59 protein-coding genes and 1 tRNA gene (2 of these 60 cut by a window edge) are annotated in these 54,262 nt (G+C 61.8%); 32 read left to right on the forward strand and 28 right to left on the reverse strand.

Features of this window, described 5'->3' with window-relative positions; genetic code table 11:
• Both A3722_RS03070 and A3722_RS03075 read right to left on the reverse strand, forming a co-directional pair.
• A protein-coding gene (locus tag A3722_RS03070) for a hypothetical protein (protein ID WP_067624669.1) crosses the window boundary here: on the reverse strand, nt 1–709 show its 5' portion. Its footprint begins 521 nt before the window's first position; the window shows 709 of its 1,230 coding nt (coding positions 1–709); it begins with the start codon at nt 707–709; its stop codon lies off the left edge, out of view.
• A gap of 53 nt (nt 710–762) precedes the next feature.
• A complete protein-coding gene (locus A3722_RS03075; protein ID WP_067624666.1) occupies nt 763–1,515 on the reverse strand; it encodes a cytochrome c biogenesis CcdA family protein in 753 nt (250 codons plus the stop codon).
• 91 nt (nt 1,516–1,606) lie between these two features.
• On the opposite strand from A3722_RS03075, the gene A3722_RS03080 reads away from it, so the two are divergent.
• Nucleotides 1,607–1,834: a sulfurtransferase TusA family protein gene (locus A3722_RS03080; RefSeq protein ID WP_067624663.1), complete on the forward strand. Its 228-nt coding sequence runs from the start codon at nt 1,607–1,609 to the stop codon at nt 1,832–1,834.
• A gap of 92 nt (nt 1,835–1,926) precedes the next feature.
• Here A3722_RS03080 and A3722_RS03085 read toward each other — a convergent pair whose 3' ends face one another.
• Nucleotides 1,927–4,821: an Rne/Rng family ribonuclease gene (locus tag A3722_RS03085; RefSeq protein ID WP_067624660.1), complete on the reverse strand. Its 2,895-nt coding sequence runs from the start codon at nt 4,819–4,821 to the stop codon at nt 1,927–1,929.
• 547 nt (nt 4,822–5,368) lie between these two features.
• On the opposite strand from A3722_RS03085, the gene A3722_RS03090 reads away from it, so the two are divergent.
• Nucleotides 5,369–5,659, forward strand: coding sequence for a hypothetical protein (locus A3722_RS03090; RefSeq protein ID WP_067624657.1), 291 nt, complete (start codon nt 5,369–5,371; stop codon nt 5,657–5,659).
• A gap of 23 nt (nt 5,660–5,682) precedes the next feature.
• On the opposite strand, the gene A3722_RS03095 is transcribed toward A3722_RS03090, so the two are convergent.
• The 5 genes from A3722_RS03095 to purC all read right to left on the reverse strand — a co-directional run bounded on the left by A3722_RS03095 (nt 5,683) and on the right by purC (nt 10,527).
• Nucleotides 5,683–7,017: a sigma-54-dependent transcriptional regulator gene (locus tag A3722_RS03095; protein WP_067624654.1), complete on the reverse strand. Its 1,335-nt coding sequence runs from the start codon at nt 7,015–7,017 to the stop codon at nt 5,683–5,685.
• 4 nt (nt 7,018–7,021) lie between these two features.
• Nucleotides 7,022–8,749, reverse strand: coding sequence for a sensor histidine kinase (locus A3722_RS03100; protein WP_201721952.1), 1,728 nt, complete (start codon nt 8,747–8,749; stop codon nt 7,022–7,024).
• Nucleotides 8,750–8,818: 69 nt separating this feature from the next.
• The gene (gene purQ / locus A3722_RS03105; protein ID WP_067629085.1) at nt 8,819–9,487 is read right to left on the reverse strand and encodes a phosphoribosylformylglycinamidine synthase subunit PurQ; all 669 of its coding nucleotides are present in this window, start codon (nt 9,485–9,487) and stop codon (nt 8,819–8,821) included.
• Nucleotides 9,487–9,717 carry a phosphoribosylformylglycinamidine synthase subunit PurS gene (gene purS, locus A3722_RS03110; protein ID WP_067629083.1) on the reverse strand — a complete coding sequence of 77 codons (231 nt, stop codon included), beginning with the start codon at nt 9,715–9,717 and terminating at the stop codon, nt 9,487–9,489. The genes purQ and purS overlap by 1 nt, the downstream gene beginning before the upstream one ends.
• A 48-nt stretch (nt 9,718–9,765) precedes the next feature.
• Nucleotides 9,766–10,527 (reverse strand): phosphoribosylaminoimidazolesuccinocarboxamide synthase, encoded by a 762-nt coding sequence (gene purC / locus A3722_RS03115; RefSeq protein ID WP_067629081.1) that lies wholly within the window; start codon nt 10,525–10,527, stop codon nt 9,766–9,768.
• A gap of 167 nt (nt 10,528–10,694) precedes the next feature.
• On the opposite strand from purC, the gene A3722_RS03120 reads away from it, so the two are divergent.
• Nucleotides 10,695–11,012, forward strand: a complete 318-nt coding sequence (locus A3722_RS03120) for a DUF1476 domain-containing protein (RefSeq protein ID WP_067629079.1) — start codon at nt 10,695–10,697, stop codon at nt 11,010–11,012.
• Between the two features lie 134 nt (nt 11,013–11,146).
• Nucleotides 11,147–12,160 (forward strand): betaine--homocysteine S-methyltransferase, encoded by a 1,014-nt coding sequence (gene bmt / locus A3722_RS03125; RefSeq protein ID WP_067629077.1) that lies wholly within the window; start codon nt 11,147–11,149, stop codon nt 12,158–12,160.
• Nucleotides 12,161–12,163: 3 nt separating this feature from the next.
• Here bmt and A3722_RS03130 read toward each other — a convergent pair whose 3' ends face one another.
• Nucleotides 12,164–13,240 carry a PA0069 family radical SAM protein gene (locus A3722_RS03130; RefSeq protein ID WP_067629075.1) on the reverse strand — a complete coding sequence of 359 codons (1,077 nt, stop codon included), beginning with the start codon at nt 13,238–13,240 and terminating at the stop codon, nt 12,164–12,166.
• Nucleotides 13,241–13,441: 201 nt separating this feature from the next.
• Here A3722_RS03130 and A3722_RS03135 point away from each other — a divergent pair, with 201 nt between their 5' ends.
• Together A3722_RS03135 and A3722_RS03140 are read left to right on the forward strand one after the other, a co-directional pair.
• Nucleotides 13,442–14,140: a corrinoid protein gene (locus tag A3722_RS03135; RefSeq protein WP_067629073.1), complete on the forward strand. Its 699-nt coding sequence runs from the start codon at nt 13,442–13,444 to the stop codon at nt 14,138–14,140.
• A 50-nt stretch (nt 14,141–14,190) separates the two neighbouring features.
• Nucleotides 14,191–14,835, forward strand: a complete 645-nt coding sequence (locus A3722_RS03140; protein WP_067629071.1) for a DUF1638 domain-containing protein — start codon at nt 14,191–14,193, stop codon at nt 14,833–14,835.
• A 3-nt stretch (nt 14,836–14,838) separates the two neighbouring features.
• Here the strand turns inward: A3722_RS03140 and A3722_RS03145 are convergent, their stop codons facing one another.
• The gene (locus A3722_RS03145) at nt 14,839–15,249 is read right to left on the reverse strand and encodes a SufE family protein (protein ID WP_067629069.1); all 411 of its coding nucleotides are present in this window, start codon (nt 15,247–15,249) and stop codon (nt 14,839–14,841) included.
• Nucleotides 15,250–15,375: 126 nt separating this feature from the next.
• Here A3722_RS03145 and A3722_RS03150 point away from each other — a divergent pair, with 126 nt between their 5' ends.
• Nucleotides 15,376–15,894, forward strand: a complete 519-nt coding sequence (locus tag A3722_RS03150) for a hypothetical protein (protein WP_067629067.1) — start codon at nt 15,376–15,378, stop codon at nt 15,892–15,894.
• Between the two features lie 57 nt (nt 15,895–15,951).
• Here A3722_RS03150 and rnd read toward each other — a convergent pair whose 3' ends face one another.
• The 3 genes from rnd to purM form a co-directional block, all read right to left on the reverse strand.
• Nucleotides 15,952–17,109 (reverse strand): ribonuclease D, encoded by a 1,158-nt coding sequence (gene rnd / locus A3722_RS03155; protein ID WP_067629065.1) that lies wholly within the window; start codon nt 17,107–17,109, stop codon nt 15,952–15,954.
• Nucleotides 17,110–17,188: 79 nt separating this feature from the next.
• Nucleotides 17,189–17,785 carry a phosphoribosylglycinamide formyltransferase gene (gene purN / locus A3722_RS03160; protein WP_067629063.1) on the reverse strand — a complete coding sequence of 199 codons (597 nt, stop codon included), beginning with the start codon at nt 17,783–17,785 and terminating at the stop codon, nt 17,189–17,191.
• Nucleotides 17,782–18,828, reverse strand: coding sequence for a phosphoribosylformylglycinamidine cyclo-ligase (purM, locus tag A3722_RS03165; RefSeq protein WP_067629093.1), 1,047 nt, complete (start codon nt 18,826–18,828; stop codon nt 17,782–17,784). Before purM ends, purN begins: the two co-directional genes overlap by 4 nt.
• Before the next feature lie 128 nt (nt 18,829–18,956).
• Here purM and A3722_RS03170 point away from each other — a divergent pair.
• Nucleotides 18,957–19,033 (forward strand) — tRNA-Ile (locus A3722_RS03170).
• Between the two features lie 26 nt (nt 19,034–19,059).
• Here A3722_RS03170 and A3722_RS03175 read toward each other — a convergent pair.
• Both A3722_RS03175 and A3722_RS03180 read right to left on the reverse strand, forming a co-directional pair.
• Complete coding sequence (locus A3722_RS03175; RefSeq protein WP_067629061.1) at nt 19,060–19,509, reverse strand: DUF4442 domain-containing protein; 450 nt, start codon at nt 19,507–19,509, stop codon at nt 19,060–19,062.
• 69 nt (nt 19,510–19,578) lie between these two features.
• Nucleotides 19,579–20,901 carry an ATP-binding protein gene (locus A3722_RS03180; protein ID WP_067629059.1) on the reverse strand — a complete coding sequence of 441 codons (1,323 nt, stop codon included), beginning with the start codon at nt 20,899–20,901 and terminating at the stop codon, nt 19,579–19,581.
• A gap of 44 nt (nt 20,902–20,945) precedes the next feature.
• On the opposite strand from A3722_RS03180, the gene A3722_RS03185 reads away from it, so the two are divergent.
• The 3 genes from A3722_RS03185 to A3722_RS03190 all read left to right on the forward strand — a co-directional run bounded on the left by A3722_RS03185 (nt 20,946) and on the right by A3722_RS03190 (nt 22,646).
• Nucleotides 20,946–21,860, forward strand: coding sequence for an MBL fold metallo-hydrolase (locus tag A3722_RS03185; protein WP_067629057.1), 915 nt, complete (start codon nt 20,946–20,948; stop codon nt 21,858–21,860).
• 145 nt (nt 21,861–22,005) lie between these two features.
• Nucleotides 22,006–22,128 carry a hypothetical protein gene (locus A3722_RS25060; protein WP_259980958.1) on the forward strand — a complete coding sequence of 41 codons (123 nt, stop codon included), beginning with the start codon at nt 22,006–22,008 and terminating at the stop codon, nt 22,126–22,128.
• A gap of 95 nt (nt 22,129–22,223) precedes the next feature.
• Nucleotides 22,224–22,646, forward strand: a complete 423-nt coding sequence (locus A3722_RS03190) for a DUF4112 domain-containing protein (RefSeq protein WP_067629055.1) — start codon at nt 22,224–22,226, stop codon at nt 22,644–22,646.
• A 63-nt stretch (nt 22,647–22,709) separates the two neighbouring features.
• Here the strand turns inward: A3722_RS03190 and ndk are convergent, their stop codons facing one another.
• Nucleotides 22,710–23,132 carry a nucleoside-diphosphate kinase gene (gene ndk, locus A3722_RS03195; protein ID WP_067266630.1) on the reverse strand — a complete coding sequence of 141 codons (423 nt, stop codon included), beginning with the start codon at nt 23,130–23,132 and terminating at the stop codon, nt 22,710–22,712.
• Nucleotides 23,133–23,238: 106 nt separating this feature from the next.
• Between ndk and A3722_RS03200 the strand changes: the two genes are divergently transcribed.
• From A3722_RS03200 to A3722_RS03215, 4 genes are all read left to right on the forward strand, one after another.
• Entirely contained in the window at nt 23,239–25,104 is a 1,866-nt protein-coding gene (locus A3722_RS03200) for an ABC-F family ATP-binding cassette domain-containing protein (protein ID WP_067629091.1), read from the forward strand.
• 91 nt (nt 25,105–25,195) lie between these two features.
• Entirely contained in the window at nt 25,196–25,834 is a 639-nt protein-coding gene (locus tag A3722_RS03205; protein ID WP_067629053.1) for a MarC family protein, read from the forward strand.
• A 45-nt stretch (nt 25,835–25,879) separates the two neighbouring features.
• Nucleotides 25,880–26,461, forward strand: coding sequence for a retropepsin-like aspartic protease family protein (locus A3722_RS03210; protein ID WP_067629051.1), 582 nt, complete (start codon nt 25,880–25,882; stop codon nt 26,459–26,461).
• Nucleotides 26,462–26,610: 149 nt separating this feature from the next.
• Nucleotides 26,611–27,087, forward strand: coding sequence for a hypothetical protein (locus tag A3722_RS03215; RefSeq protein WP_067629049.1), 477 nt, complete (start codon nt 26,611–26,613; stop codon nt 27,085–27,087).
• Between the two features lie 51 nt (nt 27,088–27,138).
• Here the strand turns inward: A3722_RS03215 and A3722_RS03220 are convergent, their stop codons facing one another.
• The gene (locus tag A3722_RS03220; protein ID WP_067629047.1) at nt 27,139–27,597 is read right to left on the reverse strand and encodes a DNA polymerase III subunit chi; all 459 of its coding nucleotides are present in this window, start codon (nt 27,595–27,597) and stop codon (nt 27,139–27,141) included.
• A 7-nt stretch (nt 27,598–27,604) separates the two neighbouring features.
• Nucleotides 27,605–29,077 carry a leucyl aminopeptidase gene (locus tag A3722_RS03225; RefSeq protein WP_067629045.1) on the reverse strand — a complete coding sequence of 491 codons (1,473 nt, stop codon included), beginning with the start codon at nt 29,075–29,077 and terminating at the stop codon, nt 27,605–27,607.
• 131 nt (nt 29,078–29,208) lie between these two features.
• Here A3722_RS03225 and lptF point away from each other — a divergent pair, with 131 nt between their 5' ends.
• The 7 genes from lptF to A3722_RS03260 are packed head-to-tail and all read left to right on the forward strand — an operon-like array spanning nt 29,209 to nt 37,211.
• Nucleotides 29,209–30,342 carry an LPS export ABC transporter permease LptF gene (gene lptF / locus A3722_RS03230; protein ID WP_067629043.1) on the forward strand — a complete coding sequence of 378 codons (1,134 nt, stop codon included), beginning with the start codon at nt 29,209–29,211 and terminating at the stop codon, nt 30,340–30,342.
• Nucleotides 30,339–31,436 (forward strand): LPS export ABC transporter permease LptG, encoded by a 1,098-nt coding sequence (gene lptG, locus A3722_RS03235; RefSeq protein ID WP_067629041.1) that lies wholly within the window; start codon nt 30,339–30,341, stop codon nt 31,434–31,436. Before lptF ends, lptG begins: the two co-directional genes overlap by 4 nt.
• A gap of 1 nt (nt 31,437) precedes the next feature.
• A complete protein-coding gene (locus A3722_RS03240; protein WP_067629039.1) occupies nt 31,438–33,594 on the forward strand; it encodes an LPS-assembly protein LptD in 2,157 nt (718 codons plus the stop codon).
• On the forward strand, nt 33,582–34,820 hold the full coding sequence (locus A3722_RS03245; protein ID WP_067629037.1) for a peptidylprolyl isomerase: 1,239 nt from the start codon (nt 33,582–33,584) through the stop codon (nt 34,818–34,820). Before A3722_RS03240 ends, A3722_RS03245 begins: the two co-directional genes overlap by 13 nt.
• Nucleotides 34,817–35,791 (forward strand): 4-hydroxythreonine-4-phosphate dehydrogenase PdxA, encoded by a 975-nt coding sequence (gene pdxA, locus A3722_RS03250; RefSeq protein ID WP_067629035.1) that lies wholly within the window; start codon nt 34,817–34,819, stop codon nt 35,789–35,791. Before A3722_RS03245 ends, pdxA begins: the two co-directional genes overlap by 4 nt.
• Entirely contained in the window at nt 35,788–36,630 is an 843-nt protein-coding gene (gene rsmA, locus A3722_RS03255; RefSeq protein WP_067629033.1) for a 16S rRNA (adenine(1518)-N(6)/adenine(1519)-N(6))-dimethyltransferase RsmA, read from the forward strand. The genes pdxA and rsmA overlap by 4 nt, the downstream gene beginning before the upstream one ends.
• A 2-nt stretch (nt 36,631–36,632) precedes the next feature.
• Nucleotides 36,633–37,211 (forward strand): hypothetical protein, encoded by a 579-nt coding sequence (locus A3722_RS03260; RefSeq protein ID WP_067629032.1) that lies wholly within the window; start codon nt 36,633–36,635, stop codon nt 37,209–37,211.
• A 63-nt stretch (nt 37,212–37,274) separates the two neighbouring features.
• Here the strand turns inward: A3722_RS03260 and A3722_RS03265 are convergent, their stop codons facing one another.
• The 3 genes from A3722_RS03265 to prfA all read right to left on the reverse strand — a co-directional run bounded on the left by A3722_RS03265 (nt 37,275) and on the right by prfA (nt 40,008).
• Nucleotides 37,275–37,904: a DUF4167 domain-containing protein gene (locus A3722_RS03265; protein WP_067629030.1), complete on the reverse strand. Its 630-nt coding sequence runs from the start codon at nt 37,902–37,904 to the stop codon at nt 37,275–37,277.
• Between the two features lie 209 nt (nt 37,905–38,113).
• Nucleotides 38,114–38,956, reverse strand: a complete 843-nt coding sequence (prmC, locus tag A3722_RS03270) for a peptide chain release factor N(5)-glutamine methyltransferase (protein WP_067629029.1) — start codon at nt 38,954–38,956, stop codon at nt 38,114–38,116.
• Complete coding sequence (gene prfA / locus A3722_RS03275) at nt 38,953–40,008, reverse strand: peptide chain release factor 1 (RefSeq protein ID WP_067629028.1); 1,056 nt, start codon at nt 40,006–40,008, stop codon at nt 38,953–38,955. Before prfA ends, prmC begins: the two co-directional genes overlap by 4 nt.
• 72 nt (nt 40,009–40,080) lie before the next feature.
• Here prfA and A3722_RS03280 point away from each other — a divergent pair, with 72 nt between their 5' ends.
• Nucleotides 40,081–40,368 (forward strand): hypothetical protein, encoded by a 288-nt coding sequence (locus A3722_RS03280; RefSeq protein WP_236627335.1) that lies wholly within the window; start codon nt 40,081–40,083, stop codon nt 40,366–40,368.
• On the opposite strand, the gene A3722_RS03285 is transcribed toward A3722_RS03280, so the two are convergent.
• The 3 genes from A3722_RS03285 to A3722_RS03295 all read right to left on the reverse strand — a co-directional run bounded on the left by A3722_RS03285 (nt 40,306) and on the right by A3722_RS03295 (nt 42,971).
• On the reverse strand, nt 40,306–40,731 hold the full coding sequence (locus A3722_RS03285) for a DUF1499 domain-containing protein (RefSeq protein ID WP_067629027.1): 426 nt from the start codon (nt 40,729–40,731) through the stop codon (nt 40,306–40,308). The two genes, A3722_RS03280 and A3722_RS03285, sit on opposite strands and share 63 nt — an antisense overlap.
• Nucleotides 40,732–40,836: 105 nt before the next feature.
• Entirely contained in the window at nt 40,837–41,802 is a 966-nt protein-coding gene (speB, locus tag A3722_RS03290) for an agmatinase (protein WP_067629026.1), read from the reverse strand.
• Nucleotides 41,802–42,971, reverse strand: coding sequence for a M20 aminoacylase family protein (locus A3722_RS03295; protein ID WP_067629025.1), 1,170 nt, complete (start codon nt 42,969–42,971; stop codon nt 41,802–41,804). Before A3722_RS03295 ends, speB begins: the two co-directional genes overlap by 1 nt.
• Nucleotides 42,972–43,035: 64 nt before the next feature.
• Between A3722_RS03295 and mazG the strand changes: the two genes are divergently transcribed.
• The 4 genes from mazG to A3722_RS03315 all read left to right on the forward strand — a co-directional run bounded on the left by mazG (nt 43,036) and on the right by A3722_RS03315 (nt 46,734).
• A complete protein-coding gene (gene mazG, locus A3722_RS03300) occupies nt 43,036–43,860 on the forward strand; it encodes a nucleoside triphosphate pyrophosphohydrolase (RefSeq protein ID WP_067629024.1) in 825 nt (274 codons plus the stop codon).
• A gap of 77 nt (nt 43,861–43,937) precedes the next feature.
• Nucleotides 43,938–44,879: a nucleoside hydrolase gene (locus tag A3722_RS03305; RefSeq protein WP_067629023.1), complete on the forward strand. Its 942-nt coding sequence runs from the start codon at nt 43,938–43,940 to the stop codon at nt 44,877–44,879.
• Nucleotides 44,876–45,325, forward strand: coding sequence for a GNAT family N-acetyltransferase (locus A3722_RS03310; RefSeq protein ID WP_067629022.1), 450 nt, complete (start codon nt 44,876–44,878; stop codon nt 45,323–45,325). The genes A3722_RS03305 and A3722_RS03310 overlap by 4 nt, the downstream gene beginning before the upstream one ends.
• Nucleotides 45,325–46,734, forward strand: coding sequence for a protein adenylyltransferase SelO (locus tag A3722_RS03315; protein WP_067629021.1), 1,410 nt, complete (start codon nt 45,325–45,327; stop codon nt 46,732–46,734). The genes A3722_RS03310 and A3722_RS03315 overlap by 1 nt, the downstream gene beginning before the upstream one ends.
• Before the next feature lie 2 nt (nt 46,735–46,736).
• Here the strand turns inward: A3722_RS03315 and A3722_RS03320 are convergent, their stop codons facing one another.
• Both A3722_RS03320 and A3722_RS03325 read right to left on the reverse strand, forming a co-directional pair.
• Complete coding sequence (locus A3722_RS03320) at nt 46,737–46,886, reverse strand: hypothetical protein (protein WP_201721953.1); 150 nt, start codon at nt 46,884–46,886, stop codon at nt 46,737–46,739.
• A 57-nt stretch (nt 46,887–46,943) separates the two neighbouring features.
• Nucleotides 46,944–48,251 carry a DEAD/DEAH box helicase gene (locus A3722_RS03325; protein ID WP_067629019.1) on the reverse strand — a complete coding sequence of 436 codons (1,308 nt, stop codon included), beginning with the start codon at nt 48,249–48,251 and terminating at the stop codon, nt 46,944–46,946.
• A gap of 348 nt (nt 48,252–48,599) precedes the next feature.
• On the opposite strand from A3722_RS03325, the gene A3722_RS03330 reads away from it, so the two are divergent.
• Together A3722_RS03330 and A3722_RS03335 are read left to right on the forward strand one after the other, a co-directional pair.
• On the forward strand, nt 48,600–49,019 hold the full coding sequence (locus A3722_RS03330) for a Fur family transcriptional regulator (RefSeq protein WP_067629018.1): 420 nt from the start codon (nt 48,600–48,602) through the stop codon (nt 49,017–49,019).
• The gene (locus A3722_RS03335; RefSeq protein WP_067629017.1) at nt 49,016–49,714 is read left to right on the forward strand and encodes an NYN domain-containing protein; all 699 of its coding nucleotides are present in this window, start codon (nt 49,016–49,018) and stop codon (nt 49,712–49,714) included. Before A3722_RS03330 ends, A3722_RS03335 begins: the two co-directional genes overlap by 4 nt.
• A 7-nt stretch (nt 49,715–49,721) precedes the next feature.
• Here the strand turns inward: A3722_RS03335 and A3722_RS03340 are convergent, their stop codons facing one another.
• On the reverse strand, nt 49,722–50,783 hold the full coding sequence (locus A3722_RS03340) for an AbrB family transcriptional regulator (RefSeq protein WP_067629016.1): 1,062 nt from the start codon (nt 50,781–50,783) through the stop codon (nt 49,722–49,724).
• Between the two features lie 129 nt (nt 50,784–50,912).
• Here A3722_RS03340 and A3722_RS03345 point away from each other — a divergent pair, with 129 nt between their 5' ends.
• From A3722_RS03345 to A3722_RS03355, 3 genes are read left to right on the forward strand one after another with little or no spacing between them, the layout of a single operon-like run.
• Nucleotides 50,913–51,815, forward strand: coding sequence for a DMT family transporter (locus tag A3722_RS03345; protein WP_067629015.1), 903 nt, complete (start codon nt 50,913–50,915; stop codon nt 51,813–51,815).
• 33 nt (nt 51,816–51,848) lie between these two features.
• A complete protein-coding gene (eno, locus tag A3722_RS03350) occupies nt 51,849–53,126 on the forward strand; it encodes a phosphopyruvate hydratase (RefSeq protein WP_067629014.1) in 1,278 nt (425 codons plus the stop codon).
• Complete coding sequence (locus tag A3722_RS03355) at nt 53,126–53,668, forward strand: GNAT family N-acetyltransferase (RefSeq protein WP_067629013.1); 543 nt, start codon at nt 53,126–53,128, stop codon at nt 53,666–53,668. Before eno ends, A3722_RS03355 begins: the two co-directional genes overlap by 1 nt.
• 6 nt (nt 53,669–53,674) lie before the next feature.
• Here A3722_RS03355 and A3722_RS03360 read toward each other — a convergent pair whose 3' ends face one another.
• On the reverse strand, nt 53,675–54,262 hold the 3' portion of the coding sequence (locus A3722_RS03360) for an anhydro-N-acetylmuramic acid kinase (protein WP_067629012.1). Its footprint extends 540 nt past the window's final position; 588 of the gene's 1,128 nt are visible here — the last part of the coding sequence; its start codon lies off the right edge, out of view; the stop codon is at nt 53,675–53,677.

Below are 54,262 nucleotides of genomic sequence, written 5' to 3' on the forward strand. Positions count from 1 at the left end.
GGCCGACAACCAGTACCTCGTCGACATCCTCGGTCAGAGCAGCGGCGATGTCATTGCCAAACTGCGCCATGCGGGCTTCCAACTCCGGCGGGTTCGCGCCCCGCGTGGCGGCGGAATAGGCGTAGTCATGCATCAGGTAATAGGCGAAAAACTTGCCGTCTTTCTTTTTAAACCAGCGCAGCAGCGCGATGCCCAGCCCAGTGCCCACTGCCGCGAAGGCGAGCCGCGCCGCCCGATGGTCCGTCACCATTTCAAGGGCGCGATAGGTCAGCAGGCCAAGCGCCACAGCCAGCAGCGCCTGCACAATCAACATCCCCACCGGATAAAGCGCCGCAATAACCGGCCCCTTGCGCAGGCGCATCAGCCGCCAAAGCGCGCCGGAGCCGATGTAGACCCAAGCGGTGCGCAGCAACTGCCAATAGGTCGCGGGGATCGAATTGCTCATGCTTTCGCGCACGATGTCGGACCAGACCAGCACTTCGACCTGCGAGGTCACCTGATGACCGTCGATTCCAGCGTTAATGCGCCAGCCGTAATTGCCCTTGCCCGCTTTTGGTTTCAGCGAAATCTCATAGCCCGAAATCGCGGCCTGCGCCGCGCCCTCCTTGCGGTAAAGCTCACGGTAGCGGCGCGGGTGAATCGGATCGTAGCCGGGGATGTAGAACACCCGCCGCGTTTTCACCGTCTTTGCCTGCCCTGTGCTCACCATGCCCGCCCTCTTCTTCGGCATAGTCTAGCCGCAATTCGGGGCAAGATTAAGGCTTAACCTACGGTTGCAAGGATCGGAAAGGTCTCAAGCAGCCAGAAGGAAAAGGCGGTGAATGCGCCGGTCAGCAGCGCCAGACCAACAATCACCAGCAGGCCCCCCATGATCCGCTCGATCAGCTTCATATGCGGTTTGATCCGGTTCATCAGCGTCATCGCGCGGGTGATGAACATCGCGGCCAGCAAGAAGGGAATGCCAAGCCCCGCCGCATAGACGCCCAGCAAGAGCGTCCCGCGGGAGACGGAGGCCTCGCTTGCTGCCAGTGACAAGATCGCGCCTAGCTGTGGCCCGATGCAGGGGGTCCAGCCAAAGGCAAAGGCCAGCCCCAAGACATAGGCGCCGAAACTCGACCCGCCCTTGTCGCCCGCGTCCATCCGCGCCTCTTGATCGAGAAACGGAATGCGAAAGAGCCCGATGAAATGCAGGCCGAAGACAATAATCACCACACCGGAAATTTTAGCGAGAAGCGCCTGATTCTGTAAAAAGAACATCCCAAAGGCCGAGGCGGTGAAGCCCAGTAGGATGAACACAGTGCTCAGCCCCAGCACAAAGAACAACGCCGCCACGACCGCCCGCCGCCGTGCGCTGGATTGGCTGGACATGTCATTGATCGACACGCCCCCCATATAGGCCAGATAGGGTGGCACGATGGGCAGCACGCAGGGCGACAGGAAACTGAAAATCCCGGCAACCAGAGCGATGATCATGGCCGGCAGGATCCCGGCGTCGATGAGGCTTATATCAAACATGACCAACTCCTAGACCGACAACGCCCCGGCGTCACCTGTCATATTGTCACAAGATCGTGGACCTCGGGATTGGCTTGGATTAACTGGTCTTATGAAGATCGAAAAACTGGATGCCACGGGGCTTCTGTGCCCCCTGCCCGTGCTGAAAGCACGCAAACGACTGGCGGCCCTCGCGCCGGGCGATCAGCTTCATATGACGGCCGATGATCCGGCCGCGGTGATCGACGTGCCACATTTCTGCGTGGAAGCCGGTCATGCGCTGACCGAAACCCGGACCGAGGGCGCGGCAGAGCTTTATATCATCACCAAAGGTGGCTGAGCCGGACCCGGCCGGAACGCGCGCTTCAACCCTACGACAGAATCGAAAACGGCGGGCCTGAAAGCCCGCCGTTTCCTTTTATATGTCGTGGCTTAGCTGCCCAGCGACCACCAGCCCCGGCGTTTTGGCTTGGGCTTTTCGGCGGGTTGCTCTTCCACCTTTTCGGCCACCGGCTCAGGAGCCGTTTCGGCAGCGGGCGCTTCGGCTTCCACCGGCTGGGCCGTGGGTTCGGGCTGCGGCTCAGGCTGCGGTGCTTCCGCGACAGGTGTGGCCGTTTCCGGCGACGGGGCCGCGATCGGCGCTTCGGTCGGCAGTGCGTCGGCCATCGCCTCGGGCGTGGCTTCGGCAACCGGCTCGACCGGCTTGGCTTTGGCCCGGCTCCGGCGCTTGGGTTTTGGCGCGGGTGCGGCCTCTTCCTCGGTCGCCACGGCGTCTGTTGTCACCGTCTCTTCTGCCGCTTCCACCACGGGCTTTTTGGTCCGGCGGCTGCGCTTGGCCTTGGGCTTGGGCGTCTCTTCTCCTTCGGCTTCGGCACTGACCTGTGGCGTTTCGCCTTCTGCGGCGGCAAGCGCTTCGGGCGCGGGTTCCGCTTCGGGGGCTAGTTCGGCTTTGGGCTTGCGCGACCGGCTGCGGCTTTTTGGCTTGGGCTTTTCCTCGGCGGCGGGCGCGGCGTCGGTGTCGGCCTGCGCTGCCTCCGCTTCTACCGGTTGGGCTTTATCGCCTTCGTCCGGCTTCGCCTCTTCCTGCTGCTGACCACCGTTCTGATCGTCTGCACCATTCTGCTGCTCGCCATTGCCATTGCGGCCACGGCCACCACGGCTGCGACGACGACGGCGGCGGCGTTTGGATTTGCCCTCGCCCTCTTCACCATTGCCGTTGCCATTCCCGTTTCCGTTCTCGGATTGCGGGGCCTCCTGTGCGGCGGGTGCCTCTTCCACTTCGGCCTCTGCGGCGCTCTCATCCTCGTCGATCTGATCCATCAGCGATGTATCGACCGAAACGACGTGATCCGAGACGGGCGGCACGGTGCGGGTGGCAGTCTTGAACTTCTCGATGTGGTAATCGGGGCTGACCAAGGTTGGGTCGCCTTCGATCCGCACAGACATGCCGTAACGCATCTCGATATTGGCGATATGCTCACGCTTTTGGTTCATCAGGAAGTTGGCGATGCCCACGGGGGCGCGCACCAGCACTTCGCGCGAACGGCGGCGGGTGCCCTCTTCTTCGATCTGGCGGATGATCGACAGCGCGAGGTTGTCGTCCGAGCGCACAAGACCGGTGCCGTGGCAGGCGTGGCAAGGCTGGGTCGTCGCCTCGATCATGCCGGGACGCAGACGCTGGCGCGACATTTCCATCAGGCCAAAGCCCGAGATGCGGCCCACTTGGATGCGCGCGCGGTCGGTCTTGAGCTTGTCTTTCATCATCTTTTCGACGGCGGCGTTGTTCTTGCGCTCATCCATGTCGATAAAGTCGATGACAATCAGGCCCGCGAGGTCACGCAGACGTAGCTGACGCGCCACTTCGGCGGCAGCCTCAAGGTTGGTCTTGGTCGCGGTCTGCTCGATCGAACCTTCCTTGGTGGCCCGACCAGAGTTCACGTCAATCGCCACCAGCGCTTCGGTCACGCCGATCACGATATAGCCACCCGAGGGCAGTTGCACCGTGGGGTTGAACATGCCCGAGAGGTAGCTCTCGACCTGATAGCGCGCGAAGAGCGGCAGGCTCTCGTTGTAAAGCTTCACGTTCTTGGCGTGGGACGGCATGATCATTTTCATGAAGTCCTTGGCAATGCGGTAGCCGCGCTCGCCCTCGACGTGGATCTCGTCAATCTCGCGGTTGTAGAGGTCACGGATCGAGCGTTTGATCAGGTCGCCTTCTTCGTAGATCTTGGCGGGCGCGATGGACTTCAGCGTCAGCTCGCGGATCTGCTCCCAGAGGCGCTGGAGGTATTCGTAATCGCGCTTGATCTCGGCTTTGGTGCGTTTCGCGCCGGCAGTCCGAACAATCAGACCAGCACCCTTGGGCACTTCGATCTCAGTCGCGATTTCTTTAAGTTTCTTACGGTCAGCCGCATTGGTGATCTTGCGCGAAATGCCGCCGCCACGGGCGGTGTTGGGCATCAGCACGCAGTAGCGACCAGCAAGGCTGAGGTAGGTGGTCAGCGCCGCGCCCTTGTTGCCGCGCTCTTCTTTGACAACCTGCACCAGCAGGATCTGGCGGACCTTGATGACTTCCTGAATCTTGTAGCGGCGCGGGCGCGGTTTGCGCACGAGGCGGATGTCTTCGCTGTCATCTTCGTCGGCGACGGATTCGATGGAATCGTCTTTCGCGGTGGCATCGCTGCCTTTGTCGTCTTCGCTGTCGGCATCGTCGGCCTGAGCCTCGCTGGCGTCAGCGTCATCGGACGTAGCCACAGCCGTTTCATCTGCCTTGGCAACCTCGGTTTCGGCTTCGCCGTTCTCAGGCTCTTCGACCGGCGTTTCCGCGACCCGCTCCATGGGCGAGCTGCCCTCTTCGCTGTCGAGATCGACGGTTTCCATACCGGCGATTTGATCGCTGTTGTCGTCAGCGACTTCTGCTGTGACCACGGCATCATCGCTGTTGGTCTCAGCCGCTTGGCTTTTCGACCGGCTGCGCGACCGGGAGCGAGTCCGCTTGGGCTTTTCGTCCTCGTCGTCCTTGGCCGCCTGCGCTTCGGCATAGGCGCGTTCTTCCTCCAGCAGCGCCTGACGGTCGGCCACGGGAATCTGGTAATAATCGGGGTGAATTTCCGAGAACGCGAGGAAGCCATGACGGTTGCCGCCATAATCTACAAAGGCCGCCTGAAGCGACGGTTCAACCCGTGTAACCTTGGCTAGATAGATATTGCCGGCAAGCTGGCGTTTGTTTTCTGATTCAAAATCGAATTCTTCGACCTTGTTTCCGTCCACGACCACAACGCGAGTTTCCTCGGCGTGGGTGGCATCGATAAGCATTTTCTTAGACATAGATCCATTATGCACAGCACCCGCGCACGGAAGGCCCCTGGCGGGGCATCGGGCTGGGAGGTGTGACTTGTCAGGGCGATGGAGGACGCGGCAACAGCAGGGCCACGAATGGCCCCCATCTGTCTGCTCTGAGCATCTGCGCGCGTCATCGCGGTTCTTCTCCGATGCGAGGGCCTTTGCGCCTCTCCCATCCATTAATTAGCTGTGCTTCGGTTGGGCTAACCCTCGCGAATATCAGCGGTTCTTCGGCCGTTTCCGGCCCAATCGGTCTGCTGGCCCCCCGGTGTCGGGCTGGCACGGCAGCGAAACTGTCAAAAGTCACCATACGCCAGTCGGGCGTTACAGGACTTATCCGGCTAGTTAAGGGCTTTAAGGGGTGAAACACAATGGTCAATCGAATGAGCAACAGTCAAATGCGGTTTATCTCGGGTCGGTTGACAAGGCGCATGGGCTTGGAAACATTCAGACTGTCGCCGCAAGGATCGCTGGGCGGCACCACAGAATTGCTTTGCCGCCCCCGCGGCCCAGAGTTTCAAAGGACCGCTTCATGCAAATATTCCTGCGCCCCGCGCTGTGTCTGACCCTTCTGGGCCTCGCCGCCTGTGATGAAATTGCCGTGGCCGATAATCCGGCGGCGCTGGCCGAGTTGCGCGGGCAGAAAAGCTGTGTGGCCGCGGTGACCCAGCAAACCGGCGCGGCGGGTGTCGCCGTCAATACAACACGCCCTGTGGTGGAGCTTTATCGTCATATCGTTGACGTACCCGGCGGCGCGAGTTGGTCCTGCATCACCGATCCGAATGGCAAAGCGGTCGAGATTGCAGAGCAGCGCAGCGGTTAAGCCGCGCTGCTTAAGGGACGTGGTCAGAGGTAATCTGACCGCTGCAACCCGTATTTCGCCATCTTCTCGTTCAGCGTCCGGCGTGGCAGGCAAAGCTCGTCCATCACGCTGGCGATAGAGCCCTTGTGGCGGCGCATGGTGTTGTCGATCAACATGCGCTCGAACGCCTCGACATATTCCTTGAGCGGTTTGCCTTCGGTGGTCATCACTGGCTGCATCTCGTCATGGTCGCTCATCAAGAGGGAGGCGATGGTGCCCGAGCCGCGGCGCGATTGCAGCACGGCACGTTCGGCCACGTTAATCAGTTGGCGCACGTTGCCGGGCCATGGCGCCTGCAAGAGCTGCGCCGCCTCCTGAGCGGAAACCTGAGGCGCCTCGCAGCCGTATTCATCCGCGAACTGATCGCTCAGCCGGGTGAAGAGCGTCAGAATATCCTCACCACGCTGGCGCAGCGGCGGCACGGTGATGCGGAGCGCTGCCAAACGATAAAACAGATCTGAGCGCAGCGCGTCTTCCGAGGTGCGCCCGGCTTCTTGCAGGTTCGAAATAGCGACGATTCGTGTCTCTGCCGGGGTGCCTTGTTCGTTGATGGCGCTTAACAGCCGCGCCTGCAGGCTTTCGGACAGGGCTTCGATGTCTTCCAACACCAATGTCCCGCCGCGCGCTTCTTCGATGGCGGGCAGTTGCGCGTCTTCGGGCTGCATCGGGCCGAACAGCCGCTTGGCGAGCGCGTCTTCCTCCAGAGCACCACAGGAGACGAGGACAAATTTCTTGCCCGCGCGGCTGCCAACAGCGTGCAGCGCATGGGCCACGAGGGTCTTACCGGTCCCGGTTTCTCCGTCGATCAGCACATGCCCATCGGCCTGCCCCAGATCGAGGATATCTTCGCGCAGGCGTTCCATGACGGGCGATTGGCCGATGAGCTTTTTCATCAGCTGGCCGCCGTCCGACAGCTCACGCCGCAGGGCGCGGTTGTCCATCACCAGCCGCCGCGCGTTGGTGGCCTTTTTGGCCAGTTCGCTCATCCGGTCGGGGTTAAAAGGTTTTTCAAGAAAGTCGAAAGCGCCGACACGCATCGCTTCGACCGCCATCGGCACGTCGCCATGACCGGTGATCATGATGACCGGCAAAGCCGAGTCGCTGCCCATCAGCTTTTTCAGGAATTGCATCCCGTCCATGCCCGGCATTTTGATGTCGGAGATGACGATGCCCGGATAATCCGGCCCCAAAGTCTTTAGCGCGTCTTCGGCGCTGCCGAAGGTTTCCGTGTCATACCCCGAAAGGGCCAGCCATTGGCTGATCGACTGCCGCATGTCCTGTTCGTCGTCTACAATCGCGATTTTCATTGCCTGAGCCATGCGTTCACTCCGCCGCTTCTATCTTCGTTTCATCTGCCAATATAGGCAGTTGCATCTCAAATACAGCGCCACCGTTTTGTCCGTTGCGCGCCATAAGCCGTCCCCCAAGGTCGTTGACGATCCCCGATGAAATGGCAAGACCCAGCCCAACACCATCGCCGGGCTGTTTGGTCGTGTAGAAAGGTTCGAACAGCGCGTCCAAGTCCTCAATCCCCGGGCCATTGTCGCGCACGGTTAATGTCGCCGTCTCCCCCGCTGATAGTATAATGTCCACCTGAGGGTTTCGTTCCGATTTTGTTGCGTCTAATGCGTTTCTTAACAGGTTTACCATAACTTGTTCGATCCGCATACGGTCTCCCATCACCATGACGGGATTATCGGGCAGGATGCGGCTGATCTGGACCTGTCGCTGGCGCAACTGTGGCTCCATCATCGACAGGGAAGACGCCAGCGCCGCGCCCATATCAACCGGAGAGAAGGCCTCCTGCCCCTTGCGGGCATAGGATTTAAGCTGCCGGGTGATCGCGCCCATTCGTTCGATCAGGTCGTCAATGCGCCCAAAGGACGACAGCGCCTCATCCTGCCGGTTGCGGTTCAGCAAAAGCCGCGCGCCCGCCAGATAGGTCTTCATCGCGGCAAGCGGTTGGTTCAACTCATGGCTGACGGCAGCGGACATTTCACCCAATGCGGCAAGTTTTGATGACTGTTCTAGGGTTTGCTCGGCCACGGCGAGGGTCTGTTGCACCCGCTTGCGCTCAGCGATCTCACGTTGGAGGGCAAGGTTCAGGGCCCTGAGTTTCGCCGATTCCCGTTGAAAGATCGCCAGCCGCCCCGCCGTGCGGCGGCTCAGGAAATAGAACGCCAGCGCCAGCAGGATCGCAAAGCCCATGACCTCTAATGCCAGCACGCCGTTCACCTTTTCGCGGACCGAGGCATAGGTCGTGTAGCTGCTCATCCGCCAGCCGCGGAACGGTATCCGGTTTTCCAGCCGCATCACCGCCTCCCCCTGCAAATAGGCATCGGGCGGCAGCGCGGTCCAATCGGTGGTGGCCTGAATGGCGCGCTCAATGGCGCTTTGGGGCGTGTGGTTGGCCAACGCTTCGGGCTCTGTCAGCCCGCGCCAACGCGACTCGGTGGCGAGGATAATCTCGCCCGTGCTGTCCATCACGATGACCGCGTCCGAGATCCCGGCCCAAGCCCGTTCAAACTTTTGCAGATCAACCTCAACGGCGATTACCCCAAGTGTGGTCCCACCAGACTGCATGCGCCGCGAATAGAGGAAGCGATAGCCGCCCTGCTCACGCTCAATCGTTGAAAAGATCGTCGCGTTGGAACGGATGGCATCGACGAAATAGGGCTCTGACTTATGCGCAGAGCCGAGGCGGTTACGGTCTGTCGCCGCCACGGTACGCCCGTCGATGTCATATAGCATCAAGGATGCCGCGCCGATTTCCTCAACGAAAGAGATAAGCCGCTGTGTCGACAGCGAATAATCCGCCGATTGCAGCGCGCCGATCAACGTGGGGTCGCGCGCCAAAAGTTGTGGTACAATGGCGTTTTGCCGCAACTCAGCCAGCAGGTTGCCGCTGTAAAGTGCGATGCGCAGTTCCGCGCGGTTGCGGGTGCTTTCGGTAAAACGGTCAGTCAGCAGCTTGTTGGTAATCGAGATCGTCACCACGGCGAGGATCATCAGCGACGCAATCGCGAACCGCACCCGCCAGGATACGGCCATGCTATTGCCTTCGGAACCGGATGTATCACTCATCGCGGCAACTTACGCGCTCCGCGCAACGCACTCAAGTCAGGCGGTTTGCAAAGCACCGGTCAATGCGCGGAAGAGCGCCGCCCCGTCGGTGTTGCCATGGGCCGCTTCCGCCGCCCGCTCGGGGTGCGGCATCATGCCCAACACGCGGCGGTTTTCCGAAAGGATGCCCGCGATATCATCACGCGCACCATTCGGGTTCTCGGCATAGCTGAACGCCACGCGATCTTCGCCGCGCAGTTTCGCAATCGTCTCATTATCGGCAAAATAGTTGCCGTCATGGTGAGCGATTGGAATGTTGACGACCTGACCGGCGTCGTAGCCAGAGGTATAATCGCTCGCCGTGGTCTCAACCTTGAGGCCGACAGTCTTGCAGATGTACTTCAGCCCCGCATTGCGCAGCAGCGCGCCGGGCAGCAGGCCGGTTTCGGTCAGCACCTGAAAACCGTTGCAAATGCCCAGCACATAGCCGCCGCGCTCTGCATGAGCCGCCACAGAGCGGCAGATCGGCGAATTCGCGGCGATGGCCCCGCAACGCAGGTAATCCCCATAGGAGAACCCGCCGGGAATGCCTACCATATCAACGCCTTGCGGCAGTTCGCTGTCCTTGTGCCAGACCATGGAAACCTTGGCGCCCGCGGCTTTGAAAGCCACGGCAAGGTCGCGGTCGCAATTGGACCCGGGGAAGACAACTACCGCTGCGTGCATCAGGCCAGCTCCACCGAATAGGATTCGATCACCGTATTGGCCAAGAGCTTTTCGCACATGGCGGTCACATCGGCCTCGGTCGTGCCCTCGGCGAGGTCAAGCTCGATCACCTTGCCCTGACGCACACCGTTCACCCCGTCAAAGCCCAAGGCTCCGAGCGCGTGGCGGACAGCTTCGCCCTGAGGGTCGAGAACCCCGTTCTTCAGCATCACATGCACCCGTGCTTTCATGGCGCGACACCCCTTTGTAACATCTGCAAATTGAACGGCGAAGCCGCGTTAGTTGATCAACGTCGGCTTGGACACCGGCGCATTGTTCTTGGGCATGACGCCGAGACGTTTGGCCACTTCGGTATAGGCATCGGTGAGCGAGCCCAGATCGCGGCGGAACACATCTTTGTCGAGTTTCTGGCCTGTCTCGATGTCCCACAGACGGCAGCTGTCGGGGCTGATCTCATCCGCGACGATCAGACGCTGGAAGTCACCATCGTAAACGCGGCCAATCTCGATCTTGAAGTCCACCAGCTTGATGCCAACGGCCATCATCACGCCCGACATGAAGTCATTGACCCGCAGCGCGAGGCTTAGGATATCGTCCATGTCTTGCTGGGTTGCCCAGCCAAAGGCGGCGATATGCTCTTCGGTGACCAGCGGATCACCAAGCGCGTCGTCTTTATAGCAATACTCGACAATCGGGCGCGGCAGCTGTGTGCCTTCTTCGATGCCAAGACGCTTGGACATGGAGCCCGCCGCATAGTTGCGCACGATCACTTCCAGCGGAATGATCTCAACCTGCCGCACGAGTTGCTCGCGCATGTTCAGGCGTTTGATGAAATGCGTCGGCACGCCGATGTTGTTCAGCCCGGTCATAAAGAACTCGGACAGGCGGTTGTTTAACACGCCCTTCCCCTCGATCGTGGCTTTCTTCTCGGCGTTAAAGGCCGTCGCATCGTCTTTGAAATATTGCACGATGGTGCCGGGCTCAGGACCTTCATAGAGGATCTTTGCCTTGCCTTCGTAGATCTTGTTGCGCCGGGCCATGGGCATCCTTTCCAACAGGGGGCCGGGAACATCCCCGCCGCTTGCGCTTCTCTTAGTGCAACCACCCCGCTGCTGCAAGCATGGCCCGTCACCTTTGACGCGCCACTTGTGGGAAGGCGGGGGCGACCGCATATGAATAGGGTAACACCAGCAATCGGAGACCCGCTATGAGCAAGTTCGACGACCGTGCAAATGCCTTTGAAAGCAAGTTCGCCCACGACGCAGACATGCAATTTCGCGCCGAAGCGCGCCGAAACAAACTGTTGGGCCTCTGGGCTGCTGAACTTTTAGGCAAATCGGGCAGCGACGCCGACGATTATGCCAAAGAGGTCGTGAAATCCGACTTCGAAGAGGCGGGCGACGAAGATGTTTACCGCAAAGTCTCTGGCGACTTGGGCGGCCGCGCTGATGAAGCGACGATCCGCGCCAAGATGCAGACCCTCATGGCCGAGGCCAAAGCGCAGCTTCTGAGCGAATCCAGCTAACTCCCTCTCACCCCGGCCACGCGCCGGGGTGCACTCTACCCGCCTGCCCTCATAATGAAGATGAATATTATGAGATTGCCCCCATGATCCCATCATGACATCAGGCGAAATTCCCAGACCCTACAGGAGCCCCCATGAGCAACGCATTCACCGATCTTCTCGCTGAAAAGGGCACATTTCTCGCTGATGGGGCCACGGGCACCAATCTGTTCAACATGGGGCTGATGTCGGGCGACGCGCCCGAGATGTGGAACACTGACGAGCCGAAGAAGATCATCAAGCTTTACCGGTTTGCAGTGGATTCGGGCAGCGATCTGTTCCTGACCAACTCTTTTGGGGCCAATGCCTCACGGCTTAAACTGCATGGTGCCGAAAAGCGCGTTCATGAGCTAAGCCGCGTTTCTGCCGAACTGGCGCGCGAGGTGGCCGATACCGCTGAGCGGAAAGTCATCGTCGCAGGCTCTGTCGGCCCCACGGGTGAGATCATGGAGCCGGTCGGCACGCTGACCCACTCCCTCGCCGTTGAGATGTTCCATGAGACCGCCGATGGCCTCAAGGCTGGCGGTGCCGACATCGGCTGGCTGGAAACGATCAGCGCCCCCGAAGAATACCGCGCCGCTGCCGAAGGCTTCGCGCTGGCGGGCCTGCCGTGGTGCGGCACGATGAGCTTTGACACCGCGGGCCGCACGATGATGGGCCTGACCTCCGAAGGGATGGTCGATATGGTGCATGGGCTGGACAACACGCCGCTGGCCTATGGTGCCAACTGCGGCACAGGTGCGTCTGACTTGCTACGCACCGTGCTCGGCTTCGCCGCAAAGAATGGCACGCTGCCGATCATCTCCAAGGGCAACGCGGGCATCCCGAAATACGTCGAAGGCCACATCCATTACGACGGCACGCCCGAGTTGATGGCGCGCTATGCGACCATGGCGCGTGACGCGGGGGCCAGCGTCATCGGCGGTTGCTGCGGCACCCTGCCCGAGCATCTGGTTGCGATGCGCGAAGCGCTCGACAGCACGGAAAAAGGCCCGGCCCCGACGCTGGAGCAAATCCGCGAAGAGATCGGTGATTTTTCGTCCGAAAGCGATGGCACCGACGGGCAAGGCCCAGTGCGCGCGCCGCGCCGTGGCCGCCGCCGGAGCTAAGCCTCAGAACAAGCTCAATTGATCGCCCTTTTCGGAGGGCGGTCGAAACAGATCGCAGCGCAGCGGCACGCCCGCGCGGGTCAGCTTCAGACGTTTGACTGCCAGATTAAAGCGCTGCGCCACCATCTGCGCATAGGGCCCCTCGCCCCGCATCCTCTTGTGCCAGCCCGCATCGTATTCCTTTCCACCATGCATATCGCGCAGCCGCGCCATGATCCGCTCGGCCCGGTCGGGATAATGGGTGGCGAGCCATTCTTGCACCAGCGGCGATACCTCACGCGGCAGGCGCAGCATGATCCAACTGGCATGTCGCGCGCCTGCGTCGCGCCCGGCGGCAAGGATCGCCTCCAACTCCGGATCGGTCAGCGCCGGAACCATTGGGGACGCCATGATCCGCACCGGGATCCCCGCCTCCGACAGCTTCCGGATCACCTGCAACCGCCGCTGCGGCGCTGGCGCGCGCGGCTCCATCAAACGGCTGAGCTTTGCGTCCAGCGTGGTCACCGAAATGCCCACTGCGGCGAGGCTGCGTTTGGCCATGTCGCTTAAAATATCAATGTCCCGCTCGATCAGGCTGCCCTTGGTCACGATTGCCACCGGGTGATTGAACTCGGACAATACCTCAAGACAGTCACGCATGATGCCATGGGTTTTTTCGATGGGCTGGTACGGATCGGTGTTAGTGCCGATGGCGATGGGCGCGACCTGATAGCGTTTCGCGCGCAGCTCTCGCGCCAAGACCTGCGGCGCTTCGGGGCGGGCGATCAACTGCGTTTCAAAATCCAACCCCGGCGACAGTCCAAGATAGGCGTGGCTGGGCCGTGCGAAACAGTAAACACAGCCATGTTCGCAGCCGCGGTACGGGTTGATCGACCGGTCAAAGGGCAAATCCGGCGAACGGTTGTAGGTAATCACCCGGCGCGGCACTTCGATGCTTGTGCTGGTTCGCAGCACCGGAAGCACCTCTTCCCGGGCCCAGCCATCGTCCTCCGCCACGCGAGTATGGGCCTCAAACCGGCCCGCATCGTTGCTGCCTGCCGCGCGGCCAAGCACGCGGAATCGCTGGTCTTCCCTATCCATGAAAGAAGGTTAGAACATTGTGCGAACACCAGCAAGTAAACTTGTCCAAACCCTTGTCCTTACACCGCAAAAAGCAGTAGTTTGCCCCCAAGGCGTCGCGCAAGGCGCGGCCGATGTCGCAAACCGCGACCCCGGCGCTAACATTCCGTGAGACAAGGGCCCAAGTGTCATGCACCTGCACGCCCAGCAGAAGGAAACACCATGTCAGAAGAAGACGATATCATCCTGGCCGAGTTGGACGACGAAGAACTGGTCCAGCAGATGTTCGATGACCTCTATGACGGTCTTAAGGAAGAGATCGAAGAAGGGGTGCAAATCCTGCTCGACCGCGGTTGGGAACCTTATGAGGTTCTGACCAAAGCGCTGGTCGGCGGCATGACCATCGTGGGCGCGGATTTCCGCGACGGTATCCTCTTTGTGCCCGAAGTGCTGCTGGCCGCTAATGCGATGAAGGGCGGCATGGCGATCCTCAAGCCGCTGCTCGCTGAAACCGGCGCGCCGCGTGTGGGCAAGATGGTGATCGGCACCGTCAAAGGCGACATTCACGACATCGGCAAAAACCTCGTCGGGATGATGATGGAAGGCGCGGGTTTCGAAGTTGTCGATCTGGGCATCAACAACGCGGTCGAAGCCTATCTAGAAGCGCTTGAGACGGAACAGGCCGACATCCTCGGCATGTCCGCCCTGCTGACCACGACCATGCCCTATATGAAAGTTGTGATCGACACGCTGATCGAACAGGGCAAGCGCGACGACTATATCGTGCTGGTCGGTGGCGCGCCGCTGAACGAAGAGTTCGGCAAGGCCATCGGGGCCGACGCCTATTGCCGCGATGCCGCCGTGGCGGTGGAAACGGCCAAAGACTGGATGGGCCGGAAACACAACTCCGCCAACGCCTGAGCTGCCGTCCCCGCTTTGCGTTGGCGTCGATGACATGCGATGGTGACGTCATGAGCGACAGCAATCTGCCAGATGATCGGACCCTCACCCAAGAGGGGCTCGCGCCCACCCGCGCGGGCCGTATCTTGCTGATCGCCTGTGGTGCGCTGGCCCGTGAGATTTTGGATCTGAAGGCCGCGAACGGCTGGAGCCATCTGGATCTCACCTGCCTGCCCGCGAAATATCACCTCTACCCGGAAAAGATCACCCAAGCGGTGCGCGACACGGTCGCCAAACACCGCGCGGACTATGACGATTTCTTTGTCGTCTACGCCGATTGCGGGACGGGCGGCGGGCTGGAGCGGGCCTGCCAAGAGATGGGCGTGCAGATGGTCGCAGGGCCACATTGCTACAGCTTTTTTCAGGGCAACAAGAGTTTCGCCAAAACCTCGGAAGATGAGATCACCACCTTCTACCTCACCGATTTTCTGGTGCGGCAGTTTGAGGCTTTCATCATCAAGCCAATGGGACTCGACCGGCACCCAGAGCTGCGCGACATGTATTTCGGCAATTACGAGAAACTGGTCTATCAGGCGCAGACGGACGACCCGGCGCTGACCGAAAAGGCGCAGGACTGCGCCGCGCGGCTCGGCCTTGCGTTCGAGCGGCGCTTCACGGGCTATGGGGATTTGCAGACCGCTTTACGCGATCTTTAACCGTCAGGCTTCCTGAGCGGCCGTCTCGCGCACGCGCTCGATCATCGCGCGCAACCCGTTGGAGCGTTGCGCCGAGAGGTGGTCATTCAATCCCAGCCGCGCAAGTTCCGCCTTGGCATCGACAGCGCCCACTTCGACTGGCGTCAAACCGTTGTAAAGCTTGCGCAATACCGCGATCAGCCCAGACACGATCATCGCATCGCTTGCGCCGTCAAAATGCAGCTTGCCGCCGTCAAACTGTGCATGGAGCCAGACCTGAGAGGCGCAGCCGTCGACCTTGGTCGCCGGCACGCGCAGCGGCTCGGGCAGCGGGTCCATCGCTTTACCAAGGTCGATCACATGGCGGTAGCGGTCTTCCCAATCGTCCAGAAACTCGAAATCCTCGACCAGTTCTTCAAAGGCAGGCGTGGCCATCTGTGCACTCTCTTTGGGTGAATTCCATTGCCTGACAGGTAGGATGCCGATGCGCAAAGGTCCACCCCCTTCCCAAGGGTGGCGTGATGGGGTAGCACAAGACAAGTTAACTTAACGGCGGATCCCATGCGCAAGACACTCCTCGCTCTTTTGGCCTCGACCCTTTTGGTATCCGCCTGTGGCACGGTCCGTGACAGCCGCATCAACCCGCTGAATTGGTTCGGCCCCGCGCGTTCGGCACCGTCCGCGCCGGAAGAGAGCAACAACCCGTTGATTCCACAGCGCAGCGGGCTGTTCGCCCGGCGCGCGGTTGAGGTCGACACTTATGAGGGGCGCCCTTTCGAGCAGATCACCGACCTGACGATTGAGCCTGTGCCGGGTGGTGCGATTCTGCGCGCCACGGGCCTTGCCGCGCGGCAGGGTATCTATGCAGTGCAGTTAACCCCAGCGACGATTGATGAGACGCCTGTCGACGGTGTTCTGACTTACCGTTTGGAAGGGGTACGCCCTGACAAGCCGACCCCGCAGGGCAGCCGCCCCACCCGTGAGGTGATCGCGGGCCGTCGTCTGACAGATCAAATGCTGGCCGGGGTGCGCGAAATTCGCGTCGAAGGGCAGATGAACGCCTTGGTCTCTCGCCGCTAATCGGGCAAGCCACGCACCGTAGGAAAGAGCCGCCCCAATCGGGCGGCTCTCTTCGTTTCAGACTTTGACGGTTTTCACGTCATTTCCGTCAGCGGCTAAGGCGATCTTGCCCTCGCAGAGCAGCAGCGCATCGGCGCCAAAGACCTCATGCCGCCAGCCGCGCAGGGCCTGCACATCGCGCTCTCCCGCCGACAACATATCCAGATCACTGGCCGAGGCGATGAGCTTGGCCGCGACGCCTGCGTTTTCGGTTTTGGCCTTAAGCAAAACCCGCAGGAGATCGGCCAGCGCAGGGTTCACCTGCAGCTTGTCGCGCTTGCGGTCGGGTTGCGGCATGTCGGCGGCTTTGCAAGCCACGCCTGCGGCCACGGCTTTCAAAATGCCTTCGGCGATTTCCCCCTTGCGGGCCTCGCGCAGCAGCAGACGGGCGCGGTTCAGCTCTTCGCCGTTAGAGGGTTTGAGGCTTGCCAATTCGACTAGTGCGTCATCCTTGAACACGCGATTGCGCGGGATATTGCGGGTGCGGGCGTAATCCTCACGAAAGGCGGCCAATTCGCGGACGATCGCCAGAAACTTGGGCGAATTGGTCCGGGTCTTGACCCGCTTCCACGCATCCTGCGGCTGGGTCACATAGGTATCGGGGCTGAGCAGCGTCTCAAGCTCCTCGGCCACCCAACGGGCGCGGCCGGTCTGTTCAAGCTTGCGCGCCAGAAACTCGTAAATCTGCCGCAGATGGGTTACGTCGGCCAGCGCATAGGTCTTCTGTGCGTCGGTCAACGGACGGCGGGACCAATCGGTAAAGCGCGAGGTCTTGTCCAGCGACTCATGCGCGATCTTGCGCACCAAGGTCTCATAGCCCACCTGTTCGCCAAAGCCGCAGACCATCGCGGCCACCTGCGTGTCGAACAGCGGTTCGGGAAAGACCTTGGCGTCGACGTAGAAGATCTCAAGATCCTGCCGTGCCGCGTGGAACACTTTGACCACCGATGTGTCGCGGAACAGATCGTAAAGCGGCTCAAGCGAGATGCCGTCGGCCAAGGGATCGACCAGCACGGCGTTGCTGTCGTCGGTGCCGGGCATGGCAAGTTGGACGAGGCAGAGCTTGGAATAATAGGTCCGCTCACGCAGGAATTCCGTGTCGACGGTCACGTAATCATGGCGCGCAGCTTCTTCACAGAATTGCGCGAGGTCGGCTGTCGTGGTGATGGTTTTCATAAATGCTCTTTGACAAGTTGCACGCCCGGTCATCGGGCTTTGTCAAAGAGGTACATCACAAGGGAAGCTTTGACCAGCGTCAGCCCGTGAGCATGACTGGCTGACGCTCACCGGCGGCGAAACGGCGCAGCACGGCGGGGTAAAGGCGATGTTCTTGCACCAGCACCCGCTGGGCCAAGGTCTCTGCCGTATCGCCCGGCAGAACCGGAATGCGCGCTTGGCCGAGGATCGGACCATCATCCAAAGCCGCAGTGACTTCATGCACGGTGCAGCCATGTTCGGTATCGCCCGCCTCAAGCGCGCGGGCATGGGTGTGCAGCCCGCGGTATTTCGGCAGCAGCGACGGGTGGATATTGACCATCCGCCCGGCCCAAGCATCGGTGAAGCCTTCGGTCAGTTTGCGCATAAAGCCGGCAAGGCAAATGATATCCGGCGCATGGGCCTCAAGCGCTGTGCTCAAGGCCGCCTCAAACGCGGGGCGGTCTTTGCCGTAGGGGCGGTGATCGACCACTTCGGTCGCGATCCCCTGCCCCTGCGCCCAAGCGATTCCGCCCGCGTCTGCGTTGTTGGACAGCACCAAACAGGGGCGGCCTGCATGGTCGCCAGTCATATCCTCGACCAGCGCCCGCATGTTAGAGCCGCCGCCCGAGACGAAAATCGCAACCCGCTTGGTCAAAGCAGCGCGCCGGAATAGGTGACGCCATTGCCGGTGGTGATACGCCCGATTTCGATGGCAGCGTGGCCATCCTCGGCAAAAGCGGCCTTGGCCGCGTCGACCTTATCGGCAGAGACGACGGCAACCATGCCAATGCCAGCGTTGAAAGTCTTGAGCATCTCGGCCTCGGCCATGCCCCCCTCGGCGGCCAGCCATTTGAAGACCGGCGGCAGGTCCCATGCGTTCAGGTCAATCTCAGCCGCCAGCCCCACGGGCAACACACGCGGCAGGTTTTCAGTCAGGCCACCGCCCGTGATATGCGCCAGTGCCGACACGGCATCGGCGCGCAGGGCCGCAACGGCGCCTTTTACGTAAAGCTTGGTCGGGGTCAGCAGCGCACTGCCCAGATCACCTTCGCCCCATGGGCAATCGTCGCCCCAGCCCAGACCGCTGCGCTCAACGATTTTGCGCACGAGGCTATAGCCGTTGGAATGCACCCCGTCGCTGGGCAGGCCCAAGAGCACGTCGCCCTCTTTCACATCGCGCGGCAGCTCGGTTCCGCGCTCCATCGCGCCGACGGAAAAACCGGCGAGGTCGAAATCGCCCGCGTGATACATACCCGGCATTTCAGCGGTCTCGCCCCCTATCAAAGCACAGCCGGAATCGGCGCAGCCTTTGGCGATGCCTTCGATGATCCGCGCGGCACTGTCGAGTTCCAGCTTGCCGGTCGCGAAATAGTCGAGGAAGAAAAGCGGCTCGGCCCCCTGACAAACCAGATCGTTGACGCACATGGCGACCAGATCAATGCCAATGCTGTCCACATTACCGGTGTCGATGGCAATGCGCAGCTTGGTGCCTACGCCGTCAGTCGCGGCAACCAGCACCGGATCGGTGAAACCTGCGCCTTTCAGATCGAACAGCGCGCCAAAGCCGCCAAGGCCAGACATAACGCCGGGCCGCGCGGTGGATTTCGCCGCCGGTTTGATCCGCTCTACAAGCGCGTTGCCTGCGTCAATATCCACGCCTGCTTCGGCATAGGTGATTCCGTTGTCGGATTTTGTCATGGTCATGGCCCCCGGCGCGCATTTTCCCTTGCGCGCGGAGTTAGAGTATTGTGCGGGTCACTGCAATCATTTGGTGCAGCTAATGTCTTGACGCTCGGGCTGCGGCGTCATACCCAAACGCCCATGGCGGGCCTGTAGCTCAATTGGTTAGAGCAGAGCGCTCATAACGCTTTGGTTGCGGGTTCAAGTCCTGCCGGGCCTACCATTCCGCCCCCGCTTTTCGCCCAAACCTCAGCGTTTGGCGCTGACATGCCAGTTCACCTGCATCTCGACCACCGTCTCGCCTGCCTCATTCTGGATGTCGACCGCGACGTCAAAGGCGACTTTTCCGTCTTCTTGCAAGGCGGTCAGCAACTCGGCACCGGGGCGCGAGGTTTCGGCATGGGCGGTCAGCGTGCCCTCGGCGATCTTTTTAAAGGTGATTTGCCCCATGGCGGCGACGGGGCGCATGTCCATAATCACCGGCGCAATCGCCCCTGCCATGGCAGCACCCGAGGCCGCCTCGCCCAAGGTGAACATCGCGCCTGCGTGCTGGGTGCCGATGTGGTTAGAGGTCTCATGCCGCTGCACCAGTTCGGCGCTGGCGGTGCCGTCGCCGATCTTGAGCAGTTTCACCCCGACATGGGCGGCAAAAGGCACGGCGGTGTCGAGATGGGCTTTGATCATGTCGTAGGGGGTCATGGCTGCGCTCCGTTCTAGGGTCGGCTCACTGTGGCAAAGCCGCGCGCGCGGCACAATCCTGCCGCGGGGTCACCGCGCGATGACAATATCTGCACGCAGCCCACCAAGCCGCGCCGATTCCCCCAGCCGCAGCACCCCGCCATGGGCGCGCGCAATGTCGGAGGCGATGGCAAGGCCCAGCCCAACGCCGCCGCCCTTGTCCTGATTGCGCGCAGGGTCGAGCCGCGAGAAAGGCCGTGTCGCCTCGTCGCGCCGCTCTTCCGGGATGCCGGGGCCGTCGTCTTCGACACGGATACGCAGGGTGCGGTCGCTCAGCATGACCGCGACTTCGGCCTGCGTGCCATAGCGCACGGCGTTGGAGATCAGGTTGTCCACCGCCCGGCGCATTGCCACCTTGCGCAGTTTTACGATTCCCTCGCCCGCGCCCTCGGGCGGCAACAGCGTGACCTTGCGCCCGGTGCGCTGCGCGTCTTCGACAATGGCGCTGACGAACCGATGCGGCTCCACCTTCTCCGGCTCACCCTCGGCGGCACCCTTAGCGAAGTTTAGAAACTCATCCAGCATCCGCTGCATGTCATCTACATCGGCCAAAAGCGGCGCGGCATCCTCTTCGTCAATCATCGATAGACCAAGCCGCATTCGCGTCAACGGGGTGCGCAGGTCGTGGCTGACGCCTGAGAGCATCAAGGTTCGCTGTTCAATCTGCCGTTCGATCCGGGCACGCATGTCGACAAAGGCGTTGCCCGCGGCGCGCACTTCGACAGCGCCAGTGGGGGTGTAGGGTTCATGCCGGCCCCGGCCAAAGGCTTCGGCGGCACGGGCCAAGCGTTTGATCGGGCGCAATTGATTGCGCAGGTAGATCGACGCGATAACACTCAAAAGCACGCCGAAAAACACCGTGTAAACGAAAAGCTGGTGCGGGTTGGAGGCCGAGATCCGCCGCCGTTCAAACTGGATGCGCAACGGGCCATGCACACTCTCGATATAGAGCACGACAAAATCGTCATCGCTAAGGTCCACCGCTGCGATCCCGTCCATCTTGCTGCGCAGCCGGGGGATGAGGACGCGGCCCGAATAATCGTACCACAGCATGCTGTCTTCATCCGGCAGCGGACGATTGGCCCGGGTCACCACGAAATCGAGCGGCCCCGCCCGCGCCTCTACCGCCATGGGCACCGATTGGGCATCGGGTGCGGTGCCGACCGCCAGCATGACCAGTTCCAACTCGCGCAGGACCGTGTCGGTCATCTGACCGGTGACGCCTTCGAAATGTCGCTGGGCAAAGATCACCACAACGACCAACTGCAAAAACACCACTGGTAACAGCAGGATCAGCGCGGCGCGTCCGTAGATGCCGCGCGGCACATATCGTTTGAGCCAGGCAAAATTCATGGCTAGACCTTAGCCAGCCCCCTGCCCCAGCGAAAGGTGAAACCATGCTGCCGCCCGACAACTTCGACCCCGAGATTGGCCTTGCCGAAACCTTGGAGCCCGGGCTGCGCCGTATCGTGGCGCCCAACCCCTCGCCGATGACCTATCGCGGCACAAATACCTATCTTCTGGGCCAGTCCGAGGTTGCCGTGATCGACCCCGGCCCCGACAGCCCTGCGCATCTTAAAGCGATCCTCGCCGCGCTCCAGCCGGGCCAGCGGATCAGCCATATCATTGTGACCCATACGCATCTCGACCATTCCCCCCTCGCGCGTCCCTTGGCCGCGCGGACCGGGGCCGAGGTCTGGGCTTTTGGCAACGCCACGGCGGGCCGGTCCCCAGTAATGCAGGGATTGGCCGAGGCGGGGCTGATGGGCGGTGGTGAAGGTGTGGATCACGGGTTTCGTCCCGATCACAGCTTGGCCGACGGCGATATGCTGGAGGGGAACGGCTGGGCGCTGGAGGTGCTGCACACGCCGGGTCATATCGGCAATCACCTCTGCCTCGCATGGGGGGATGCCTGTCTCACGGCGGATCACATCATGGGCTGGGCCACCTCGCTGGTCTCGCCGCCCGATGGGGATTTGACCGATTTCATGACCTCTTGCGAAAAGCTGGGCGCGCGGAATTGGCGGGTGTTCTACCCCGGCCACGGCGCGCCGGTCAGCGACCCCAACGCGCGGCTCGACTGGTTGGTGGCGCACCGCCGCGCGCGGGAGGCGTCGATCCTTAAGGCGCTGAACGCCGGGCCTGCCACGGCTGAGGACCTCGCCCGGGTGATCTATACCGAGACCCCCGCCGCGCTTTTGGGGGCTGCCACGCGAAACGTGCTGGCGCATCTGGTTGATCTAACAGGCCGGGGCCGCGTTGCCCCGCAGGGCGTCTTGCAGGCGGAGGCGCATTTCGTTCTCACCTCATAGGGGAAAATTACGGATTACGTCGCAAAATCGCAACAAATGCCTCAATCTGGGCGCAATTCGGCCCCTTTATGGACCTGAACCGCGCCCAAGCTGGTTGCGAGGGTGAGAGACATCAAACCCCAGCGAGCAGCAAAGGAGCTACCCGATGGCCCGACTTGACAGAACGCCGCAACCGCAAAAACCGAAGCCCGAGCAGACGCCCAAGGGCACCTCGGCCCAGCCACCGCAGCGTCCCACACCGTTGATTACCGATTACGCCAGCCTTTGAGCAGGCCCCGCGACGCGCCGGATGGGGCCGGTGCTTTGGGGAACTTTGCAGCCTGACCGCGCGTTTGCAGCCTAGAGCAACACGCAAGGACAGATATGGAACCCCACGCCCCCTCTCACGAAGCCGACCTCGCCCGTCTGCGCCGTCTGGCGGTCAGCATGGACAGCGCTTTTAAATTGCCGGTTGTCGGCGTGCGCATGGGATGGGATTCGATTTTGGGTTTCGTGCCCGTGGTGGGCGATACGCTCGCCCTGCTCCCTTCGGCCTATATCCTTAAAGAATCGCACCGAATGGGGGCACCCAAGGGGATGCTGGCAAAGATGTTGGTCAACACCGGGATCGACTACGTTATCGGTTCGGTCCCGCTGGTGGGTGATCTTTTTGACATCGGTTGGAAGTCGAAACTGCGCAACGTCGATCTGCTGGAACGTCACCTGAAGGACCAAGCCGCCAAAGCGCCGCCCACGGGCAACGTCGAAGGGCGCATGTCCTCGCATCACCCCACGCTCAATAACTGATCCCTAAACGCAAGAGGGCCGCCCGAAGGCGACCCTTTCATTCGTTGTCCGAAGAACGGTGGCTTAGCCGACCAGTTCCAGACCGGAGAAGAAGTAGGCGATCTCAACCGCTGCGGTTTCCGGTGCGTCGGAACCGTGCACGGAGTTTTCGCCAACGCTTTCAGCGAATTCTGCGCGGATGGTGCCTTCGGCGGCGTCCGCAGGGTTGGTGGCACCCATGACTTCGCGGTTCTTCGCAATGGCGTTTTCACCTTCGAGAACCTGAGCAACGATCGGCGCGGAGGCCATGAATTCGCACAGTTCGTCGTAAAAGGGACGCTCAGCGTGAACTTTGTAGAACTCGCCCGCCTGCGCTTTTGTCAGGTGGATGCGCTTTTGTGCGACAACGCGCAGGCCAGCGTCTTCGAATTTCTTGACGATGGCGCCGGTCAGATTGCGGCGGGTTGCGTCTGGTTTGATGATCGAGAAAGTGCGTTCGAGGGCCATTGGCTAAACTCCATAACGGGTGTTGATTTGCGCGCTCCCTAGCATGGGGTCTAACACATGAAAAGCCGTGATTGACCTTCGGCCCGGCTTGCTCCAAACGGCGTGCATGTTACGCATTTCAGAAATCAACTACTCCGTCGAAGGCCGCCCTCTGTTTGAGGAAGCCTCCGCCGTGATTCCCGAGGGCCACAAGGTGGGCATCGTCGGGCGCAATGGCGCGGGCAAGACCACGCTGTTCAAGATCATCCGTGGCGAGCTGTCGCTCGACAGTGGCGACATCTCTCTGCCGTCCCGCGCCAAGATCGGCGGCGTGGCGCAGGAAGTGCCCTCATCCGAGACCTCGTTGATCGACACGGTGCTGGCTGCCGATGTGGAGCGTGCCCGGCTGATGCTAGAGGCCGAAACCGCCGAAGACCCGACCCGCATCGCTGACATTCAGACCCGTTTGGCCGATATCGACGCTTGGTCCGCCGAAGGCCGCGCGGCGTCGATCCTCAAGGGTCTCGGCTTTGACGACGAAGAGCAGCAGATGCCCTGCTCCGCCTTCTCGGGTGGTTGGCGGATGCGCGTGGCGCTTGCGGCGGTTCTTTTTGCCCAGCCCGACCTGCTGCTGCTCGACGAGCCGACCAACTACCTCGACCTCGAAGGTGCACTCTGGCTGGAAAGCTATCTGGCAAAGTACCCGCATACGGTGCTGATCATCAGCCACGACCGCGGTCTGTTGAACCGCGCCGTGGGCGGTATCTTGCACCTCGAAGACCGCAAGCTGACGTATTATCAGGGTCCCTATGACCAATTCGCCCGCCAGCGCGCCGAGAAACGCGCGTTGCAGGCGGCGATGGCCAAGAAACAACAGGCCCGCCGCGATCACATGCAAAGCTTCGTGGATCGCTTCAAAGCCAAAGCCTCCAAGGCGAAACAGGCGCAGTCGCGTCTGAAGATGATCGAGAAGATGGATATGATCACCGCGCCCGAGGATGTGGCGCGCAAGGTCTTCACCTTCCCTGAGCCCGAGGAACTCTCGCCGCCGATTATCAATATCGAGAACGGCTCGGTCGGCTATAGCGACGACAACCCGGTGCTGACCCGTCTGAACCTGCGCATCGACCAAGACGACCGTATCGCGCTCTTGGGCAAGAACGGTCAGGGCAAATCAACGCTGGCCAAGCTTTTGTCGGACCGTTTGCCGCTGATGGCCGGGCGGCAGGTCAACTCCTCCAAGCTGCGGGTGGGCTTCTTTGCCCAGCACCAAGTGGATGAGCTGATCGTCGAAGAGACGCCGCTGCAACATATGATCGCCGCCCGCCCCGGTGTGATGCAATCGAAACTGCGCGCGCAATTGGCGGGCTTTGGTCTTGGCCCGGAACAGGCCGAGACCGAGGTGGGCCGCCTGTCAGGCGGGCAGAAGGCGCGGCTTTCGCTGCTGCTGGCCACGCTGCACGCCCCGCATTTGCTGATCCTCGATGAGCCGACCAACCACCTCGACATCGAAAGCCGCGAGGCGCTGGTCGAGGCGCTGACGCGCTACTCAGGTGCGGTGATCCTTGTCAGCCACGACATGCACCTATTGTCGCTGGTGGCCGACCGGCTTTGGCTTGTATCGAACGGCACGGTCAAACCCTATGAGGAAGACCTCGAAGCCTATCGCAAGATGCTGCTGACACCCGAAAAGCCTGTCAGCAAGAACCCCTCGAAACAGCCCAAAGAAGCCCCCAAACCCAAACGCGCCAGCCGCGATGAGGTGCTGGCCCTGCGCAGCGAAGTCCGCAAGGCCGAAGCGCGGATGGAAAAGATCAACGAGATGCGCGACAAGCTGGCCAAGAAATTGGCCGACCCCGCGCTCTACGAGGATGCTAAGACCGGTGAGCTTGAGGTCTGGAACAAGAAATACGCTGAAGTGATGGAAGCGCTGGAGCGTGCGGAGAGCCTCTGGGTCGGCGCGCAAGAAAAGCTGGAGAAAGCCACAGCCTGACCCAGCAAGGCCCAATTTATCACATCGCGGGGGTCGCCTAAGGGGCGGCCCTCGTGCATTCTGGCAAGAAGCCCCGCGCCAAGGAAGACCTATGACCCTCGACACCGCCTATATGATCACCGCCCTCGTCACGATGTTCGTGGTGATCGACCCCATCGCCATCGCGCCGGTCTTCCTTGCCTTGACCCGTGGGATGAGCAATGCACAACGCCGCCTGATCGCATGGCGCGCGGTGGGTGTGGCGGGCTTGGTGCTGTTGATCTTTGCCGCCTTTGGCGAGGCGGTGCTGGGCTTTATCGGCATCTCGATGCCCGCCTTCCGTGTGGCGGGCGGCATTCTTTTGTTCATCACCGCGCTCGACATGCTGTTCGACCGCCGCACCAAACGCCGCGAAGACCGCGCGGATGAGGATGACCACGACGATCCGTCGGTCTTCCCTATGGCCATTCCGCTGATCGCTGGCCCCGGCTCCATCGCCTCGGTGATCCTGCTAACGGGTGAAAAACCGGGCGGCGAAGGGCTGCTGACCATCATCGTGATCACCGCGCTGACGCTGGTGGTCATGGCGTTGACGATGCAGGTCAGCGGCGCGCTAGAGCGGGCGATGGGCAAGACCGGCATCAACATCATCACCCGTCTGCTGGGCATGTTGCTGGCGGCCCTCTCGGTTCAATTCGTGCTCGATGGACTGGCGGCCTTTGGTTTTGGCCCCGGCCCCACGCCCGGCTGACATTTGCCCGGCCCCTTCCTATATGAGGTGTAAGGGGGCACATTCATGGCCGAAATCGATACAGCACATCTGATCTACCTCATCGTTTTGCTGGCGATGCTGGCGGGCTGGTTCTTTTTGCAAAGCCGGCCCAATATGAACAAGACGCTGCAACAGGCGGCGGTCTGGGGGCTGATTTTTACCGGCGCGGCGGCCGGGGTCGGCCTGTGGCAAGACATCACCCGCGACACCGCCCGCCAACAGCTCTCCGTCAACCAAGAGGGTGAGATCGTCCTGCCGCGCGGGCGCGATGGGCATTACTACCTGACGGCCCAGATCAACGGTGCTCAGGTGCGTTTCGTCGTCGACACCGGCGCGTCTGATATCGTCTTGACCAAATCCGACGCCGCGCGGATTGGCATTGACCCCGAGGGGCTTGATTACCTTGGCCGCGCGGGCACCGCCAATGGCGAGACGCGCACCGCTTTCGTGCGGCTGGACGAGGTCGTGGTGGGCGAGGCGGTTGACCGCAATGTTCCCGCGGTGGTGAATGACGGGGTCATGTCCCAATCACTTTTGGGGATGGGATACCTGCAACGCTGGGGCCGGATCGAGATCAGCGGCGGTGAGCTGCGCTTGAGCCGGTGATTTGGGGAGAACCTTGCCCGAAATGCGAAAAGAAGAATCAAACTCGCCGCAAAATGACGCCGCATTCGCCGTGAATTGAACAGGTTTCCGCCCTTTTGGGCAGATACCTGTAAGGCACAACTGTACCCAATTTTGGAGAACGTGCTGCTATGCTGACCAATATTATGGGTGGGTCAACTGCCTACCAACAAAGCAACAAACCCGCCAAGGCGGAAAAGGCTGAAAAGCCTGAGAAAACCAAGAACGAAGCCCCGCAGGCAGAAGCAAAACCCGCCAGCGAAGGGCAGACCACGCAAAACAGCGCGGCAGCCCAAGAGGCGTCCAAACCTCAGTCCGTGCAAGCCCCGGCCAAGACCGAAGCGGTGCAAGCCGTAGCACAGGCAAAGCCGACCGAGACGGCCCCAAAGGCCACGACAGCGGATAACGAAGCCTTTGCCCGTGCGGCCGCACAGCGCAGCGTCGACAGCCAGCGCACCCGCGCCTTGCTGGATACGATCGCACCGGTGAACAACAGCGCGGTCGAAGCTGCCAAATCCTACGTCAGCAAGGTCGAACCGGATGCGCCAGAGGCCACCGCAAGCAAAGCCACGGCTGCCGCGAAACCCGCCCTCGACAAAGCGGCCTGACCAGCAGTCAGGGGCGGCGGCCTTGCGGCCCTGCCCCTGCTCCGCTGGCCTTTAGGTCTCGGCCTTCTTTTCCCAGCGACCACTTTCCTCAGACCAATATTGCGCCGACGCGCCTTCGGATTTCAGCCGCTTCCACAGGCCGCGTGCTTGATCCAGCGCCACGGGGTCATGCCCGTCGAACAATACGCAGACCCGTTGCAGCGACGCGATCTCTTCGGCGGTGACATCGGCACCATGCACCGCCATCAAACAGTCCGCGCGATTGGGCGTGCCGTCTTCCAAAGTTAGCAGCACCGGTTGCTCCGCATCCCGCGGCCCGCCCGCCATGCCATGAGGCAGAAAACTGTCGTCCGAATAGGTCCAAAGCGCCCGGTCGAGTGCTTGCAGCCCTTCGCGGTCGCTCCCGCGTAAGGCCACGCGCCAACCGTTGGCGAGCGACTTTTCCAGCAGCATCGTCAGCGTCTCGACCAGAGGTCGCTGGGTCAGGTGGTAGAAGTAAGCCGCCCCCATCTCCGGCTCAGCCCTTCTCGAAACGGTCGGCGACCAGTCGGTTCAGCGCCGCCACGCCCCAGCCGGTCGCACCTGCAGGGGCCAGCGTGCTCTCGGACTTCAGCGAGGCAACCCCGGCGATGTCGAGGTGGATCCATGGCGTCTCATCCTTGACGAAACGCTTAAGGAATTGTGCCGCCGTGATCGACCCCGCCGGACGCCCGCCGATGTTTTTCATATCGGCGATCCGGCTTTTCAACTGATCGTCATAGCCTTGCCCCAGCGGCAGACGCCATGCGCCCTCGCCTTCACTCTCGGCGGCTTTCAGGAAATCGTTGCACAGCCCATCATCGTTCGAGAAGACCCCGGCGTTTTCATGGCCCAGCCCGATAATGACCGCACCGGTCAGCGTGGCCAGATCGATCATCGCGGCAGGTTTGAAGCGGTCCTGCGCGTACCACATGACATCGCAAAGCACCAAACGCCCCTCGGCGTCGGTGTTGATGACCTCAACCGTGTCGCCCTTCATAGTGGTAATCACGTCGCCCGGACGGGTCGCATTGCCCGAGGGCATGTTTTCGACGATGCCCACCAGCCCCACGACGTTCGCCTTGGCCTTGCGCAGCGCCAGCGTGCGCATCACGCCGGAAACGACCCCCGCGCCGCCCATATCCATGGTCATGTCTTCCATGCCCGCGCCGGGTTTGAGGCTGATGCCGCCGGTGTCAAAGACAACGCCCTTACCGACCAGCGCCAGCGGGGCCGCATCATCTGTGCCGCCATCCCACCGCATCACGACGACTTTGGAAGGGCTGTCAGACCCCTGCCCCACAGACAAAAGCGTGCGCATACCGAGGCTTGCAAGCTCTTCCTCATCCAGCACTTCAACTTTAAGGCCCAAGCTCTCCATTTCCGCCAGACGTTCGGCAAAATTGGTTGTGGTCAGGATGTTGGCAGGCGCGTTGGTCAGATCGCGCGTCATGAAAGCGCCCTCGGCCACCGCCATCAACGGCGCTGCGGCCTCGCGGGCCTCCTCGGGTTTGGAGCACATCACCTCAACACTGCCTTTACGCGGCTTGGGCGCGGATTTGTGATCTTCGAACCCATAGTCCCGCATCGCCAACCCAAAGGCCACATCCGCCACCCGGCGGGTCGCGGCGGTAAGCAGCAAAAGATCACTGTCGCCCCGGCGCTTGGCCAGCGCGGCCCCGGCTTTGCGCGCGGTCATCACATCGGCCCGGCGCGGCATGTGGATCACATCCACCGCCTCTGCCGCCATGCCAGCGGGATAGCCCAGGCTGAGCATGTCACCGGGCTTCAGCGCCGCGAAACGCTCGCTTTCCACGAGCCGCTGCAAGGCGCCTTTGGTCAGCCGATTGACCCGCCGCGCGCCGGCATCGAGCCGCCCTTCAGGCTCAAGAAACACCGCGACCCGACCGGAATGCCCCGCGATACGGTCGATGTCGGTCTCGGCGAAGGTAATGGGGGTCAGATCGGTCATGGCATGCCTCATGGTTGATTTTGCCCCAGACCTAGCGCGCCGCGCCGCGCATGGCCAGATAGCAGTTTTCCCGCCCCGCGAATTGCTTTAGGATCTGCGCAAAGGCCGTCAGAGCATCTCGGGGGATCAGAGTGGCAAGAATTGACCGCTACATGCTGTCGCAACTTCTGGTTATGTTCGGCTTTTTCGCTCTGGTGCTGGTGGCGCTGTTCTGGATCAACCGTGCGGTGGTCCTTTTCGACCGTTTGATCGGCGATGGCCAATCTGCGCTGGTATTTTTGGAGTTCACGGCCCTTGGCCTGCCCAAGCTCATCGTCACCGTCCTGCCCATCGCGACCTTTGCCGCTTCGGTCTATGTGACCAACCGCATGTCGGGCGAATCTGAGTTGACCGTGCTGCAGGCCGCAGGCGCTGGCCCATGGCGGCTGGCTTGGCCTGTCTTTGTCTTCGGGCTGTGTGTGGCGGTGATGATGACGGTGCTTAGCCATTTTCTGGTGCCCATGGCGCAGGGTCAGTTGAAACAGCGCGAGGCTGAGATCTCGCGTAACCTCACCGCGCGGCTGCTGACAGAGGGGACTTTTCTCCACCCTTCCGACGATGTGACCTTCTACACTCGGGCCATCGACAACGATGGAGTGCTGCGTGATGTTTTTCTGTCGGATCGGCGCAAGGCCAATGAGGGGGTGATCTATACCGCCGCCGAAGCCTATCTGGCGCGCAATGGCGATAGCACGACGCTGATCATGCTCAGCGGTATGGCGCAGCGGCTGGACACCGAACGCAACCGTTTGGCCACGGCCAAATTCCGCGACTTTTCCTTTGATATTTCTCCCTTGGTGAGCAGTGGCGATGCGATTGACCCGTCGGTCAGCGCCATGGTGACGCCCGATCTGCTTTGGAATTGGGGCGAGGTTGCGGCGCAAACCGACACCACAGCGGGCGTCGTCGCCGAAGAGCTGCATGGCCGTTTTGCGCAACCACTGTTTTGCCTCGTCGCAGCGATGATCGGTTTTGCCACTTTGATCCTTGGCGGCTTTTCCCGTTTTGGCGTCTGGCGCGAGGCGGTGATCGCCTTTGGCCTGCTCATCGCCATTGACGGGCTGCGGGGCACGATGGTGGTGCAAATCCGTGAGACCGCGGCCCTCTGGCCGCTGGCCTACCTGCCCTCGCTTATCGGGGCCGTGCTGACGCCGGCAATGCTATGGCAGGCGGCACATCCGCGCTGGATAAGGCGGCGGCTACGTGGCAAAGGGGCGGCTGCATGATCCTCCATCTCTACTTCGCCCGCCGCTTTTTCATGAGCTTTCTCGTCATCACCGGCGTGCTGGCTGCCTTGGTGATGCTGGTCGATGGTGTGGATCAGGCCCGGCGCTTTGCCGATGATGATGTGGGCTGGGATCAGGTCTTGGGGATGACGCTGCTGCACATGCCGCAGACCATCAATATGATCCTGCCGCTGATCATGATCCTTGCCACGGTGGCGCTTTTCATCGGTCTTGCGCGGTCCTCGGAGTTGGTGGTGACCCGTGCCGCAGGCCGCTCTGCCCTGCGCGCGCTGGTGGCACCGGTGGTGGTGGCGCTGATCATCGGCACGTTGGCGGTGGCCTTTCTCAACCCCATCGTCGCCGCGACCAGTGAACGGGCCGAGCAACTGACCCAGAAATACCGCTCCAACGGTCGCTCGGCCCTGTCGGTGAGCGACGAGGGGCTTTGGCTGCGTCAGGGCACGGAAGAAGGCCAATCGGTGATTCGCGCGTGGCGCACCAACAGCGATGCCTCCGTTCTCTATAATGTGACGATCATCAGCTATGACGCCGAGAAAGGTCCGATCCGCCGGATCGAAGCCGAAAGCGCGCAGCTGAGCGGTGGCGACTGGGAATTGACCGGGGCCAAGATTTGGCCGCTGGAGGCCGGGGTGAACGCCGAAGGCGCCTCTGAAGAGCATGAGACCCTGACCATCCCCTCATCCCTGACCGTTGAGCGCATCCGCGAGAGCATTGGCCGGGTGGCTGCCGTGTCCATCTACGAGTTGCCAGAGTTCATCCGACAATTGGAACAGGCAGGCTTCAGCACGCGCCAGCATGAGGTCTGGTTGCAGGCCGAACTGGCGCGGCCCTTCTTTCTGGTCGCCATGGTTCTGGTTGCGAGCGCATTCACCATGCGCCATACCCGCTTTGGGGGGACCGGCGTTGCTGTGCTGGCCTCGATTTTGCTGGGGTTCGGTTTGTATTTCATTCGCAGTTTCGCACAAATCCTTGGCGAAAACGGCCAAATCCCCGTAACCCTCGCCGCTTGGGCACCGCCCGTGGCCGCGATTTTTCTGGCATTAGGCCTGCTTTTGCACGCGGAGGATGGCTGACATGCGCGCGGCCCTTGTTGGACTTGCCCTTACTTTTGCGCCCCTGACGATGAGCGCGCAAACCGCCCCCGCTACCGACCGACCGGCCGTTCTGGTGGCCGATCAGGTATTCATTACCCGTGACAAGGTATTGGTTGCGCAGGGAAACGTCGAAGCCTTCCAAGGAGAGACGCGGCTGCGTGCCACGGCGATCCGCTATAATCAGGCCACCGGCGCTTTAAGCATCGAAGGACCGATTGTGCTGTCGGAGGGGGAGAATACCACGATCCTCGCCGATGCGGCCTCCCTCGATGCGGGGTTGCAATCAGGGCTGCTGCGCGGCGCGCGGATGATCCTTGAACAGCAATTGCAACTGGCTGCCGTGCAGATCAACCGTGTCGAAGGGCGCTATAGTCAACTTTACAAAGCCGCCGTAACCTCTTGCAAAGTATGCGAAGATGGCGAAACGCCACTTTGGCAAATCCGCGCCAAACGGGTGGTGCATGACCAACTGGCCCAGCAGCTTTACTTTGACGAGGCGCAGTTCCGCATCAAGAACGTGCCCGTCGCCTATCTGCCGCGCCTCCGCCTGCCCGACCCGACATTGGACCGCGCGACCGGCTTCCTCGCCCCGTCTGTCCGCTCAACCTCGCAATTGGGCGTGGGGCTGAAACTGCCCTATTTCATTAAGATTGGCGATCACCGCGATCTGACGCTGACGCCCTATCTTTCCGCCGAAACCCGCACGCTTGAATTCCGCTACCGTCAGGCTTTCGTTTCTGGCCGGATCGACTTTGACGGCGCGATCACCGATGACGAATTGGAGCCGGGTGAAACCCGTGGCTACCTGTTTGGCACCGGCACCTTCGATCTGCGGCGGGATTATAAACTTTACTTCGGGATTGAGGTCACCAGCGACCGGTCCTACCTCAGTGACTACGGCTATTCCGACAAAGACCGCCTGACCAGCGAGTTGACCGTCAGCCGCGCGCGGCGGGATCAATATGTGCGGGCAAGCCTGCTGAACTACCAATCGCTGCGTGATGGCGAGGACAATGATTTGCTGCCCAACCTTGTTTTGGATGGCGAATATCAACGACGATATTTCCCGACATCGATTGGCGGCGAAGTTCAGTTATCTCTTGAGGCCCATAGCCACCGTCGGACTTCTGACCTAAGCACCGACAGCGTTGACGATATCGATGCCGAAGCTGATGGGCGCGATGTGTCGCGGATCAACGTCGAGGCCGATTGGATGCGGCGCTTTACCCTTAACAACGGACTGGTAACCGATCTGCAGGCAGGGGCGAGCCTTGGTCTGTTCAACATCGCCCAAGACGCCTTTTACACCGAACGACACTACGAACTCGTACCGCACACCTCTGTATCGATGCGCTACCCCATGCAGCGCCGCGAAGTGAGTGGCGTCGTGCAACAGCTTGAACCTATTGTTCAATTGGGCTGGACTGGTGGCGATCGATTGAACATCCCCAACGAAGAAAGCACGCTGGTCGAATATGACGAAGGCAATCTTTTGTCGCTCAGCCGCTTCCCGCGGCCCGACCGACGCGAACGGGGTGCGGTTGCGGCCTTTGGTCTGAACTGGGCACGTCTCAACCCTACCGGGCTCGATGCCGATTTCTCTTTCGGCCATGTGATCCGGGCCAATGCAGATGACGCTTTCACCTTTAGCTCGGGTTTGCAGGGCACCCGTTCAGATTTCCTGCTGGCTGGCCAATTGCGCAGCGATAACGGCTTGGCGATCATTGGTCGCGGCTTGGTGGATGATGATTTTGAGGTCGCAAAAGCCGAAATGCGCGGTGTCTGGGATTTTAAACGCGGCCAAATCGCAGGCAGCTATGTTTGGTTGCAAGAAGACGCAGCTGAAGACCCCGACGAGAACGTGTCAGAGATTACCTTTGACGGCAGTTTTTCGATCAATAACCAATGGCAGGCCTCTGCCGATTGGCGGTTCGACCTCGCTGATGAACGCGCCGCGACGGCAGGTCTTGGCCTGAGCTACAACAATGAATGCGTGCAGGTCGACCTTTCCGTTAACCGCAGCTATTCATCCTCAACAAGTGTTGAGCCCTCAACGGATATCGGTTTTAACATCGGCCTCAGGGGCTTTGCCGCAAACACCGGAACAGAAAGATACGTACGCTCATGTGGGAAGTAACGAAACAGACAGTCCGTGCCGGGATCCGTGGCACTGCGGCACTCGCCTTTGCTGTGGTGGTCGGCCAATCCGCAGCGGCGCAGAACCTTTTTGCGCCCGTGGCCCGTGTCAACGATGAGGTCATCACCGGTTACGAAGTCCAGCAGCGGCAGCGTTTCATGCAGCTGATCGGCGCACCGGGAACGGATACCAACAGCGTGATCGACAGTCTGATCGACGACCGGCTGCGCGGGCAAGTGCTTGACCAAGCCGGGCTCGAAGTCACGCCAGAGGGCATTCAATCCGGCATGTCCGAATTTGCCAGCCGCGCTGATCTGACGACCGAAGAATTTCTCAAGGTTCTGGGTCAGGCGCAGATCTCGGAAGAGACCTTTCGTGACTTCATCGTGATCAGCGCCGCGTGGCGTGATCTGATCCGCGCGCGCTATAATGGCCGTGTCGACATCACCGACGAAGAGGTCGACCGCGCCCTTGGCAGCAGCCGGGGCAACAATGGCCTGCGCGTGCTTTTGTCCGAGATCATCATCCCCGCCCCGCCGCAAAACGCCGATCAGGTGAATGCGCTGGCCGAGCGGATCGCGCAGAGCCGGACTGAGGCTGAGTTCTCGTCCTATGCGAGCCAATATTCCGCCACCGCCTCACGCGGGCGCGGCGGCAAGATGCCTTGGACCCCGCTTGAAAATCTGCCCGCCAGCCTGCGCCCGATCCTGCTGGCGCTTGCCCCCGGTGAGGTGACGGCCCCGCTACCGATCCCCAACGCCGTGGCCCTGTTCCAGCTGCGCGGCATCGAAGAGACTGGCAAGCCCAGCGTTGAATATTCCGAGATTGACTACGCCGCCTATTACATCCCCGGTGGCCGGTCCGAGGCCGCCCTGTCGCGCGCAGCGCAGCTGCGCGGTCAGGTAGATCAATGTGATGACCTTTACGGTGTTGCCAAGGGCCAGCCTGCCAATGTGCTCGACCGCGGCTCAAAGGCACCGGCAGAGATTCCACAGGACGTGGCCATCGAACTGGCCAAACTCGACCCCGGCGAAGTCTCGACCACGCTGACCCGCGCCAATGGGGAGACGTTGGTGTTCCTCATGCTGTGCAACCGCACCACGGCGGCCAATGCCGATGTGAACCGCGACGCGGTGGTAAGCTCAATCCGGCAGCGCAAGCTTGAGGGCTACGCCACGCAACTGTTGGAACAGGCCCGCGCCGAAGCCCGTATCACCCGCCAATGAGCAGCCCCTCCCGGCCGGTGGCCATCACCTGCGGTGAACCCGCAGGTATCGGCCCAGAGATCGCCGCCCGTGCTTGGGCGGCGCTTTCGTCTGACATCCCGATGTTCTGGATCGGCGACCCGCGCCACCTGCCCACGGATGTCCCGCACCGTTTGATCGACAGTGCGGATGATGCGGGCGGGCCAAGTGCCGATGCGCTGCCTGTGTTGCCTCACGCTTTTGACAGTGCCGCGCTCGCCGGGGTGCCGCAGCCCGGCCATGCGCAGGGGGTGATTGACGTGATCGCCCGCGCGGTCGATCTGGTGCAGACGGGGGCCGCTTGCGCCATCTGCACCGCGCCGATCCACAAGAAGGCGCTGCAGGACGGCGCAAATTTCGCCTACCCCGGCCATACCGAATATCTCGCAGCACTTGCAGGCGTCGACTACGTGGTGATGATGCTGGCCTCCGACCAGTTGCGCATCGTGCCCGCCACGATCCACATCGCGCTGGATCAGGTGCCGCAGGCGCTGACAGCCGCGGGCCTGCGCCGCACGATTGAGATCACGGCGCAGGAATTGCAGAGCCGTTTCGGCGTTGAACGTCCGCGCATTGCTGTGGCCGGGCTGAACCCCCACGCGGGCGAAGGCGGCAGCATGGGGCAGCAAGAGATTGACTGGATCGCGCCGCTGATTATCGAAATGCAAGGTGAAGGCTACGCGCTGGCCGGGCCGCTGCCCGCCGATACGATGTTCCACGCCCGCGCCCGCGCAGGCTATGACGCGGCAGTGGCGATGTATCATGACCAAGCGCTGATCCCGATCAAGACGTTGGACTTTGACCGGGGGGTGAATGTGACGCTGGGGTTGCCTTTCGTGCGCACCTCCCCCGATCACGGCACCGCCTTTGACATCGCGGGCCAAGGGCGCGCCAACCCGACCAGCATGATCGAAGCGATCAAACTGGCATGGCAGATGGGCCAGAAAACATGAGTGCAATCGACAACCTTCCGCCGCTGCGCGAGGTGATCAACACACACGAACTGGCCGCGCGGAAATCGCTCGGCCAGAACTTCCTGCTGGACCTGAACCTCACGGCCAAGATTGCGCGGCAAGCGGGGGATATGGCCGATTGCGACGTGCTGGAAATCGGCCCCGGCCCCGGTGGCCTGACCCGCGGTCTGCTGGCCGAGGGCGCGCGGCATGTGCTGGCGATCGAGAAGGACCGCCGCTGCCTGCCCGCGCTGGCCGAGGTGGCAGAACATTACCCCGGTCGCCTCACGGTGATCGAAGGCGACGCGCTGGAGATCGACCCGCTGAGCCATCTGACCCCGCCGATCCGCGTGGCCGCCAACCTGCCCTATAACGTCGGGACCGAATTGCTGGTGCGCTGGCTCACCCCGCCCGAGTGGCCGCCGTTTTGGCAGAGCCTGACCCTGATGTTCCAACGCGAAGTGGCCGAGCGGATCGTCGCGACGCCCGGCTCCAAAGCCTATGGGCGGCTGGCCGTGCTGGCCCAATGGCGCAGTGATGCGCGGATCGTCATGCAATTGCCGCCGGGGGCTTTCACGCCGCCGCCAAAGGTCTCGTCGAGCGTGGTGCACCTGACCGCCCTGCCCGAGCCGCGATATCCGGCTGATCCCGCCGCGCTCAGCCGCGTGGTCGCGATGGCGTTCAATCAACGTCGCAAGATGCTGCGCTCGGCCCTCAAGGGCGCCGCGCCGGATATCGAAGATCGCCTTCACGCCGCCGGACTGAAACCCACCGACCGGGCCGAGCAGGTGCCGCTAGAGGGCTTCTGCGCCCTTGCCCGTGAAATCGCCAAGGGGTGAAAATGTTCTACCGTCTATTGCTCGTCTGCACGCTGCTGCTGACGCTTTCCGCCTGTGCCTTGCCCCGCAACGGGCCACCACCACTGGGGACTGAGGCCGATATTTCGGCGCTGACCCGTGCCATTACAGAACTCTCGCCCAGTGTGGACCCGGCAGAGGCCGCCCGTGCAGCGCGGATCGCCTACCGTCATACCCATGAGCTGGCGATTGCCTATCAAATCACCGACCCGCCGCTGATCCATAACGTGAAGGTCAACAACGGCAGCAAGCCACGGGGCCTGTGTTGGCATTGGGCAGAGGATCTGGAGAAACGGCTGTTGGCCGAAGGTTTCGCCACGCTCGACATGCACCGGGCCATCGCCAATGGCGACTCGCGGATCCTGCTGGATCATTCGACGGCCATCATCTCGGCGGCGGGTGCCCAGATGGAGGCAGGGCTTGTCCTTGATCCATGGCGGCAGGGCGGCGAGTTGTTCTGGTCGCCGGTGATGAGCGACCCGCGCTACGACTGGGAGCCGCGTGAAGAAGTGTTGCGGCGCAACGGACGTGTTAGATATGTGCAGGCGGGGATGGAAGGGTAAGCCCACTCCGCGCGCCCTACCAAAGTCCCACACGAAAAAGCCCCGCAATTTGCGGGGCTTTTGTTATTCTGCGGCTTTGGCGGTGTCGTTACCGTCGCCATCGCTGCCATTGTCCTGCGGCTGTGTCTCTGCCGCTTTCGGCTTGGGCTTGCGACGCGGAGCGCGTTTCGGCTTGGGCTTGCTCTCGGGCGTGTCGACCAGCGTGCTCTCTTCGCTGTTCGTCTCGGCCTCGGCTTGCTGCTGAGCGGGCTCTTGCTCGGGCTGTTTCTCCGCTTTTGGCTGATCGCCTTGCGGTTGGTTTCCCTGAGACTGATTGCCCTGAGGTTGATTTCCGCCCTGCTGCGCCTCGCGCTCCTGACGCTCTGCGCGCTCGCGATCCCGCTCAGCTTGGCGCTCACGGTTCTGGCGCTCTTGCTCTTCGCGGCGCTGATCCACCTCGCGCTGCGCTTCGCTCAGCAGACGCAGATAATGCTCGGCGTGCTGTTGAAAGTTCTCGGCGGCAACACGGTCATTGCTCAACTGTGCATCGCGGGCCAGTTGGTTGTATTTCTCGATAACCTGCTGCGGCGTGCCGCGCACCTTACCCTCGGGGCCGGAGCTGTCAAAAACACGGTTGACGACATTGCCGCCGCCACCTTGCGACGAGCGTTTGCGGTTATTCTTCGACCGGGAGCGTGATCTGGGAGAATTCATGGAATGATGTCAGCCTTGTGTGCTGTGTGTCGTTCACCGGGGGGTGCAAAGCACGTCTTGAACCCGGCCTAAGCGATATGTTGGGCATAGTGCCGCGCGGGACCGCCTATGGCATCCACCGCTGCAACACCCCTGACTAACCATGCCAGACAGGCTTGGGCAAGAAGAAACTGCCGCTTGGCCTGCCAAATGGCGGATTTTTCGCGTTTTCACGCCGGTTTATCGGCTGAAACGACCCTTGGCCGCCCATCCAGATCATGCGCCAGCGTCACCCGTCCCCAGCCTGCGGCGGCAAAGATTTCCTGCACCGCTTCACCCTGTTGCCAGCCGATTTCGACCATGACCCGGCCTTCAGGCGTGAGATAGCCCTGCGCCTCGGCGGCGATGATGCGGTAGATGCTCAGCCCGTCTTGCCCATCGGTCAGCGCCATCTCTGGCTCGTGCTGACGCAGTTCCGGAGAGACCGCAGCCATTTCATCGGCAGCCAGATAGGGTGGGTTCGACAAGATCAGATCAAAGCGCCCATCAACGGCGCTGAACCAATCGGATTGACGGATGTCGGCCCGTTCGGCCACCCCATGCTGCACCGCATTGGCGCTGGCCTGAAGGCAGGCAGCTTCGGAAAGGTCAACGCCCAGCCCCGTCGCGCGCGCCCTCTCGGCCAGCAGGGTAACGAGGATACAACCCGACCCGGTGCCAAGGTCCAGAATGCGGGAGAAATCATTGCCGAGGGCCAGATCAATCAGGGTTTCCGTCTCAGGCCGCGGGTCGAGCACATCGCGGCTGATCGCAAAGTCGCGGCCATAGAATGCCCGCCGTCCAATGAGTTGTGAGACCGGTACCCGCACGGCCCGCAGGGCGATGAGCTGCTCAAAGCGTTCGGCGACCTCGGGGGCGATTTCCTCGGGCGCGATCAGGGTCACGCGGGCGGCATCCACGGCGGCGGCATGGGCCAACAAAAGCCGCGCATCCCGCGCCGGATCGGGCACGCCCGCCGCCCGGAGCCGCCCAGCCGCGGCGGCCATGGCTTGGGCCGCGGTCTGGGGGCTCACCCCTCCATCTCCGACAATTGCCGCGCTTGGGCGTCGGCGGTCAGCGCATCGACGATCTCATCCAGATCGCCCTGCATCACGGCCTCAAGCCGGTACAGAGTGAGGTTGATCCGGTGATCGGTCATCCGCCCTTGTGGGAAGTTGTAGGTCCGGATGCGCTCGGACCGGTCGCCCGTGCCCACCTGCGCCGCGCGGTCGGCGGACCGTGCGCTGTCGATCCGGCTGCGCTCCATGTCATAGAGCCGCGCTTTGAGCACCTGCATTGCCTTGTCGCGGTTGCGGTGCTGGGATTTCTCGGATGAGGTCACCACGATCCCAGTTGGGATATGGGTGATGCGCACGGCGGAATCGGTGGTATTAACGTGCTGGCCGCCCGCACCCGAGGAGCGCATTGTATCGATCCGCAGGTCATTGGCGTTGATCTCGATATCCACGTCCTCGGCTTCGGGCAGCACCGCCACGGTGGCTGCCGAGGTATGGATACGCCCGCCGCTTTCTGTCGAGGGCACGCGCTGGACCCGGTGCACGCCGCTCTCGAACTTCAGCCGGGCAAAAACGTTCTGCCCGGTGATATGGGCCACAACCTCTTTCACGCCGCCAAGTTCGGTCATCTGGCTTTCGATCAGGTCGAACCCCCAGCCCCGCGCTTCGGCGTAGCGTTGGTACATACGCAACAGGTCGCCCGCGAACAGCGCCGCCTCATCTCCGCCAGTGCCGGGGCGGATCTCCAACATCGCGGGTTTCGCATCGGCGGAATCGCGCGGCAGAAGCGCCAGCTGCAATCCCTGCTCCACCTCCGGCAGACGTGCCCGCAGACGCGGCAGTTCTTCGCGGGCAAGCTCGGCCATCTCGGGGTCTTTCAGCATCAACTCGGCTTCTTCAAGGTCGCGCTGAAGCTGCTGGTAAAGATCAATTTGATCCACCACCGGCTTGAGATCGCTGTATTCCTTGGCGAGGGCTGCAAAATCGGCCCCATCGGAGCCCGCAGACATGCTGGCCTCCAGAAACTGGAAGCGTTGCGAGATTTGCGCGAGGCGGTGCATCGGGATCATGAGGTTCCTGTCGCTTATGCAAATGCTTTGGTCAAGAGGCGGCTTATGCTATCATGGGCTATGAAACGCATCATGCCGCTCACTTGCCTTGTGGCCCTGACGGCCCTGCACCCTGCCCTTGCGGATGTCAAAGCGCCGGGCGGCAAGACGATTGATTGCTATTGCACCAACAGCACCGGCGCCCGTGTGGAACTGGGTGAAACCATCTGCCTGCAGGTCGGTGGCCGCATGTTCATGGCCCAGTGCCAGATGTCGCTCAACGTGCCGATGTGGCGCGAGGTGCAGCAAGGCTGCCTGTCATCGCGCCTCGATCTGATCGAGCCATCCGTTCACCCGCTTGGCGTTGACCCCCAGATCTGACCGGCCAAAGCGCGAGCGGCCATAGACCTCAACGTAGCGCGGATTAGCGCCATAGACGCCGATGGTGGTGAAATCTGGATAGCCCATCAATTTGGTGCGGGTAACATAGGTGACCTGCCCCTCGACCAGTGATCCGGCGACGACCTCGGTACGCGGGGTCTGCATGATGGCACGGTCAAGCTGCGCCAAGGTCTCTTGCCCGTCGCCGTCAACCGGTGCGCGCCAGATATAGCTGTTTGTGCCTTGTGTCTTGCCCATCTTCTGCCCTTCGGCCTGAACATGCCAACGCGCGGTATCGGTTGGCGCAAATCGGACATAGGCCACCAAGGCGACGAGGGCGATCACGATGATCCAGAACAGCATTTTAAGCACCTTTCAAAGGTCGGCGATTTGAGGCGACGCAGGTGGTCGCGGTCAGGTGGGCGGCCCCCCAGCCTGAGGGTCGCCCGATGATGTTGTGGCCTTCGCTCACGCGGTTCTCATGCGGTGGCCCAGCAACGACAGAATCTCGGTCGCGACATGCGCGCCCGCGATCGCCGTCGCGCCTGTGGTGTCGAAGGGCGGAGAGACCTCAACCACGTCGCCGCCCATGATGTTGATCCCGGCCAGATCGCGCAGCATGATCGAGGTCTGCGCCGAGGTCAGCCCACCCCAGACCGGCGTGCCGGTGCCGGGGGCAAAGGCCGGATCAAGCGCGTCGATATCAAAGGTCAGATAGCAAGGACGATCGCCAAGGATCTCCTTGATCTTTGCCACGGTCGCCTGCGGCCCTTTTTCATGCACCTCACGTGCGTCGATGATGTTGACGCCCATCGTGTCTTCGTTGGTAGTGCGGATGCCGACCTGCACGCTGGTCGCGGGATCGACGATACCGGACTTCACGGCCTTGTAGAACATGGTGCCGTGATCGATCCGGTCCATGTCATCGTCTTGCCATGTGTCCGTGTGAGCGTCGAACTGTAACAGGCTGATCGGCCCGTATTTTTCGGCATAGGCCTTGAGGATCGGGAAGGAGATATAGTGATCCCCGCCCAGCACGACCGAGGCCGCACCGGCATCCAGAATGGTCTTGATATGCGCGGTGAGTGCCGCCGGAAACTGGCTGACATGGCCATAGTCGAAAGCCAGATCGCCATAATCAGCGATGGCAAACTCGCTCAGCACATCGAAATCCCAGCCATAGGGCGCGTCGGGCGCTTGCAGCGCGCTCGCCTCGCGGATGGCGCGGGGGCCAAGGCGGGTGCCGGGGCGGTTGGTGACGGCCTGATCAAAAGGCACGCCGGTTACCGCGATGTCCACACCGGTCAGATCCTTGGTGTATTTACGTCGCAGGAAAGAGGTTGCCCCGCCAAAGGTCAACTCATAGCTCGGCCCTTTGAGGTCCTCGCGGGTAAAGGCCATATCCATCTGTTTGGCCGCGTCTTCCAGTGCCATTACTTGCCTCCTGCTGGCTGTGCCCGCTCAACGATACGGGCGAAAAAGGATGCGCCGAGCGGCGCGATCTCGTCGTTGAAGTCGTATTCCGGATGGTGCAGCCCCGCGCCCTTACCGGTCCCGAGAAACAGATAGGCACCGGGGCGTTTTTCAAGCATAAAGCTGAAATCTTCCGCGCCCATTTCGCGGCCATAGTCGCCATGCACGCGGTCCGCGCCCACCACTTCGCTTGCCGCCGCGATGGCGGTTTCGGTCTTGGCGGGATCGTTGACCGTGGCGGGATAGCCGACCTCATAGACCAGCTCGGCTGAAACGTCATAGCTTGCCGCCTGCCCGTCCACGATCTGCTGCATGCGGCGCATCACCATCTCCTGCACCTCGCGGTCAAAGGTGCGCACGGTTCCGTTGATATAGGCGGTCTCTGGAATGATGTTATCGGCGCTGCCGGTGTGGATTTGCGTGACCGAGACCACCAAATCCTGCGAGGCGAGATGATTGCGGCTGACGATGGTCTGGATCGCTGTGGCGATGCCGCAGGCCGCCACCACAGGATCGCGGGTGTCATGGGGCATCGCGCCATGGCCGCCTTTGCCCTTGATGTGAATGTGAAACTCGTCCACCGCTGCCATGAACGGCCCCGGGGTGGTGAAAAACGCGCCTTCGTCCAACCCGGGCATGTTGTGGATGCCGTAGACCTGCGCGATATCGAACCGCTCCATGATGCCTTCGTCGACCATAATACCAGCGCCGCCGCTGGCCTCCTCAGCAGGTTGAAAGATCAGCGCCACTCGGCCCAAGAAATTGCGTGTTTCGGCCAAATAACGCGCGGCCCCCAGCAACATCGTGGTATGCCCGTCATGTCCGCAGGCGTGCATTTTGCCCATGCGGGTGCTGGCGTAGTCCTTGCCCGTCGCTTCATGTATGGGCAGGGCATCCATATCGGCGCGCAGGCCGATCGTCGGCCCTGCGCCCTGCCCGTTGACGATGGCAACCAGACCGGTTGTCGCGATGCCTTCGTGCAGTTCATCGACGCCAAATTCCCGCAGCCGTTCGGCGACAAAGGCCGCCGTCTCATGACATTCCAGATCCAACTCAGGGATGCTATGCAAATGGCGCCGCCACGCTGTCATATCCTCCGCAAAGGCATTGATGCGGTTTACCACGGGCATGGGCTGGACTCCTTGGGGTTGGTTTGGTCAGGGTGCATCTGACACCAGACATACGGGGCCTGCAATGCCGGACAACACAAAAGCCGATCTCATTCACGATTCCGATGCGGGCATTGAACGGCTGCTTGAAATCATGCGCCGCCTGCGTGATCCCGACACCGGCTGCCCCTGGGACATCGAACAGGATTTCGATAGCATCGCCCCCTATACCATTGAAGAGGCTTATGAAGTTGCCGATGCCATTGCCCGTCGCGATTGGGCGGAACTTGAGGGCGAACTGGGCGATCTGCTGCTGCAATCGGTCTATCACACGGCCATGGGCGAAGAAGCGGGGCATTTCTCCTTTCAATCTGTGGTGCGCAACATCAGCGATAAGATGGTGGCGCGCCACCCGCATGTCTTTGGCGACGAATCTCGCGACAAAAGTGCCGAACAGCAGACCGCCGACTGGGAAAAGATCAAAGCCGCAGAGCGCGCTGGCAAAGCACAGGGTGGCACGCTGGACGGGGTGGCGATTGGCCTGCCTGCTCTGTTGCGCGCAATGAAGCTGCAAAAACGTGCAGCGCGGGTCGGCTTTGATTGGCCCGAGACGACACAGGTGCTGGACAAAATCACCGAAGAGGCCGCCGAATTGGTCGAGGCGAAAGATACGCTTTCGCAGGCCGAGGTTGAGGAGGAATACGGCGATATTCTCTTTGTCATGGCCAATCTGGGCCGCCACCTTGGGCTCGACCCCGAAGCCGCTCTGCGCGCCGCCAATGCCAAATTCACCCGGCGTTTCGAGGGCATTGAGGCCCGGCTCGCGGCCATGGGCAAAACCCCGCAAGACAGTGATCTAGCCGAGATGGATGCGCTTTGGGATGCGGTGAAACTGGCGGAACGCGGCTAATCGCCGGGCCTGCGGCTGGACAAAGACATGAGCCTCCGGCAAGGCTCTGCCCCAAGCAATTTGACGAAAGTAAGCCCATGACCCCGCGCAAAATCATCATCGACACCGACCCCGGACAGGACGACGCCGTCGCGATCCTCCTTGCGCTGGCCAGCCCCGAAGAGATCGACGTTCTGGGCATAACCTGTGTCGCGGGCAACGTGCCGCTGGATCTCACCTCGAAAAACGCGCGGATCGTGTGTGAATTGGCGGGGCACCGGGATGTAAAGGTCTTTGCCGGTTGCGACCGCCCACTGGGCCGTGACTTGGTGACGGCAGAACATGTGCATGGCAAGACCGGCCTAGATGGCCCCGACCTGCCCGACCCCACCATGCCGCTGGCCGAGGGCCATGGGGTCGATTTCATCATCGAACAGCTCCGCGCCCATCCCGCAGGCAGCGTGACCCTCTGCCCCTTGGGCCCGCTCACCAATATCGCAACCGCCCTGCAAAAGGCGCCCGATATCGCCGAAAAGGTGCAAGAGATCGTGTTGATGGGCGGCGGCTATTTCGAGGGGGGTAACATCACCCCCACGGCCGAGTTCAACATTTACGTCGACCCGCATGCTGCTGATATCGTGTTTAAATCTGGAATTCCCATCGTCGTGATGCCGCTTGACGTGACTCACAAGGCACTGGTCACCAAACCACGCAACGATGCCTTCCGCGCGATTGGCACGCCGGTGGGCGTCGCCGTGGCCGAGATGACCGATTTCTTCGAGCGGTTCGACAAGGAAAAATACGGCTCCGAAGGCGCGCCGCTGCATGATCCCTGCGTGACCGCCTATTTGATCAACCCCGACCTTTTCAAAGGCCGCCACATCAACGTCGAGATCGAGACCCAGTCAGAGCTGACCATGGGCATGACCGTGGCCGACTGGTGGGGCGTGACCGACCGCGCGCCCAACGCACTTTTCGTGGGCGACCTTGATGCCGATGGGTTCTTTGCGCTGCTCACCGAAAGGCTGGCCCGTCTATGAGCGCACATCTCACCCTCGGCGCGCCTGAGCATCTTGATAAATTGGTCGGGCTGGTCACGGCCTTTCATGCCGAAGCGGGCATTGAGATGACTGATGAGCAGCGCCGCAACGGATTGGCGCCGCTGCTGGAGGGGATCCCCCATGGCGCCGCCTATCTGATCGGCCCGCCCCGCGCGCCGATTGGCTATGTGGTGATCTGTTTCGGCTGGTCGGTTGAATTCGGCGGGCTGGACGCCATCATTGATGAAATCTACGTCCGTCCCGGCGTGCGGGGGCGCGGCATTGCCTCGGAAGCGCTGATCGCTCTGCCACGGGCGCTTGCCGCAGGCGGGTTGCGCGCCATCCATCTTGAGGTGGACCGCACCAACAAAGCGGCGCTCAAAGTCTACACCCGTGCGGGCTTCCGCCCCCGCGAGGATTACATGCTTATGTCTCGGAAACTGTGATGCGTATTCCTTTCGATAACAGCTATGCCACCCTGCCTGAGGGGTTCTTTACCCGGCTCGACCCGACGCCGGTAAAAGAGCCCAAGCTCTTGGCATGGAACGACGATCTGGCGGCGTCGCTGGGTATCGAAGGCGGCGATGCAAAGACCCGCGCCCAGGTTTTCGGCGGCAATGCGGTGCCCGCAGGGGCGGCCCCCTTGGCGCAGCTTTACGCCGGGCATCAGTTCGGCAACTTCAACCCGCAGCTTGGCGATGGCCGTGCAATCCTGCTGGGTGAGGTCATAGACAGCGTCGGCAAGCGCCGTGACATTCAGCTAAAAGGCTCCGGCCCGACGCCCTATTCCCGTATGGGCGATGGCCGCGCTTGGGTTGGGCCGGTGCTGCGCGAATATCTGATCAGCGAGGCGATGCATGCGCTCGGCGTGCCGACCACCCGGGCCCTCGCCGTCGTTGCCACCGGGGAGCCGATCCTGCGCGAAAGCGGGCCCCTGCCCGGCGCCATTGTCACCCGCGTCGCCGCAAGCCATCTGCGCGTCGGCACCTTTCAAGTCTTCGCCCATCGCGGAGAGACGGAGGCGCTCAAAACCCTCACCGACTATGCCATTGCGCGGCATTATCCCGATGCCGAGGGTCCGCTTGACCTTCTGCGCACGGTCTGTGCCGCGCAGGCGGAACTGGTGGCGCAATGGATGTCCTTCGGCTTTATCCACGGTGTTATGAACACCGACAATTGCAGCATCTCGGGCGAGACGATCGACTATGGCCCCTGCGCCTTTATGGATGCGTTTCATCAGGGCCGTGTGTTCAGTTCCATCGACCGGCAGGGCCGATATGCCTACGGCAATCAACCGCAGATCGTTGTGTGGAACATGGCGCAACTGGCGACCTCGCTTTTACAGCAGATGGACGACAAAGAGACTGCCGTCGAAGACGCCACCGAAATCGTGCATGACATGCCCGAGTTGATCGAAGCCGCATGGCTTCGCCGTTTTGCGGCCAAACTCGGCATCTCTAACCCCAGGCCCGAGGATGTTGATTTGATCAATGAACTGCTGAGCCTGATGCAAACGGACGGCGCGGATTTCACCAACACGTTCCGCGCCCTTGGGACCGAGCAAGCGCGTGATCAGTTCACCGACCGCGATGCCTTTGACACATGGGCCGAAAACTGGCGCAGCCGGATCAAGGATGAGCCGGCCCCGCAGGCGGTCATGCGAGCGGCAAACCCTGCCGTGATCCCGCGAAATCACCGGATTGAGCAGATGATCGAAGCCGCCGTTGCGGGCGACATGGCCCCGTTCAAGCGGTTGATGACAGCGCTGGCGACGCCCTTTGAAGAGACCGATCCCGAGCTTCAGCGCCCGCCGACCGAAGATGAGATCGTCCCGGCGACCTTCTGCGGCACCTGAGCCTAACGACGCCGGGGTTTGCGGTTGATCAGGTGCATCCCCGTCGCCACCAGCAGCAGGGCGAACCAAACGGTGAGCCCGATGTCTTGCGACAGGATCAGCCAGCCTAAAAGCACCGCTAAGACCGCAGCCACGCGGGTCGGATAAGTCAATGGCGCGCTGTGGTTGTCACAGCACGCCATTGGGTCGTTCAACTTCTAAGTGTCGGCTTAGGCTGCCTGCTGGCCGCCCGGCTTCCCGCCGCCGCCACCGCGCCGACGGCGACGACCACCGCTTGGCTTGCCAGCGCCTTCGCCGCCACCACCACCGGGACGCCCACCGCCGCCACCGGGACGGCCACCGCGCCCACGGCCACGGCCTTTGGGTTTGGACGGCTCATCAATCACTTCCCAAGGACGGCCCGAAGCCACAGGGATCGAGATGCCCATGGTCTTTTGGATCGCTTTCAACTCGCCCATTTCATCCGGTGCGCAGAAGGCCACGGCAGCGCCGTCCTTGCCCGCCCGCGCGGTCCGACCGATCCGGTGCACATAGTTGTCGGGCACGTTCGGCAGGTCGAAGTTGTAGACGTGTTTCACATCCGGAATGTCCAAACCCCGCGCCGCCACATCGGTGGCCACCAGCACGGTGATGTCGCCATTTTTGAAACCCGCAATCGCCCGGTCCCGCTGACCTTGGCTTTTGTTGCCGTGGATCGAGGCGGCGTCGAAACCGGCTTTGACCAACGTCTTCATCAGCTTTTCCGAGCCATGTTTCGTGCGGCCAAAGACCAACGCCCGCTCGCCTTTGTGCTTGGCAAGCAGTTCCTTCAGCAACTCTGTCTTCTCGGCCTTCGCGATGAAGTGAACCTCTTGCGTCACCTTGTCCGCCGCCTTGCCCGGAGGTGAGACCTCGATGCGGATCGGGCTGCTAAGATAGCTGTTGGCGATCTCGTTCATCAGCTTGGGCATGGTCGCCGAGAACAGCATCGTCTGACGCTCTTTTGGGATCAGGTTCGAGATCTTGCGCAGGTCATGGATGAACCCCATGTCGAGCATCTGGTCGGCCTCATCCAGCACGAGGAAGGTCGTCGTGTCGAGCTTCACCGCGCGGCGGTCCAGCAGGTCCAGCAGACGGCCCGGCGTGGCGATCAAGAGATCGACACCGCGCTCCAGACGCTTGATCTGGGTGTTTATCGACTGACCGCCGACAACCATCGCCACTTTGATCGGCGTGCCTTCGGCATAGCCGCGCAGGTTCACGGCGATCTGTTGGGCCAGCTCGCGTGTCGGGGCCAAGACAAGCCCGCGCACGGAGCGTGGCGCGGGACGGCCTTCAAGCTCCATCATCTGTGCGATAAGCGGCACACCAAAGGCCGCTGTCTTGCCCGTGCCGGTTTGGGCAAGGCCCATCACGTCACGGCCATTCATGGCTTGGGGGATTGCTTGGCGCTGGATCGGGGTTGGATCTTTCAGACCCATTTCATTCAACCGGGCCACCAAGTTCTTTGGCAGGCCCATCATGTCAAAATCGCTCATTCGTTCACTTTCCGGCACGCGGGGGCGCGCGCCATCCTTAGTCGCCGCGCCCAATTCAGGCGCCACGGGGTCGCGCAAGCCAGATCGCGGGCGCAGGCCACATGCCTCACACCCGTCTGTCGCGCTTGGCCCCACGCGTGATTTTGGGAACATCGGCGGGCCTTGTCGTCAGCGTCCCAGAGGCCCCTTATGGGACTTGGCGCTGATACTGCTCACGCGGCAGAAGGCTTCGCTTAACCCCCACATGGGCGGTGCGCGGGCAAAAGTCAACCGGCAGGGTTCAATTGCGGTGGCGTCTGGCCGCGCTAGAATGTTAGGAACGTGGTCCGACGGACGAAGGGCGAAACGATGCGCAACCCGATCATCAAACGGTGCGAGGCCATGGGCCTGCGCATGACAGGTCAACGCCGGGTCATCGCGCAGGTGATTCACGACAGCGACGACCATCCCGATGCCGAGGAATTGCTGGCCCGCGCCACTGAGATCGACAGCGGCATCTCTATCGCCACGGTCTACCGCACGGTGAAATTGTTCGAAGAGGCAGGCATCCTCGACAAGTTAGAATTCGGCGATGGCCGGGCGCGCTATGAAGATGCGCAGCGCGAACATCACGACCACCTGATCGACGTGAATTCCGGCGAGGTGATCGAATTCGTCGACGCCGAAATCGAAGAGCTTCAGGAACGGATCGCGCGTAAATTGGGTTACAAACTGCAGGGGCATCGGATGGAACTCTATGGTGTGCCAATCAAGAAGGATGACCCATGACCGACCGTGACCGCCCCCTGCTGGCCGTGTTGATCGACGCCGACAATGTCCCGGCCAAACATGCCGCAGCCATCATGCGGGAGGTCACAACCATCGGAGAGCCCGCCCTGCGCCGCGTCTATGGCGATTGGTCGAATGACCACCTCAAAGGATGGAAGGCGCCGATCCGCGAGTTGGGCTTGGTGGCCCATCAGGAAACCGCGAACACCAAGGGCAAAAACGCCAGCGACATAGGACTGGTCATTCAGGCGATGGACATTCTGCACAGCCGCCGCTTCGATATCATCGTGATCGTCTCGTCCGACAGTGACTTCACCGCGCTGGTGAACCGTCTGCGCGAAGATGGGGTGACGGTGATCGGCATCGGCGAAAAGAAGACCCACGATTCGCTGCGCAACGTCTATAACCGCTTCATTCTAATTGAAAACCTCGACGGCGCGGAGCCGGACACGACGTCCCGCGCCAGCGCCAAAGTGGCCGACGCCCTGCCCCTGTTCAAAGCCGCGATGGATAAGATCGACACTGAGGACGATTGGTACAATCTCGGCCAGATCGGCCAGACGATACAGGCTGCGCATCCGGATTTTGACAGCCGGACATACGGCCATGGCAAACTGAGCGCCTTAGCGGCTGATCTGAAGGCATTGGAAACCCGAAAGACAGGCAATCGGCTCATGGTTCGCTTGAAAAGCTAGAGCGGGGTCATTCGGCGGCGCGCTGTTCTTGCTTCGCCACGCGCGACAGCATGGCGGGCAACAGCACGCTCAGCACCACCAGCCGCATGATGTGGCAGGCGGCGACAAACCCCGGCACTACGGCCAGCACCGCGCCAAGCGCGATCATCGTCTCAAGCCCACCGGGCGCGAAGGCCACCAACACATGGCCCAGCGGCATGCCAAGCGCCCAAGCCACAGGCACAGCACCCAGCCCCGCCAGCCCGACGGCCACGCCGGCAATCGCCAGCCCCGCGCCAAGGCCGCTGGCAAACCGTGCGGGCGTGATGCCAGAAAACCGCGTGCCGATCAGGCAGCCCAGCACCAGATAGGCGATAAGGGTCAGCCAACCCGGCAGCACCCCGGTCTCCAACTTGGTCAGATGCGCGATGGCAGAGACCACCATCGCCCCCATCAAAAGTGGTGCGGGCACCGAAAGCCGGGCAAAGATCAGCCCTACAACCACGGCCGCAAAGATCATCACGAAGATTGAAAGCACCCCCATCCCCGCGCCCACCGGAGCGATATTGCCGGTCATATCGACGCCCATCAGCAAAGCGGCAAAAGGCACGACAATGGTCAATGCCAAAAGCCGGACCGACTGGGTGATCGAAATCCGCGGCACGTCAGAGCCTCCGTCGCTGGCAATCGCCATGACGAAACTCAGATGCCCCGGAGCCGAGGCCAGAAGCGCGGAACGTGCATCGAAACCGAAATACCGCGCCAGCATCCAGCGGCAGACGGCCATAATCCCCCAGATCACCCCAGTCATAAACACAAAGGCCAGCGGCCAGCGCACCATGGCGTTGACAGCATCTTGGTTAAATCCCGCGCCGACAGCGATGCCCAGCACCACGAAACAGGCATCCCGCAGCCGCGGGTCGACTGCCGTGCGCAGACCGGCCAGCCCCAGACCACTCACCGCGATCACCGGCCCCAGCAGCATATAGACAGGCGCGTTGAGCCACCAAAACAGCAACGCGCCAAGACCGCCGGCGGCGAGGGTCAACACGGTGTCACGCGGGGCAAGGGAAAGGCTGGGCCATCTCATGCATGATGGCTAGCACTCTGCCGCGGAGGGCGCCAGAGCCACACGCATGACGCGCATTTTGGGCTCTTGCCCTTTCATCGCAAAAGGTTCATGGGCGATTGGCAATATCCGGTGTGAAAGGGCGATAACATGGACAATCTGCGCGGCGCGATGCTGATGGTGCTGGCCATGGCCGGTTTCGCCATTGAGGATATGTTCGTCAAACTGACGAGCGATGCCCTCCCCGTGGGGCAGATCATCGCGCTGTTGGGCGCGGGCGGCGGGGCGATCTTTGCCGTGATCCTGCGCATTCAGGGGCGGCGGTTGTTCTCTGCGGATATGCTCACCGGGCCGATCCTGCTGCGCGCTGTGGGTGAGGTGCTGGGCACCCTGTGTTTCGTGACCGCCATCGTGCTGACGCCGCTTTCCTCGGCCTCTGCTATTTTGCAGGCGACCCCGCTGGCCGTGACCCTTGGTGCGGCGCTGTTTCTGGGAGAACCTGTCGGTTGGCGCCGTTGGAGCGCGATTGTCGTGGGTTTCCTCGGCGTGCTGCTGATCGTCCGCCCGGGGTTAGAGGGGTTCAACGCGCTGTCGCTCTTTGCCGTGGCAGGTGTCATCGGCCTTGCGCTGCGCGATCTGGCGACCCGTAAAGTCCCCAAAAGCATCAGTTCCATGCAGCTGAGCTTTCTTGCCTTTATCGTGCTGGTCCCGGCGGGGTTGATCCTGATGCTGGCCGCTGGCACCCCCGCCGTGATGCCGGGTGGTGCCGAGGTGGTCTATCTTGCCGCGGCGATGGTGATCGGTGTAATGGCCTATTACGCCATCGTGGCCGCCATGCGCGTGGGCGAAGTCAGCTTCGTCACGCCCTTTCGTTACATGCGGATGCTATTCGCGTTGGTCGCGGGGATCGTGGTCTTTGACGAATCCCCCGACACGCTGACGCTGGTGGGGGCCGCGATCATCATCGCCTCGGGGGTCTATACCCTGCTGCGCGAACGCAAAATCACCCCCCGGCCCCGCCGCGGTCTTTCCAAGCCGGGCCTGCCGGGGTAAACCGCTGCAAACCCGAACATGAGGACAAAGCCCATGAGCACGATCATCGACATCCACGCCCGCGAAATCCTCGACAGCCGGGGCAACCCGACGGTCGAAGTCGACGTTATCCTCGAAGACGGCACAATGGGCCGCGCAGCGGTTCCTTCCGGTGCATCTACTGGCGCCTATGAAGCGAACGAGCGTCGCGACGGCGACAAGTCTCGCTACATGGGAAAAGGTGTGTTGGAAGCCTGTGCCGCCGTGAATGGCGAGATCGCGGAAGCGCTGGTGGGCATTGATGCGACCGAGCAGGTCGAAATCGACGAGATGATGATCGAACTCGACGGGACCGAGAACAAATCCCGCTTGGGCGCGAATGCTATCTTGGGCGTGTCTATGGCCGCCGCCAAAGCCGCCGCTGATTACTGCACGCAGCCACTTTACCGCTATGTCGGTGGCACCACCGCCCGCGTCCTGCCCGTGCCGATGATGAACATCATCAACGGTGGCGAACATGCCGACAACCCGATCGACATTCAGGAATTCATGATCATGCCGGTCGCCGCGGAGAACATCCGCGAAGCCGTGCGCATGGGCGCCGAAGTCTTTCACACGCTGAAAAAAGAACTTTCCGCCGCTGGCCTGTCGACCGGGATTGGCGACGAAGGTGGCTTTGCCCCCAACATCAGCTCGTCGCGCGACGCGCTTGATTTCATCCTGAAGTCGATCGAAAAAGCGGGCTACAAGCCCGGCGAAGACATGTACCTTGCCCTCGATTGCGCGGCGACGGAATACTACAAAGACGGCAAATATGTCCTCTCCGGTGAGGGCAAGACCCTGTCGAGCGAAGAGAACGCCGACTATCTGGCGGCCCTTGTGAACGACTATCCGATCATCTCCATCGAAGACGGCATGGCCGAAGACGATTGGGACGGCTGGAAGGCACTGACAGATGTCTTGGGCGGCAAGGTGCAATTGGTGGGCGATGATCTCTTCGTCACCAATCCCGCGCGTCTGTCCGACGGCATCAAACGCGGCTGCGCCAACTCCATGCTGGTGAAGGTCAACCAGATCGGCACCCTGACCGAAACGCTCAAAGCCGTCGATATCGCGCATCGCGCGGGCTACACCAACGTCATGTCGCACCGCTCGGGCGAGACTGAGGATGCCACCATCGCAGACCTTGCCGTGGCGACAAACTGCGGTCAGATCAAAACCGGCTCGCTCGCGCGTTCCGACAGACTGGCGAAGTACAACCAGTTGATCCGTATCGAGGAAATGCTGGGCGAGACCGCACAATACGCGGGCCGCTCGATCCTGCGCGGCTGATGTCTAAAATTGATATTCGTCCTGTCGCCACCGCTGCGGATCTCGCGGCGGTGGTTGAACTTTGCTGGGCCTACCGTGACTTTCTGTACAACTTCGCCCCGACCGAGCGGCGAATTGTCGAGACCTTCTATCCCCACGACAAATACAGCGCCCTGATGGACCGTCTGGCCGAGGAACACGCCCGCCCGCGCGGCATCATTCTGTTGGCCGAGCGGGACGGCATCCCTCTGGGCTGCGGCATGTCCCATGCGCTGAGCGATACCGAGAGCGAGATCAAGCGCGTCTTCGTGACGGATGCCGCCCGTGGCACCGGCGCGGGCCGCGCGATCTGTCAAAGGCTGATCGATCAGGCGCGGGAGGATGGGTTTGAGAAGGTCTATCTCGACACCTCTATCGCCTTTGCCCCTGCCCGCGCGCTTTATAGTTCATTGGGATTCATTGAGCGCGGTGCCTACCAACCGATGCCCGAGTTCACACGCGACGCGATCTGCTTCTTTGAGCTGCCGCTGACCGACATACCGGCAAGCGCCGGACCTACCTGAACGCGGCTATGCTCGGCTGACAGTACCGCCACCCACTGCTGCACGCACGCCGGTCGTGCTAGGGCATGAGGTCGGCAGGCCACGCGCCACGCGCACAGCGAGATAGGCAAAAGCCTGTGCCTCCAGCATATCGCCATCCAACCCGATCTCTTCCACCGGGGCGACGGGGCAATCAAGGCTCACGTCCAACATGCGCATCAGAACCGGGTTATGCCGTCCGCCGCCGGTCACATAGACCCGCTCGGGCGGGGCTGGGCAGTGCTGCATCGCCTCGGCCACGCCAGCGGCGCACATGGCGGTCAGGGTGGCACAGGCATCGGCGTCTGACAGTTCACCGACCAGTGCCACCATTTCTGCGAAATCATTCCGGTCGAGTGATTTTGGCGGCATGCGGGCAAAGTACGGCTCGGCAAGGAAGAGCTCCAACGCGCCATGCTCCACCCTGCCGCGCGCGGCCAGTTTGCCGCCTTCGTCGAAGTCTTGGCCAAGGCGGGCCTGCATCAAATCGTTGATCGGCGCATTTGCCGGGCCGGTATCGAAAGCCAGCAGCGCGCCTTCTTCTTCTGGGCGCGCAACGCGCGGATCGACCCAAGT

The organism is Sulfitobacter sp. HI0027, assembly GCF_001634775.1.
In the GTDB taxonomy this organism is placed as follows: domain Bacteria; phylum Pseudomonadota; class Alphaproteobacteria; order Rhodobacterales; family Rhodobacteraceae; genus Sulfitobacter.

What these genes read in the sequence shown, in the direction of transcription:
- mazG (WP_067629024.1), top strand. Translation starts at nt 43,036, where the DNA reads ATGCCGGACAACACAAAAGCCGATCTCATTCACGATTCCGATGCGGGC.
- A3722_RS03085 (WP_067624660.1), bottom strand. Translation starts at nt 4,821, where the DNA reads ATGTCTAAGAAAATGCTTATCGATGCCACCCACGCCGAGGAAACTCGC.
- A3722_RS03190 (WP_067629055.1), top strand. Translation starts at nt 22,224, where the DNA reads ATGGAACCCCACGCCCCCTCTCACGAAGCCGACCTCGCCCGTCTGCGC.
- rnd (WP_067629065.1), bottom strand. Translation starts at nt 17,109, where the DNA reads ATGAAAACCATCACCACGACAGCCGACCTCGCGCAATTCTGTGAAGAA.
- A3722_RS03240 (WP_067629039.1), top strand. Translation starts at nt 31,438, where the DNA reads ATGCGCGCGGCCCTTGTTGGACTTGCCCTTACTTTTGCGCCCCTGACG.
- eno (WP_067629014.1), top strand. Translation starts at nt 51,849, where the DNA reads ATGAGCACGATCATCGACATCCACGCCCGCGAAATCCTCGACAGCCGG.
- A3722_RS03150 (WP_067629067.1), top strand. Translation starts at nt 15,376, where the DNA reads ATGCGCAAGACACTCCTCGCTCTTTTGGCCTCGACCCTTTTGGTATCC.
- bmt (WP_067629077.1), top strand. Translation starts at nt 11,147, where the DNA reads ATGAGCAACGCATTCACCGATCTTCTCGCTGAAAAGGGCACATTTCTC.
- A3722_RS03285 (WP_067629027.1), bottom strand. Translation starts at nt 40,731, where the DNA reads ATGCTGTTCTGGATCATCGTGATCGCCCTCGTCGCCTTGGTGGCCTAT.
- A3722_RS03080 (WP_067624663.1), top strand. Translation starts at nt 1,607, where the DNA reads ATGAAGATCGAAAAACTGGATGCCACGGGGCTTCTGTGCCCCCTGCCC.
- A3722_RS03075 (WP_067624666.1), bottom strand. Translation starts at nt 1,515, where the DNA reads ATGTTTGATATAAGCCTCATCGACGCCGGGATCCTGCCGGCCATGATC.
- purS (WP_067629083.1), bottom strand. Translation starts at nt 9,717, where the DNA reads ATGAAAGCACGGGTGCATGTGATGCTGAAGAACGGGGTTCTCGACCCT.
- A3722_RS25060 (WP_259980958.1), top strand. Translation starts at nt 22,006, where the DNA reads ATGGCCCGACTTGACAGAACGCCGCAACCGCAAAAACCGAAGCCCGAG.
- A3722_RS03325 (WP_067629019.1), bottom strand. Translation starts at nt 48,251, where the DNA reads ATGAGCGATTTTGACATGATGGGCCTGCCAAAGAACTTGGTGGCCCGG.
- A3722_RS03295 (WP_067629025.1), bottom strand. Translation starts at nt 42,971, where the DNA reads ATGCCCGTGGTAAACCGCATCAATGCCTTTGCGGAGGATATGACAGCG.
- A3722_RS03200 (WP_067629091.1), top strand. Translation starts at nt 23,239, where the DNA reads ATGTTACGCATTTCAGAAATCAACTACTCCGTCGAAGGCCGCCCTCTG.
- A3722_RS03310 (WP_067629022.1), top strand. Translation starts at nt 44,876, where the DNA reads ATGAGCGCACATCTCACCCTCGGCGCGCCTGAGCATCTTGATAAATTG.
- A3722_RS03210 (WP_067629051.1), top strand. Translation starts at nt 25,880, where the DNA reads ATGGCCGAAATCGATACAGCACATCTGATCTACCTCATCGTTTTGCTG.
- A3722_RS03335 (WP_067629017.1), top strand. Translation starts at nt 49,016, where the DNA reads ATGACCGACCGTGACCGCCCCCTGCTGGCCGTGTTGATCGACGCCGAC.
- purM (WP_067629093.1), bottom strand. Translation starts at nt 18,828, where the DNA reads ATGACAAAATCCGACAACGGAATCACCTATGCCGAAGCAGGCGTGGAT.
- pdxA (WP_067629035.1), top strand. Translation starts at nt 34,817, where the DNA reads ATGAGCAGCCCCTCCCGGCCGGTGGCCATCACCTGCGGTGAACCCGCA.
- A3722_RS03305 (WP_067629023.1), top strand. Translation starts at nt 43,938, where the DNA reads ATGACCCCGCGCAAAATCATCATCGACACCGACCCCGGACAGGACGAC.
- A3722_RS03345 (WP_067629015.1), top strand. Translation starts at nt 50,913, where the DNA reads ATGGACAATCTGCGCGGCGCGATGCTGATGGTGCTGGCCATGGCCGGT.
- A3722_RS03205 (WP_067629053.1), top strand. Translation starts at nt 25,196, where the DNA reads ATGACCCTCGACACCGCCTATATGATCACCGCCCTCGTCACGATGTTC.
- A3722_RS03340 (WP_067629016.1), bottom strand. Translation starts at nt 50,783, where the DNA reads ATGAGATGGCCCAGCCTTTCCCTTGCCCCGCGTGACACCGTGTTGACC.
- ndk (WP_067266630.1), bottom strand. Translation starts at nt 23,132, where the DNA reads ATGGCCCTCGAACGCACTTTCTCGATCATCAAACCAGACGCAACCCGC.
- A3722_RS03090 (WP_067624657.1), top strand. Translation starts at nt 5,369, where the DNA reads ATGCAAATATTCCTGCGCCCCGCGCTGTGTCTGACCCTTCTGGGCCTC.
- purQ (WP_067629085.1), bottom strand. Translation starts at nt 9,487, where the DNA reads ATGCACGCAGCGGTAGTTGTCTTCCCCGGGTCCAATTGCGACCGCGAC.
- lptG (WP_067629041.1), top strand. Translation starts at nt 30,339, where the DNA reads ATGATCCTCCATCTCTACTTCGCCCGCCGCTTTTTCATGAGCTTTCTC.
- A3722_RS03180 (WP_067629059.1), bottom strand. Translation starts at nt 20,901, where the DNA reads ATGAATTTTGCCTGGCTCAAACGATATGTGCCGCGCGGCATCTACGGA.
- A3722_RS03265 (WP_067629030.1), bottom strand. Translation starts at nt 37,904, where the DNA reads ATGAATTCTCCCAGATCACGCTCCCGGTCGAAGAATAACCGCAAACGC.
- A3722_RS03215 (WP_067629049.1), top strand. Translation starts at nt 26,611, where the DNA reads ATGCTGACCAATATTATGGGTGGGTCAACTGCCTACCAACAAAGCAAC.
- A3722_RS03260 (WP_067629032.1), top strand. Translation starts at nt 36,633, where the DNA reads ATGTTCTACCGTCTATTGCTCGTCTGCACGCTGCTGCTGACGCTTTCC.
- A3722_RS03095 (WP_067624654.1), bottom strand. Translation starts at nt 7,017, where the DNA reads ATGGCTCAGGCAATGAAAATCGCGATTGTAGACGACGAACAGGACATG.
- A3722_RS03135 (WP_067629073.1), top strand. Translation starts at nt 13,442, where the DNA reads ATGTCAGAAGAAGACGATATCATCCTGGCCGAGTTGGACGACGAAGAA.
- A3722_RS03220 (WP_067629047.1), bottom strand. Translation starts at nt 27,597, where the DNA reads ATGGGGGCGGCTTACTTCTACCACCTGACCCAGCGACCTCTGGTCGAG.
- A3722_RS03355 (WP_067629013.1), top strand. Translation starts at nt 53,126, where the DNA reads ATGTCTAAAATTGATATTCGTCCTGTCGCCACCGCTGCGGATCTCGCG.
- A3722_RS03100 (WP_201721952.1), bottom strand. Translation starts at nt 8,749, where the DNA reads ATGGCCGTATCCTGGCGGGTGCGGTTCGCGATTGCGTCGCTGATGATC.
- A3722_RS03280 (WP_236627335.1), top strand. Translation starts at nt 40,081, where the DNA reads ATGCCGCTCACTTGCCTTGTGGCCCTGACGGCCCTGCACCCTGCCCTT.
- speB (WP_067629026.1), bottom strand. Translation starts at nt 41,802, where the DNA reads ATGGCACTGGAAGACGCGGCCAAACAGATGGATATGGCCTTTACCCGC.
- rsmA (WP_067629033.1), top strand. Translation starts at nt 35,788, where the DNA reads ATGAGTGCAATCGACAACCTTCCGCCGCTGCGCGAGGTGATCAACACA.
- A3722_RS03120 (WP_067629079.1), top strand. Translation starts at nt 10,695, where the DNA reads ATGAGCAAGTTCGACGACCGTGCAAATGCCTTTGAAAGCAAGTTCGCC.
- A3722_RS03145 (WP_067629069.1), bottom strand. Translation starts at nt 15,249, where the DNA reads ATGGCCACGCCTGCCTTTGAAGAACTGGTCGAGGATTTCGAGTTTCTG.
- purC (WP_067629081.1), bottom strand. Translation starts at nt 10,527, where the DNA reads ATGGCCCGGCGCAACAAGATCTACGAAGGCAAGGCAAAGATCCTCTAT.
- A3722_RS03185 (WP_067629057.1), top strand. Translation starts at nt 20,946, where the DNA reads ATGCTGCCGCCCGACAACTTCGACCCCGAGATTGGCCTTGCCGAAACC.
- prfA (WP_067629028.1), bottom strand. Translation starts at nt 40,008, where the DNA reads ATGATCCCGATGCACCGCCTCGCGCAAATCTCGCAACGCTTCCAGTTT.
- A3722_RS03225 (WP_067629045.1), bottom strand. Translation starts at nt 29,077, where the DNA reads ATGACCGATCTGACCCCCATTACCTTCGCCGAGACCGACATCGACCGT.
- A3722_RS03140 (WP_067629071.1), top strand. Translation starts at nt 14,191, where the DNA reads ATGAGCGACAGCAATCTGCCAGATGATCGGACCCTCACCCAAGAGGGG.
- A3722_RS03315 (WP_067629021.1), top strand. Translation starts at nt 45,325, where the DNA reads ATGCGTATTCCTTTCGATAACAGCTATGCCACCCTGCCTGAGGGGTTC.
- A3722_RS03130 (WP_067629075.1), bottom strand. Translation starts at nt 13,240, where the DNA reads ATGGATAGGGAAGACCAGCGATTCCGCGTGCTTGGCCGCGCGGCAGGC.
- A3722_RS03175 (WP_067629061.1), bottom strand. Translation starts at nt 19,509, where the DNA reads ATGACCCCCTACGACATGATCAAAGCCCATCTCGACACCGCCGTGCCT.
- A3722_RS03245 (WP_067629037.1), top strand. Translation starts at nt 33,582, where the DNA reads ATGTGGGAAGTAACGAAACAGACAGTCCGTGCCGGGATCCGTGGCACT.
- A3722_RS03330 (WP_067629018.1), top strand. Translation starts at nt 48,600, where the DNA reads ATGCGCAACCCGATCATCAAACGGTGCGAGGCCATGGGCCTGCGCATG.